The sequence below is a fragment of the Nitrosomonas oligotropha genome, assembly GCF_009833085.1.
In the GTDB taxonomy this organism is placed as follows: Bacteria; Pseudomonadota; Gammaproteobacteria; order Burkholderiales; family Nitrosomonadaceae; genus Nitrosomonas; species Nitrosomonas oligotropha.
In genome coordinates this window covers 1-56,891 of record NZ_QRBZ01000016.1, presented here as the reverse complement: position 1 = coordinate 56,891, position 56,891 = coordinate 1, and the positions used below count along the sequence as shown (strand labels likewise).

Here is a 56,891-nt window from a genome sequence, read left to right as displayed (position 1 = left end):
CCCAGCGGTTTAGGCTCGTCATATCCGGTCCAAGCAATGGTTACCAAGTCTTTTTGGAAACCGCAAAACCAAGCATCGATAAAATTACTGGTCGTACCGGTTTTTCCGGCGAGATCGGTGCGTCCCAGTTGTTTGGCTTTGACAGCCGTACCTTGACTCACAACATCCTGCATCATGCTGGTCATGATAAAAGCATTGCGCGGATCAATCACACGTTTTGCCCCATTGGTAACGGAGACGGGTTGGAACTGCTCGATGACATTGCCTTTCTCATCTTCGATTTTCTTGATGAAATAAGGTGCGATGCGGTAGCCGCCGTTGGCAAAAACCGCGTATCCGGCGGCCATTTGCATTGGTGTGACGGAACCTGAGCCGAGCGCCATCGGTAAGTAGGGCGGATGCCGGCTGGCATCGAAACCGAATCGCGTTATGTAATCTTGCGCATACTGTATACCGATCGCCTGCAAGATCCGGATCGACACAAGATTCTTTGATTTGGTTAACGCCGTGCGCATGCGCATCGGCCCTTCAAATTTTCCATCGAAATTTTTCGGTTCCCATAACTGACTGCCGGTCTGGGCTGCGCTGAACGAGAGCGGGGCATCGTTGATGATGGTGGCTGGAGTGAAGCCTTTTTCCAATGCAGCCGAATAAATGAAAGGTTTGAAACTGGAACCCGGCTGCCGCCATGCTTGTGTGACGTGATTGAATTGATTTTTATAGAAATCAAATCCACCGATCAATGCGCGAATAGCGCCATCGTTGGGATCGATGGAAACAAGCGCTGCTTCTACTTCCGGTAATTGAACGATATGCCAGACATTTTTCTGATTTTTTTGCACACGGATTAATGCACCGGGGGTTATGTATTTTTTGCCGGGATCTTTTTTCTCCGCCAAAAATTTCTGTGCGAATTTTAGTCCATCGCCAGTGATTTCAATGACCTCTCCACCCTTTTTATAAGCCTGGACGGAATTCGGTTTAGCCGCTATGACAACAGCGGCATAAATATCATCGCTATCGTTGATTTCATCCAGCGCATCGTCCAATGTTTTTTCTTGATTACCGCCATATTTCATCAGATCGATATAAGCCTCTGGACCGCGATAACCGCGGCGCCTGTCGTACTCGATCACATTTTTACGGAGCGCCTGATAAGCCGTTTCCTGATCCAGCTGCCGCAGCGTGGTATAGACCTTGATCCCTTTATCGTAGGTTTCTTCCTGATATCGATCATAGATGACCTGGCGGACCATTTCTGCCACATACTCGGCACGCATGGCAAAGGTAGACGATTGCTTCTTCACCGGAACGGGTTGTTTTTCCAGTTCACTCAATTCCTCACTGGAAATGTAATTGAGCTTATGAAGCCGGCCCAATACGTACAATTGCCGGCTTTTGGCTCGCTTGGGATTGCTGATCGGGTTATAACTTGAAGGCGCCTTGGGCAATCCGGCCAGCATGGCGGCTTCTACGATATTGATTTCTTGCAATGACTTGCCGAAGTAGGTGTGCGCCGCCGCTGCGAAACCATAACTGCGGTGCCCGAGGTAAATTTGATTCACGTACAGTTCTAGGATCTTGTCTTTGCTGAGGCTGTGTTCAATCTTGAATGCCAGTAGCGCTTCGCTAAGTTTCCGGGTCAGTGTTTTTTCCCTGGTCAGAAAAAAATTCCGGGCGACTTGCATGGTGATTGTACTAGCGCCTTGACGGACACTGCCTGCGGAGAAATTGGAATAAGCCGCGCGCAATACACCCAAATAATCAACACCGCCATGTTCATAAAAGCGATCATCCTCCGCTGCAAGAATGGCTTGTTTCAGATGCTCCGGCACTTCGGAGATACTGACGACATTTCTGCGTTCCGCGCCAAACTCGCCGATCATCTGGCCTTCTTCGCTGTATATGCGTAAAGGTATTTTCGGGCGATAGTCCGTCAGTGTATCCAGTGACGGCAGATTGGAGTATATGACCAGTCCGGCAAAGCCTGCCAGCAGCACGCCGATCAAACCTAATGCGGATAATGTGACAAAAAAATAGTACAACCAGCGAGCAAACATGAATAATTAAGTGATGAAACGGTTAAAATACAAAATTATAGGGGGTATATCTACTGTTTTTCTTTGAATAGGATTTTCCGAATTCTGTCAGAATCAACATCAGCTTTTTAATCTGCTGAATAAACTTGAATTTATCTTGATAGTGGGTAGTAGTTTACCTATATTCGGCTTTAACAGGGTAATTTATAATGCGCGAGTATCGCTTCTAACAGGCCAATGTTCAAGGGAAATTTTGATATCAATTTAGACTTCTTAAAGCTGAAGTCGCCGCCATTGATCGGAGTGGACATCAGTTCCTCATCCGTCAAGATGGTTGAGTTATCGATGATTGGCAAAGGCAATCAAGCTTACCGCATAGAACGCTATGTCATCGAATCCCTGCCGGCTGACGCTATGCAGGATGGCGGAATTGCCAATATGGAAGCAGTGATCGAAAGTCTGCGGCGCGGCTGGAAGCGGATGGGGACGCGGCAAAAGAATGTGGCGCTCGCACTGCCCGCGACCGATGTGATTACCAAGAAGATTGTGGTGCCAGCCGGGCAACGCGAGGAAGATCTGGTTTTTCAAGTAGAGAATGAAGCCAGTCAATACATTCCTTTTCCACTGGATGAAGTGGATCTGGATTTTCAAGTAACCCGATCCGTTCCGGATAACCCGGAGGAAGTCGAAGTGCTGATTGCGGCTTCGCGTAAGGAAAAAGTAGAAGACCGCGTGGCTGCAGCGCTTGCAGCCGGTATGAAGACAGTGATCGTGGATGTTGAGCCTTATGCGGCGCAAGCGGCGTTTGAATTGACGCTGCGTCAATTGCCGGGCGGCGGAAAAGATCAAGTGATCGCATTGGTGGATATTGGCGCAACCGTCATGAAGGTCAATGTGTTGTTGAATGATGAATCGCTCTACACGCGCGACCAGCACTTCGGCGGCGATCAGCTGACACAGGAAATTCACAATCAATTTAATCTGTCACTGGAAGAATCGGAAGCTGCCAAACGCGGCGGGAGTCTGCCGGGAAATTACCACGCGGAAGTATTGCAACCGTTTTGCGAAACCCTGGCGATTGAAGTGATGCGCGCCATTCAGTTCTTTTACACTTCAACGCAATATACTGAAGTGAATTATATTTTTATAGCAGGAGGATGCGCTGTCATACCCGGATTGGATGCCATCATTGCTGCACGTACGCAGGTCAGCACACTGGTTGTGAACCCATTTGCAAACATGGAATTATCAAGCCGCATCATTTCGCGGCAATTAAACCAGGACGCACCTTCTCTTTTGATCGCCTGCGGTCTGGCTTTGCGGAGCTTTGATCCATCATGATCCGCGTCAATCTGCTGCCTCACCGTGAACTGAAGCGTAAAGCACAGCAGCAGCAGATCGCGATCCTGGCCGGTGTGGCCGGATTTCTGGGGATTGCGGCTGTCTGGAGTGTTTATGCAATGATTGACGGTGAAATAGAAAATCAAAATGCCCGGAATCAATTTTTGCAGAGCCGGATCGCTGTTCTGGATACAGAAATTGCTGAAATCCGCAATATCAAAACACAAACTCAGGAGTTACTGTCGCGCAAACTGGTGGTGGAAACCCTGCAGAACAGCCGTTCTGAAGTCGTGCACTTGCTGGATCAGTTGGTAAGGCAACTTCCCGATGGTGTGTATCTGCAAAGTGTGAAGCAGAATGATCAGATTATTACGCTCATGGGGTATGCGCAATCCAATGCCTGGGTATCCATGCTGATGCGTAATCTCGAATCATCGCCTTGGCTTGAATCGCCGCTATTGGTGGAAATTAAGGCGATAACGGTTAATAACATCCGTCAGAACGAATTCAATATGAGAATCAAGCTCAGAAGAACATCGATTGACGATGTGCAAAATTCACCCGCCAACCCCGCTGGAAAATCGTAAGGCTAAAGTATGAATGATTTACTCATTGAATTGCGTCAGCTTGATATCAATCAAGCAGGGAGCTGGCCGGTAGCATTTAAAATTGCTGCTCTGGTCATTTTATTCATTGTCATTGTGATAGCCGGTCATTTCCTGGTGTGGCAAGACCAGACCGAAACCTTGGAGAAAATCCAGGCTGAGGAAGAAACATTAAAAAATACTTACCTTCTTAAAAAAAGAAGCGCGGTCAATTTACCGGCTTTGCGCGCGCAGCTGGAAGAAATAGAACAGTCGCTGAGCGCCATGTTAAAGCAACTGCCGGATAAATCCGAGATGGAAGCGCTGCTGGTCGATATCAATCAGGCAGGCTTGGGCCGGGGACTGCAATTTGAATTATTTAAACCGGCCGAGAAGGAAACGATCAACGCATTTTATGCCGAACTGCCGGTTTCGATCCGGGTCACCGGCGGTTATCATGATATTGGCGCTTTCGCCAGCGATATCGCGCGATTGCCGCGCATTGTCACGCTCAATGACATCTCGATTGCTCCGGGTGCCGATGGAAAATTGGTATTGGATGCGGTTGCAAAGACTTACCGATATTTGGATGAAGAAGAAATAGCAAAGCAAGCTAAGGGTAAATGAACGATGATCAGAAACATATGCCTGTTAGTATTACTTGCAATAGCTTTGACGGCGATGACCGCTTGCAGTCAAAATGACTATAGCGATCTGGAAGCCTTCATTCAAAGCTCCGGTGAAGGTCTGAAAGGCCAGGTCGATCCGCTTCCAGAAATTAAACCGCATCAATATTTCATGTATCAGGCTTTCGATATTCCCAGCCCCTTCGTGCCCCGTAAAAATGGTCAAGTGCAAGCAGTTGCCAGCGGAATTCAGCCGGATTTAACCCGGCGCAAGGAAGTTCTGGAATCCTATCCGTTGGAAAATTTATTGATGGTTGGAACATTGCAGCAGCATGATCTGATTTTCGCCCTGATTAAATCCCCGGATGGCACACTGTATCGTGTGAAAACCGGTAATTATTTGGGACAAAATTTCGGAAAAATTAACCATATTTCGGAATCAGAAGTTAAACTATTGGAGATTGTGCAGGATGGAGCGAATGAATGGACTGAAAAGACGAGTACACTCATGCTGAAAAATTAGAAATAAAACAACCCTAAAGCTACCAATAATGATGAAAAGATATGGTCTCAACATCGTATTAGCAGCACTGTTGATTTGTTTTGCGACGGCAATTTTTGCGCAACAAACGATAACTGCGGAAACACCGTCCAATAGTATCCGTTCCATCGATATTTCCACTTTTCTCAATGGCGAAGTCATCGTCAAACTTGCCTTAGATCAACCGCTTTCCGCTCTGCCGACGGGAGTTGCGTTGGACAATCCGCATCGCATTTATTTCGATTTCCATCAAGTCGCCAATGCTTTGGGCAGAAATGTGCAGGAAGCGGCCGAAGGTGACTTACGCAGCGTCAATATTGTGCAAGTCGGGGATCGCACCCGGCTGGTGATGAATTTGGCAAGACTCATGCGGCACGACATCCGCGCACAGGAAAACATTCTTTTTGTCCGGCTCGTGAGCGTGCCAGAGAACCCGGCAACTGCAACCGTCATCCGGTTTGCGGAAGAAACACCCAATCAGCATATGAATAGCTTGCAGGATATCGATTTCCGCCGTGGTACAAAGGGTGAAGGCCGGATTGAAGTGGACATGACAAAGCCGGGCGCGAGTGTTGATGTGCAAACGCAAGGCGATGATGTATTCGTCGAGTTTGTCGATACAATGCTGCCGGGTAGTTTGAAAAGACGATACGATGTGGTCGATTTTGCGACTCCTGTGCAAACCATCGAAGCATCGAAGAAAGGCAATAACGTCCGGATGCACGTGAAATCCGGCGGACGCTGGGAACATTCGGCGCGGCAATCCGGTACCCGGTTTGTTCTGGAAATCCGCGCATTGAGCGAAGATGAAGAAGAAATTGCAAAGAAGCAACGGGCCAACGGCGGATATACCGGGGAAAGATTGTCGCTTAATTTTCAGGACGTGGAAGTGCGCGCGGTTCTGCAAGTCATCGCTGATTTTACCAATCTGAATATCATCGCCAGCGATTCCGTTGCGGGCAACCTCACGCTGCGCTTGAAGGATGTTCCGTGGGATCACGCGCTCGACATCGTGTTGCAGGCGCAAGGCCTGGATAAACGCAAGACCGGCAACGTTATTTTTGTGGCGCCGCGCAAGGAAATGGCGGACAGGGAATTGCTCGATGTGGAAGCGAAGATGCAGATCGCCGACATGGAGCCGTTGCGTTCGGAGATTTTTCGCCTGAATCACCGCAGGGTCAATTCGATGTCGTTTGAAAGCATGCTCAGCAAACGCGGCACGATCAATGTGGACGAAATCAGCAATACGATTACCGTGACCGATATTCCCGCCCGGTTGGACGAAGTCAGAAAACGTATTCAGAAATTGGATATTTTTGAAAGGCAAGTCATGATCGAAGCGCGTATTGTGGAAGCGACCGATCTTTTTAGCCGTAATCTGGGAGCCCGTTTCGGGATTCAGAACTCAACCAATCTGGGAAGTCAGGGGCTTGGAATTTCCGGCAACCTGGCCGATTCGAGTGCTTTAGCGGGTGGCAGTTCAGCGGGAGGAGGCAGTAATCTGAACGTCAATTTACCCGCGGCGGCGGCGACCGGATTACTGGGCGGACCGGCTGCATTGGGGTTGAGTTTGTTAAAGATTAACAATAACCGGCTCATTAACCTGGAACTGTCGGCGCTGGAGACTGATCAGAAAGGGCGGATTATCGCGAGTCCGCGTGTGGTCACGGCGCATGGTGTGGAAGCGATTATCGAACAGGGCGACCGGGTGCCGTATCAACAAGCGACCAGTAGCGGTGCGACCAGTATCCGTTTCATGGACGCTACACTGCGGTTAAAAGTCAAACCGCTGATTACTTATAATGGCCAGATCGACATGGAACTCAACGTCAACCAAGACAAGATCGGCACCGCGATCAACCAGTTTCTGCCGCCGCCGATCAATACCAAGCAGGTTACGACCAAGGTTCTGGTGGAAAACGGTGGAACGGTGGTGATTGGCGGTATTTTCGATCGCACCGAGAACGAAGTGGTTAACAAAGTGCCGATGCTGGGCGATATCCCGGTGCTGGGTTATGTTTTCCGCAATACCACTAAAGTCGATAACAAACGTGAATTGCTGATTTTTGTGACGCCGCGCATCTTAAGCGAAAACCTTAATCTTCAGTAATTGGCGGTTATTGCCCCGACGGAAATCCAATTTGCCGCCATGCTTCATAAACCACGATGGCGACTGCATTGGATAGATTCAGACTGCGGCTGGTGGCTACCATCGGCACCCGGATGCGTTGTTGCTCCGGAAAAGTTTCCATGAGATGAGCCGGTAAGCCGCAGCTTTCCGAACCAAACAAAAAAACATCCCCGGCGTTATACGCTACCGTGTCGTAGCGCTGTTTTCCCTTCGTAGTGATCGCAAACAGGCGCTGTCCTTGCAAATGCCGATTGCATCCGGTCCAATCTTCATGGACTTTGATCGAAGCAAATTCATGGTAGTCCAGACCGGCGCGGATCAATTGCTTATCTTGCAGCGGGAAACCGAGCGGTTTGACCAAATGCAGTTGTGTGCCGGTATTGGCGCACAGGCGGATGATATTACCCGTATTGGGTGGAATTTCAGGTTGATGCAAAATGATATGAAACATACGGCTATCAAAGTGTGTTGATTAGAATGAAGTAAAAGGACCGGTTTGCTTTATTTCCCGTAAGGCTCTGGCAATCACCCAATTGCTGATTTCAGTAGCACCCTGTCGTTGCAATACTTTAGCCAATTCGTTGAGTGTCGCGCCGGTTGTCATGACATCGTCAACCACCGCGACATGCTTGCCGGATAAATCCATTGTACAGCTAAAAGCTTTGCGGATATTTTTCGGCCGCTCCTTCCACGGCAACCCGGCTTGCGGCAGCGTATGCTTGATGCGGCTGCAACCGTCCGGCAGCAGTGTAATGTCCGTTTGCTTGGCGATGTAACGGGCGATTTCCATCGCTTGGTTAAAGCCGCGTTCGCGGAGCCGTATCGGGTGCAGCGGCATCGGCACGATGACATCAGGCATCGTTTCTACCGCTTCCAGCCGGGCCATGAACAAATGGGCAAGAACCGGTGCGATCGCCAGATTGGTTTGATATTTTAATGCATGGATCAGCGCATCGGCAGGAAAAGTATAGCGCAGCGCTGCAATCGTGCGCGTGAATGCGGGCGGCTTTTTCAAGCAAGCGCCGCAGATTTCCCCCGCCGGTACCGGCCGCAGGCAAACGGGACAATGGTGATCCGGCAATTGCGGTAAATCGCGGTAACACGCTGCGCAGAAATCCTCAATGCTGGCGGTGGCGCATAGCAGACAATTTTTCCGGAACCAGCTTGGCATCGCATTTAATCCGTTGTTTAAAAATCGGCGGTGGTAAAATAACTCACATGAATACAATACTGGGTTTCTAAGGCTATCGGCAATGGGCGCGATCGCTGCAGCATTTAAACAGCACAATAGGTAAATTGATATGAACTTGGATTCACTGACAAGCAACGAAACACAAAACGATCTGGGCGGAATGACCGCGAAATCGCAAGACTCGGCGCATTGGAGCGTGGCGGATATTGAATCATTGCTGAATGCGCCGTTTAACGATCTGATCTATCGTGCGCAAAGCGTGCACCGGCAATATCACGACGCCAATGGCGTGCAATTATCGACACTGATTTCCGTAAAAACCGGCGGCTGTCCGGAAGATTGCGGCTACTGTCCGCAAGCCGCGCGTTATCACACCGGTGTTGAGAATCAGGACATGCTGTCGCTGGACGAAGTGGTCTCTGCCGCCTCCGCCGCTAAAGCTAAAGGCGCGTCGCGCTTCTGTATGGGGGCTGCCTGGCGCGGCCCGAAACAACGCGATATCGAGAAAATGACCGAAATGGTGCGCGCGGTCAAATCGCTGGGTATGGAAACCTGCGCCACACTGGGCTTATTGAAACCCGGTCAGGCGCAGCAACTCGGCGAAGCCGGTCTGGATTATTACAACCACAACCTCGATACCGCGCCGGAATTTTATGAAGAAATCATCACCACGCGGCAGTATGACGATCGTTTGCATACCTTGCAGGAAGTGCGTGAAGCCGGTATCAACGTGTGTTGCGGCGGCATTGTCGGCATGGGCGAGACGCGCCGTTCGCGCGCCGGGCTGATTGCGCAATTAGCCAATCTGAATCCATATCCGGAATCGGTACCGATCAATCACTTGGTGCAAGTCAAGGGTACGCCGCTGTACGGTACGGAAGCGCTCGATCCGCTCGAGTTCGTGCGCACCATCGCCGCGGCGCGGATCACCATGCCGAAAGCCATGGTGCGGTTGTCCGCCGGGCGGCAGGAAATGTCTGATGCGATTCAAGCGCTCTGCTTCCTGGCCGGTGCCAATTCCATTTTCTATGGCGACAAATTGTTGACGACCGGCAATCCCGAAACCGATCGCGATCGCATGTTATTGGATAAGCTGGGGCTGCACGCGCTGTCGTAGATGTTTGCGGATCTGGCTGAGCAACTGCGCATACGCGAACAAAAAGGCCTGCGGCGCACCCGGCAAATCGTCGACTCCCCGCAAGCAAGCCATATCACGATTGATGGGCGCGATTATCTAGCGTTCAGCAGCAACGATTACCTGGGACTTGCCAATCACCCGGAATTGATCGCGTCGGCTTGTGACGGTGCCCGGCTATACGGCGTTGGCGCGGGCGCTGCACACTTGATCAATGGTCATAGCGCCGCGCATCACGATCTCGAAGCCGCGCTGGCGGCATTTACCGGATTCCCGCAAGCGTTGTTGTTTTCCACCGGCTATATGGCCAATATCGGCATGGTCACGGCGTTAGCCGGGCGCGAAGATGCGGTTTTCGCCGACAAACTGAACCATGCCTCGCTGAACGACGCGGCTTTACTGTCGCGCGCGCAATTCATCCGCTATCCGCATTGTGATCTGGCCGCGCTGGAACAACGTCTGGCCACAGTCCAAGCGCGGCGCAAGCTGGTCATTTCCGACGCCGTGTTCAGCATGGAAGGGGATATTGCACCGGTCCGGCGATTGACCGCATTGTGCGAACGCTACCATGCGTGGCTGTTATTGGACGATGCGCATGGTTTTGGCGTATTGGGCGAGCAGGGACGCGGCAGCTTATTTTTGTCGAAAAATGCGCATTCCCATTCGCCGAATCTCGTCTATATGGCGACACTCGGCAAAGCGGCCGGTGTATTCGGCGCATTCGTCGCAGCGCAGCCGGAAGTGATCGAAACCCTGATTCAATCGGCACGCAGCTATATCTACACCACCGCCACACCGCCGTTGCTGGCGCACGCATTGTTGACCAGCGTGCGTTTGATCGAGCAGGACGAATGGCGGCGCGAGGCGCTGCGGCGTAACATCGCGCAATTGAAACAAGGCTTGCAGTCATCGCCTTGGAAACTATTGCCTTCTGTGACACCGATTCAACCCTTGCTGATCGGTGACAGCGTTGAAGCCGTGCGCATTAGCCAAGGATTGCGCGAACGCGGCATGCTGGTTCCGGCCATTCGCCCGCCGACAGTGCCGCAAGGCACGGCGCGCTTGCGCATTTCGTTATCCGCCGCGCACCAGCCGGACGATATTCAGTGCCTTGTCCGGGCGTTGCACGATTTGGCACCGTCATGACGCCATTGCATATCGAAACCGTGGGGCAGGGCCCCGATCTCGTGCTGCTGCACGGCTGGGCGATGCATAGCGGCATTTGGGGCAGCGTTCGTGATGAATTGGCGCAACGATTCCGAGTGCATCTGGTCGATTTGCCCGGACATGGTTTGAGTCCCGCGAGCGAGCCCGGAACATTGGATCATCTGGCCGGCATGGTTGCCGGAATGTTACCCGAACGCTGCATGCTCGGCGGTTGGTCGCTGGGCGGGCAAGTGGCGATGGAATTGGCGGTGCGCGAGCCGCAGCGGGTCGAGAAGCTGGCGCTGATTTCCACTACGCCGTGTTTCGCCAAACGCGACGACTGGGAATGGGGCATGGAGCGCAAATTGCTGCAATTGTTTCTGGAAAACTTGAAACTCAATTACACCACGACGATCAATCGTTTTCTGACATTGCAAATGAGCGGCGACCGCGATGCCAGCAAGATTCTGTCGCAATTGCGCAAAAACTTTTTTCAGCGTGGCGAGCCCGATTCCGGCGCACTGGAAAAGGGGCTGAGGATTTTGCAGCACAGCGATTTACGCGAACGCATCGTAACCATCAAACAACCGGTTTTAATCGTGCATGGCGAAAACGACGTGATTACCCATCCGGCAGCGGCCGATTGGATGCACCGGCAATTACCGCAATCGCGCCACGTGATGTTTGCGCACTGCGGTCATGCGCCGTTTTTATCTTACCCCGAACAATTTGTGGCACATCTCAATGCATTCCGAACAAATTCTTGACAAGAAGCAGCTGCGCAACGCGTTTGAGCGTGCCGCCAGCAGCTACGACCAAGCGGCGGTGTTGCAACGCGAAATCAGCAACCGCATGCTGGCGCGGCTGGAATACATCAAATATAAACCCGAGGTGATTCTCGACGCGGGCAGCGGCACCGGTTACGGCAGCCAGCAGCTGGCTAAACGCTATCCCAACAGCCAATTGATCGCGGTCGATATCGCCTGGACGATGCTCATGCACGCGCGTCCGGACACCGTCTGGTGGCAACGTTTACTGCCTCTGCAACAGCGCAGCGGCTATGTCTGCGGCGATATCGAGCAATTGCCGTTCAAAAATGCAAGTGTCGGCCTGATCTGGTCGAACCTTGCGCTGCAATGGTGCAACGACCTGGATCGCACCTTCGCCGAAATGCACCGCATTCTGCGCGCCGACGGATTGCTGATGTTCAGCACCTTCGGTCCGGATACCTTGAAGGAACTACGTCAGGCGTTTGCGAAAATCGATGGCTATAGCCACGTCAACCGCTTTGCCGACATGCACGACATCGGCGATCTGCTGGTCAACAACCGTTTCTCCACGCCGGTGATGGACATGGAATACATCACTTTGACGTACGACGATGTCATCAGCGTGATGCGCGACCTCAAAGCCATCGGCGCGCACAACGTCATTCAGGGGCGACGGCAGGGATTGATGGGCAAGAACCAGTGGCGGCAGGCGATCGACGCCTACGAAACGCTGCGCCGCAACGGTAAGCTGCCGGCCACGTTTGAGGTGGTGTACGGTCACGCCTGGAAGCCGTTCGATCCGCGTTCGATCTTGACGCCGGAAATGCGGCGGGAATTGGGTTTGCCGCCTTGATATGGGGCAAGGCTACTTCGTCACCGGCACCGATACCGGTATTGGCAAAACCACCGTCAGTTGCGCGTTGCTGCGTGCGTTCGCCGCGCAGGGTCATAAAGTCATTGGCATGAAGCCGGTCGCCGCAGGCGTCGAGAACGGAAAATGGCTGGATGTCGAGCAACTGCTCGCTGCCAGCAACGTGAATGTAACGCGTCAGCAAATCAACCCGTATGCATTCGATCCGCCCATTTCCCCGCACCTTGCTGCGCAACAGGCGGGCAGGGAAATCGATCTGACGGTGATTCAACAGGCTTACCAAACACTCAGCACCCAAGCGGATAGGGCTATCGTCGAAGGGGCGGGAGGTTTCCTGGTGCCGCTCAATCAGCATCAAACCGGCGCGGATTTAGCGCGCGTGTTAAATCTTCCGGTGATCTTGGTGGTCGGCATACGACTGGGTTGTTTGAATCATGCTTTACTGACAGCGCAAGCAATCAGGGCAACCGGTTTGACTCTGGCAGGGTGGGTGGCGAATTGCATCGATCCGCAAATGCTCGCTGGAGCGGAAAATATCGCGACGTTGGAACAGCGGCTGGGTTGCCCGTTGCTGGGCGTGTTGCCGTTTGATTTGGGAATGAATTTGCAAGAAAGCGCCAGACTTCTGAATGTTGTAACATTGTAAGGCTCTTAGAGAGGAGGCCGACATGTCGAGTGTGAAAGAGAAAATGACCGGAATTATTCAATCGCAGCCGGAAGATGCCACGTATGAGGAAATCATGCGCGAATTGGCATTTGAAAGAATGGTCGCGCGCGGACTAGATGATTCAAGGCAAGGACGAGTTTTGTCCAATAGCGAGATGGAACGCCAAATTCGCACATGGCAGAAATAGTCTGGACGCAAGAAGCGGCACGCTGGTTACACGACATTCACGATTATATTGCGCAAGATAATCCGGAAGCGGCTGCAAAAGTGATTGGCGGAATTTTTGAGAAAGCTCAGATTTTGCGGCTCTACCCCGAAATCGGTCAGAAATATCGCGTTGAGCCGGAAGGGGAAATCAGGATTCTGTATTACGGTCATTACCGGATTGCATACCTGCTGCGGCCATCGCAGGTTATCGATATTTTAGGGGTGTTTCATGACGCCATGGATATCGAACGCTATATTTCATGATGCAATATCCAATCAACCAGGTAACGGACTTAATTTTACCCACTATGCCTCAAGACAACCCGCATCATTGGTCCCAGCAAGTCACCGAAACCAGCAATGCCTTGGATCTTGAATCGGGTGTTTTTTCGTGGGATGATCCGCGCAAAATCGCGCTGTCGTTGAAGCATTCCGCCCGATTGCAGCGAACGGCGTAAGGCGGAGCCGTTTGTGTCGGCGATGGCGATGCTCAATTTTTACATCAACCGGGCGGGGAAGCATTTGTCCATGCAGCAGCGCGAGGTGCTGGAGAAAGCCAAGGATGAACTGCGGGAATTGTATGGGAAGCCGCGCATCCAACCATGATCTGTTTTTTTACCTTGCCAATCAGGAATAATTTTCTTTAAACCCATGAGCTACTTAGATTTAACCAACAATCAATTCAATCCCAAAGGTTTCTGGGATCGGCCGCTGGAAAGTGTGAATGCGCCGGCAGCCCATGAGCTGGCCCTGTTCGATCAAAACGGGTACGACTTGACCGGTTTGGAACAACGCTATGCCGAGGCCAATCTGACATCTGCCCATGCGCACCGGGAACACCGGCATGCGATTAAGACGCCTTGGTTTACACAACCGGAACGGGTGGAGGGCGCGGTGCTGAATCACAGTTTGTTGTTCGAGCGCAAAGGGTATCGCGGCGAAGCGTTGCAGCAACTCGAACACTGGGCGCAAACCAATCCGCTGATCTACAAGATCATCCGCATGCGTCCCAAGTGGGGGCTGGATTTCAGCATGGATTACGCCGACCGTGCGGGCAATGTATTTGAGGTGCTGCATTGGGAATACGACGGTTTTGATTACGCGGAAGTGGCCGAACGCAAACAACAGCTGGAAGTTAAATTGGCGGCCACGGATTGGGACGATGCCGCCGCCAGCATCCTGAGACTGAAAGACCAATGGCATCACCTGGATTTTTTTGCGCAAAGCGATTGGAAGTGCAATTACTTCGGTATCGTCAAGGAACGCTTCAAGATGGTGATTTGGGAGTAAGAATCCATCGAATCAACGGGAAATAGCTGCTGAAGTTTCATAGTGCATCGTTTTTCGACCCATTCAGTGTCACGCTAAGGAGAAAGCATGTCGGAACTCAAGGATCCTCGGGTACTCTTTGCAGCGGAGCGCACGCTGCTGGCTTGGAACCGTACCAGTCTTGCCCTGATCGCTTTCGGATTTTTGGTCGAACGTACCGGCCTTCTAATGAACGTCCTCGCGCCGGATCACGTGCATGCTTCCGGTATGGTGCTGACATTCTGGCTGGGGTTTGCTTTCGTCTTCCTCGGCGCAGCCTCTGCGATCTATTCATCCCGCCAGTATGCGGTATTACTGAAAACCCTGAACCCGGACGAATTCCCGGAAGGCTATGGAACCCGCTGGGGCATGCTGGTGAATGTCGCCGTGGCTATCTTGGCTTTGGGACTCATTGCCGTGCTCTACATCGGGCGTTTTTGATGTAATCACTGGGCAAGCAAACGATGCCGTGTTGTGTCCAGAAATTCCAAGTGTTGTGTTATCTAGCGGTTTCTTATCTGCTGCCGCGCTTTATAAGTGATTTAATCAACGCTTTTGGATCGATGATGACTCTTCCCCAAAAATAGTACAACTTACCTATAAAAAAAGTAGTGCTGTCCTATGGTTTAAAAATTTACGAGAAATTACCATCTCTGCGCGAAAGAGTATTAAAAATAAATTGATAAGTAATTTTCTGGATAATTTTAGTCTTGGAAGGAAATAAGATGATTAAGAATAATAAATTAGTTAGTACAGCGGCATGCATTCTAGGATTGGCGGTATTGCCATCGGTTGCATCGGCCGGTTTAAGTGACCACACTTTTGCTTGGACTCACGGGATTGGAAGCGCGCAATTGGTTCTGAACGGCAGCACAACGTATACGGCGACCAATCGCGGCTGGGTAGACGAATTGGGCACCAATAATTTTGGCGGCGCGACAGGAAACTATATCGCGGGTACCTGCGGTTCATCCGATTCATGCGGTGGAAGCGATACGTTTGCGAATAACTATTTCGCATTCGACGTGCATCGCGCTGCTGGCACCACCAGCGCCGTATTGAATTTGTATCAACCGGCCGTTGGAGAGAACGGTGGCGCCGATGGTGGCTTCCTGAGCCAATCTTCTGCATTGTTGTACACCCTGTTCGATGTTTCCGGTAATCCGCTAACCGATACCGGTCTTGGAATTTTTAATGATCTGGCATCCGGTAATGCTTACGGTTCGATTTCGGTTGATTCATCGACTAACGGCAGTATCGTATCGATCACGTTGAATGCCACAGCCGTGGCTGCAATCGACGCGGCTTACAATAGCACCGGCACTTTCTATATTGGCGGTACGGTGAGTCCCGTACCTGAACCCGCAACCTATGGCATGTTATTAGCAGGCCTGGGTCTATTGGGATTTATGGTTCGCCGTAAAAATCAAGCAGTTTAATTTTCAATAGGATGCCGCCGGATGTGTCCGGTGGCATCCACTCAAGGTTCATCCATCTCGCCGGATGCGTTTCAAACCGGCAAAAACTGTAACCATCCCAACAGCAATACCGGCAGTAGCAGCAGCCACAAAAACACCCTGATCGGGTAACCCAAAATAGCCGGTTTTCTTTGTTTTATCCGATGCATCGGATGCACCAAGAATATTTTGCGCCGGACTGAACCAATCAACTGCAATGCGCTCTTATACGATTCGGTTTTTCACAGCGTATCGCAAAAAGAAAATGTTTTACAAAGAAACTCTCAGTCTGATTGCAATTGCAGTCACTTTGGCCGCGTTTATTCCGTACATCCGGGAAATTTTCCAGGGTTCGATCAAACCGCATATTTTTTCCTGGGTGATCTGGGGTGCGACGACCTTGCTGATTTTTGTGGCGCAATTGCAGGACAAAGGCGGCGCGGGTACTTGGCCGATCGGTGTTTCAGCCGGAATTACCATCGGTATTGCCTATCTGGCCTACCTGAAGCGTGCCGATGTGACAGTCACTCGAGCCGACTGGGTATTTTTTATCGCAGCGTTGTCTTCGTTGCCGCTATGGTTCTGGACATCCGATCCGGTGTGGGCGGTAGTGCTGCTGACGGCAATCGATGTGATCGGATTCGGACCCACGGTCAGAAAAGCCTATCAGTTCCCGTATTCGGAATCACTGCAATTCTTTGCATTGTTCACGCTGCGTAATGTGCTGGTGATGCTGGCGCTGGAGAATTTTTCCGTGACCACGCTGTTGTTTCCGGCTGTCATGTTGGTGATCTGTGTTTTCATGGTTACGCTGATCGCGTACCGCAGGCGGGTTCTGGCGGTATAACGCGCTGATTTGCACGGCATCACAACAATTTATCGAGTTGCAGTGCACTAGGCCGCTGATTTAAACAATCCCACATTCCGGTGAAATCAACAGGGACTCAACATGGCTTACAAAGAATACAAAGTGTTATACGTGACCGAAGGCGGACTCGGAACGATTTTTCTGGGCGCATCGGGCATCCCAATCAAGCGGCTGGAAATGACGCTCAACAAGGAAGCCGCGGATGGCTGGACGCTGGTGCTCCAGTTTGTCGAGCAGAAGCGGTTTTTATTGTTCTGGAAACGCGAAGCGGTGATCATCACGCTGGCGCGCTGAGCGTTGCCACGCACATGAAAAGCCAGGAAGCCATCCAGGAAGACGAAGAACGCATCAGACAGCGCGTGCGCGCATTGCCGGATGACAAACAGCTGCAATTTTTCAAACAAGCCGAACAAGAACTGAAAGATCCCGATACTTACGCGGTGCTGAATTATCTTTTTGTCGCCGGTCTGCATCATTTCTATCTGGGTAAACCGCTGCGTGGCACAATCAACCTGTGCATTTTCATTACCGGAACCGTCATGCTCTTCACCGGACTCGTCGGCTTCGGGTTGCTGTTGATCATTGCGATCACGGTGGTTGAGCTGAGGGATTTGTTTAATTCGCAAAGCGTGGTTCAGGACTACAATAACGAAGTCATGGAAAAAATCTATCGCACGGTGAGTCAGGATGAGTAGATTAACGAATCATATTTTATCCGGCGCTGTTGTCACGCTACTGCTGCTATGCGCGCACAACGCCAGCGCCGAGAAAATATGGAATTGGAGTTATACAAGCGGCAGCATTGTCGCCCGGGGAACGCTCACGACCGCCGAGACCGCCGATGCGCAAGGCTTTTATCAAATTCTCAGCATTGCCGGTCATCGCAATGGCGAACGCATTACCGGTCTGCACCCCACCGGCAAATCGATTCCGGGAAACGAGCCGTTTACGCTGGATAACCTGATCCGTATCGATGCGCCGGGACAGATCACACCGCATGGATTCGGTTTTGCCACGGCATCCGGCGGCTATGCCAACACTTTTTATGCCGGATTTCTCGCCACACCGGTTTATATGGAAGTGTTCGTTACACCGGCGAACTACAGCGAGCTGCCAATCAAATTTTCCGCCACACCGGTGATCGAGCCGGAAATCCGGATAGAAACACCTGCTGGAGAATCCGGGAAAATGGATGATTAGGATATTTCCGATACTGTTGATGGAACCGATCCGGCAAACAAAACGTGAAAAAAGTTTCGCCATGAAAAAACTATGCGGGTTCGTACTCACTGTTCTGCTGCTTGCCTGCGTGTCGCCGATGCGTAGCGATTTCGAGCAGCACCAGAAGCAATGGCGGGAAGCGAATATTGCGCATTACCGCTTCGAGCTGAATATGGTGTGTTTTTGCACGTTCAGAAACCGCATGCCGCTACAGATCGAAGTGCTGAACGGCCAGGTTGCCGCAATGACGGATAACACCGGCAAGGCGATTACGGCGGCGGATGCCCATTATGATTTTTTCGCCCGCTACGCGACAATCGACCGGCTGTTCTCGGAACTGCAAACGAGCTTGAACGGCAAAGTGGATCAAATCGCAGTGGCTTATCATCCCAGCTATGGCTTTCCAACCCGGATCAACATTGATCCCATCCAAAGGGCCGCGGATGATGAACTGGGGTTGGCGGTATCCGCGTTTGAGCGGTTGCCTTAACCGCAAGACCTATTCTTTCCTAGTTGGCGATGTCGCCGGTCTGGTTGGCCCAGCCGGTTGCCTGCAACTTGATGCCGGTAAACTCGTCGAGACTCAGGAAACCCAATCCGGCGAGTATCGATTGAATCGCAGCATGGTCGCCTTGTTCGTCCGCTTCGACCAGCTTGAGTGCTTGACCCAAACGTCCTTCGCGTTTCATCAAGGCCAGGCACATATCGTCGGAAATACCCAGTTTGTTGACGATCTGCTGCATCTCGATGCCTAATAGCTCGTTCAGTAGCGACAGAATGCCGACGATGAAGGCTCTTTCATGGTGATTTTTATCGTGTGGGCGTTCGGCGGTGGCGATCAATTCCATCAGCTTGCCGCGTTCCACCGCCATTTGCATGCGGATATCGGGTGCGCCGTCTTCCGGCTGGCTGGAAGTGTACAGCAGCAGTTGTATCCATTTCAGCAATTGCTCGCGCCCCATCATCGTAATCGCGTGCTTGATCGAGTTGATCTTGCGCGGCAGATCACCGGCAACGGAATTGACCATGCGCATCAGGTTATAACTCAAACCCGGCTGGCGTTTGAATTCCTGTTCAATTTCCTCGTGATCGTGATCATCCGTCACCAAAGTCAGCAGCCTGAGCAGCGACAGCTTGCCCGGATCGGTGCGTTTGACCGACATCACCTCGGGTTTGGCGAAGTAGTAACCCTGAAACATCTGGAATCCCAATTGTTTACAACGTATTTCCTGTTCCCGGCTTTCCACTTTCAGCGCCAATAGCAGAACCGGCCAGCGTTTCAGCGCGGTGACCAATCTTTCCAGCTCGTCCGTTTGCAGTGCCAGCACGTCGACTTTCACGACGCTGACGATCGGCAGCAGTTGCTCGATTTTACTGTCGATGGTGACGATGTTGTCCAACGCGAATTGATATCCCCTTTGCTTCAATTCACTGCACTGCTGCAAGAATTCCGCCGTGACGCATTCCGGCACCCGGACTTCCAGCACCACATGTTTGCTCGGCAGCAAGCTGATGATGTCGCTCATGATCAAATCGAGATCGGCATTGATGAAACCGCGCTGCTGCCCGAGCACGTTCTGGATGCCGAAACGGCCGTAAGCGTTGACGATCACATTCGCCGATGCGGATAAGTCGTCGGTGACTTTCGCCGTCTCCTGGGTCTGCTCCTGACGGAACAGCAATTCGTACGCGACTAAGTTCTGATTACGATCCAGAATGGGTTGCCGGCCAAGAAAATAACTTTCCATTGATTCCTCCGTGATGATCGATGCATGCAAATAATATATTTTGTTGCAATGACTTATCTTAAAAAGTGCGAGTCTGGCCCAAGACCGTGGAGTATACGGTAAAGCGAAAGACGGCCTAAAGCGGGAACAAACGGGTTTTTCCGCTCAGCGGGAAATTTGGTTGCACCGGTTGCGCCTTGAATGAGACGCGCCGGTGTTTGCAGCAATAGCTACCGAGTAGACTTTGCGCGCAAGTTTGCATATCCTTCCCGGCTACGATTGCGCAACGAAGGCGGTGTATGACCCGGAATGCCAGCATCTTTATCAGTTACAGCCACGACTCGGATACGCACCGCGCATTCGTGCGCAACCTGGCCAACGATTTGCGCCGGGATGGCTTGGATTGCCAGATCGATCAATACGTCAACGGCTTCCCGCCGGAAGGCTGGCAACGATGGATGGAAACGCAGATTGAACACGCGGATTTCGTCCTGATCGTGTGCACACCGCTATATCTGCAACGCTACCGGGGAATCGACCCGGAGGGCGGGCGTGGTGTGAATTTCGAAGGCGTGGTGATCTCGCAAACGCTGTACGACCACTACTACCGCAACACCAAATTCATCCCGGTCATTCCCGGAGAAGGCAGTTTGGACGACGTGCCATTGCCGCTGAAAGGTTTTACCACCTACAAACTACCGCAGGATTACACCCCGCTGTACCGCGTGTTGACGGATCAACACGCAACGCCAGCGCCGCCTGTCGGAAATATCATTTACCTGCCGCCGGAGGTTCCCGGTGGGCTGGCGTTAAATGTAAATATTGCGCAGGAAGCCGTGCAACTCGCTTCGTATACAAATCTGCCGGAAACCGCAACGCAATCCTTATTACAGCAGCTACACGAACAACTCCTGGAGCAAAAACGTAATAACCATAATCTCAGCGACCTGCTTGATCGCTATAAAAAAGATGTAGCGGAATGGGAAAAGAAATATCGAGATGCACTGAGCCAGAACGCCATCGATCTGGAAAAGCATCCCGGTAATCCTTTGCTGGAAGCAGAACAACACGCGTTGCAGGCCGGTGAACTGGAACAAGCAGCGCAAATCCGTGAGCATTATTATCAAAACCTGAAACAGGAAAAAACGGTAGAACTCGCACAGGAAGCCTATACAGCCGCAGAGCGCTGGGAAAATGCTTTCAATATGCTCAAAGCATTGGCGCTCTACCAAGAAGCGGTCGAATTCCGGCACGATTATCCCCAAGCCTGGCGCAATATCCGCAGCATCGCCAGGAAGCTGGGTAACAATACGTTGGCGTTAGAAGCTGCGCAAAGCTTGCAGAAGCAGCTCGATCCGGAAAAGGATGCGGAGTGGTTTTCAGTTGCCTTAAGCGATGAAGCGGATATTTTGCGTGCGCTGGGCGATAACCGGAAAGCATTTCAGCAATACCGGCAAAGCCAATCGTTGTTGGAACAACTTGTGAAAGCGGAACCGGATAATCTTCATTTGCAGCGAGAGCTTTCGGTCGATTATAACAAGATCGGTGACATGCATCGGAACAGTGGCGACAACGCCGCGGCATTGAAGGCGTATCAAGAATCGCTAGCGATTCGCAAGAGACTGGCGGAACTGGATCCGAATCACCCGGATTGGCAGCGCGACCTGTCGGTGAGTCATAACAAAGTCGGGGGCATGCATCTGAGCAGTGGCGACAACGCCGCAGCGCTGAAGGCATATCAGGATGGGCTTGCCATCGCGAAAAAACTGGCGGAACTGGATCCGAACCACACGGATTGGCAGCGCGACCTGTCGGTGAGCTATGAGCGAGTCGGTGACATGCATCGGAACAGTCGCGACAACGCCACGGCGCTAAAGGCGTATCAAGAATCGCTAGCGATTCGCAAAAAACTGGCGGAACTGGATCCGAACCACACGGAGTGGCAGCGTGACCTGTCGGTGAGCTATGATCTAGTCGGGGACATGCATCCGAAAAGTGGCGACAACGCCGCGGCGCTGAAGGCGTATCAAGAATCGCTAGCGATTCGCAAAAAACTGGCGGAACTGGACCCGGCTGTGGTGGAATGGCAAACCGATCTGGTAGTGAGCTATGTCAAGCTGGCGCAGATTGAGGCCGGGCGGCGAAAGGAGTTGCTGACGGACGCGCTGGCTATTTTGTACCGGTTGCAGCGTGAGAAGCGGTTGGATCATGAGAAACAAAAGTGGATCGGTGAGCTGGAACAAGCATTGCAACCCATTGTATCCGGGCGCGATGAGCCGCCGGTAAAGCCCTGAGAGGCTGCCGATTGGACCATTGCTTCATGATCCGGTAGCCGCACGAACGATTCATACGCAAATTACCGAACCGGAATTCAACCGATTGATCAAGACAATGACCGTCCTATCCTTTTGCTTACCTGAATGACAGCTTTCCTGACTTACTTACGCGAATTTATGGCGGCCATCGATAAAGGATGGCTGTTGTTTTGCGTGATTTGGACCGGCATTCTGATCACGCTGAACTATACGCTGGGCATTGAAAGCGGCATGATCAAAGGGCTGGATTCGCGCTGGTATCAGTGTGCCGCGCTGTTTCTGGTGTATTGCAGTGCGTTTGTGGTTCCGTATGGGTTTGCCGTGCTATTCCGCAGCCATTTGATCACCGCTACGCCGCTATTTTGGTGCCTGCTGCTGTTCGCACCGGCTTTGTTTGCGGTTAAGGCGAGTGTGGTCAATCCGCTGGAGAATCAAATCGGTGGGGTATGGGGGAGTTATTGGATGATCGTCACGACACTACCGTTTAAATTGCTGGTCGTGCTGATTCCATTGGCGGTTTTATACCGGCTGCTTCCGGCGCAGCCGGGTTTCTGGGGATTGACGTTGAAGAATGTGCGCTGGCAGTCTTATGGTCTGATGCTCGCGCTGATGATACCGCTGATTGTGTTTGCCGGCACGCAGCCGGATTTTTTGGCGGCGTATCCCCGGCTAAAGCAGATCGCCTTCATTGCGCCGCATACCGATCATCTGTTGTGGTTTCAGCTGCTGTATGAAATCGGTTATGGCATTGACTTCGTGACAATCGAGTTGTTCTTTCGCGGTTTTTTGCTGTTTGCGTTTGTGCGCTACGCCGGGATGCAGGCTATTTTGCCGATGGCAGTGTTCTATTGCAGCGTTCATTTCGGCAAGCCGCTGCTCGAGTGCATTTCTTCGTTTTTCGGCGGATTGATCCTGGGTGCTGTCGCGCATAGAACGCAATCCATCGTTGGCGGTCTGGCGGTGCACCTGGGGATTGCGTGGATGATGGAAATCAGCGGTTGCGCCGGAAATGTGCGGAACGGGTAGCGACTGGGTGTAAAAACGGTTACCGCAGCAGCGCCAGCAGGGCAAGCCGCGGTAATCGCACGGTCAGGTATTTTGTGTTTTGAACCGGTCGGCGGCGCGGACCAAGGCGGATTGAATCCCCGGTTCCCACGCCGAATGCCCGGCATCGTCGATGATGATGTATTCCGCTTGCGGCCAGGCGTGATGCAGATCGTCCGCGCTGACAATCGGACAGACGGCATCGTAGCGGCCTTGCACGATGGTGGCGGGGATGTTGTGCAGTTTGTGCACGTTATCCAGCAGAGAATTGTCCGGCAGAAAAATATTGTGCATGAAGTAATGCGCTTCCATGCGCGCCAGCCCGAGTGCCACGGTGTCGCTGGCAAAATAGCTGACCGTCGCCGGATTCGGCAGCAATGTCGAACACGACCCTTCGTACGTGCTCCAGGTGCGCGCTGCGGGCATATGGATAGCCGGATCCGGGTTCATCAAACGCTGGTAATAGGCGGAAAGAATGTCGTTGCGCTCCGTATCGGATAGCGGCGCAACCAATTCCCGCCAGGCTTCCGGGAACAAATTGCGCAATCCGTACAGAAACCAGTCGATTTCCTGTTTGCGGCAGAGAAAAATGCCGCGCAGGATGAAACCCAGGCAACGTTCCGGATGCGCCTCGCCATACGCCAGCGCCAATGTGCTGCCCCACGAGCCGCCGAATACCAGCCAGCGCTCGATGCCCAGATGCTGGCGCAGCAATTCCAAGTCGTTGATCAAATGCGGTGTTGTGTTGTCTTGCGTCTCGCCCAGCGGTGTTGAGCATCCCGCGCCCCTTTGATCGTATATGACTATGCGGTAATATGCCGGATCGAAGAAGCGCCGGTGCGCCGGTGTCGATCCCGCGCCGGGGCCGCCATGCAGAAATACCACCGGTGTGCCGGAAGGGTTGCCGGATTCCTCCCAGTACATGGTGTGGATGTTATCCAAGGCTAATGTGCCTTGCCGGTAGGGTTGAATTTCAGGGTAAAGCGCAGCGGGTGATTGATGGTTCATGATATGGGTACAAATGCCGATAATTAATTAGGGAAACGTTGAATAATTGCCTGTGCAAGCGATCTGCTGCGTTAGGTGGTGCTCGAAAATTCGCCTATCACTGTGATATGTATCATTTTCTGTGCTCCATCCGCCTTGCATCTCAGCTTGCTCGCCAAATTATTCAGTGTTCCCCTAGGTTTAAGAAAGATAGAAAAGAGTGGCAAACATCACAGAGTTCAGGTCTTAAATGAATTATAGTTCTGCTATATTGCTCGACAGGCTATCTACTGTATCAATGTTAAAAGGAATATCATATGCCTAATACTATCCTGAGAGAACAAGAAGTTTCCATGTTGCGCGAAGAAGTGGAAATATTGATGAATGAACGTCAATGCCTGCTGGGCGCGACTGGCGCGGCGGCAATGTTTGTGGCCAAGATGGACAGTACTTTATTGCCGGATTCGGTCTGCCAGGCAGCCAAAATCCTGTCCAGTTCGTTAAACAATTTACCAGAAGAAACCTTACGGGATGCGCTGGAGAGGGTGAAGTCAGAGTTTGCAGTTCGTGTATGAACAGAAAAGAGCGTTAGCCGTACCAAAGGTTGGACTTGTTCTGACCGGTGGCGGAGCACGCGCTGCCTACCAAGTGGGGGTGTTGCGCGCAATCGCCGAATTATTACCTGATAAGACGCGCAACCCGTTTCCGATTATTTGCGGTACTTCGGCGGGTGCTATCAATGCCGCCAGTATTGCCGTTTCCGCCAACAATTTTGCCGAAGGCGTCGGACGGCTGGAAGAAGTATGGTCGAATTTTCATGTCGATCAGATTTACCGGTCGGATCTCATGGGTGTTATCCATAACACTTTGCGCTGTATGCTTTCCTTGGTATCGAGCGAATACGGCCAGCATAATCCCATTTCCCTGCTGGATAATGCGCCGCTGGAAGCTTTGCTGAAAAACCGTTTTTCATTCCGCACCATTCAACACTGTATCCGCTCCGGCTCGCTGCACGCCCTGGGACTGACTGCCTGGGGATATACATCGGGCCAATCGGTAACCTTCTATCAGGCGGCAAGAGAAGTATTGCCGTGGAAACGGGCGCAAAGACTGGGTCTTCCGGTCGAGATCGGAGTTGAGCATCTGATGGCTTCTTCATCGATACCGTTTATTTTTCCCGCAGTGAAACTGAATCGTGAATTTTTTGGCGACGGCTCCATGAGACAGCTCGCGCCGATCAGTCCGGCGCTTCATCTGGGCGCCGACAAGGTATTGATCATCGGCGTGCGCAAGCCGGTAACCGACGAACCCAAACGTATCAGCGCATCGGGTTATCCGCCTTTTGCACAGATTGCCGGGCATGCGTTGAACAGCATCTTCGTCGATAGTTTGGATGTGGATTTGGAACGGTTGCTGCGCATTAATGAAACGCTGAAACTGATTCCGCCCGAGGCGTTTAAAGCGAACAACATATCGCTGCGCCCCATCGAGGCGATGATGATTGCGCCGAGCGAGGGGATCAACGAAATCGCGCAGAAATATGCGCATACACTGCCGTGGATCATGCGCTATCTATACCGCGCCATCGGCGCCATGGGACCGAACGGTTCGACTTTACTCAGCTACGTATTATTTGAAGTGCCTTTCTGCCGGGATTTAATCGAGTTGGGTTATAACGATACCATGCAGCAAAAAAATGAACTATTGAAGTTTATTGGGGTTCAAGAGAAGGTATAGCGCATAAGGTCGTTATGTTTTTATTGGATTAAATTTTTGTCAGGAAAAATAAATGGCTTTTGATAGTCCGCAATTTTGGCTCGCTGTGTTACAGATTATCGCAATTGATATTGTGCTGGGCGGCGACAATGCCGTTGTCATCGCGCTGGCTTGCCGGCGTTTGCCCGAGCAGCAGCGCAAACTGGGTATTTTCTGGGGGGTGTTCGGTGCTATCGCATTGCGCGTGGTGCTGATCTTTTTTGCCTTGAGTCTGCTGACCATGCCTTATTTAAAAATTGTCGGCGCGGCTTTATTGGTCTGGATCGGTATCAAGTTGCTGCAACCCGAAGCGGAAGGGGAACACGAAATTGATGCCAGTACGACCTTAGTCGGCGCAATTAAAACGATTATCGTGGCAGACGCGGTGATGAGTCTGGACAACGTCATTGCCATCGCGGGCGCGGCCAAGGATGACATCGGTTTGGTCATTTTCGGCTTGGTCGTCAGCGTGCCGATCATCGTATGGGGCAGTCAAATGGTGATGAAGGTCATGGATCGATATCCGGTCACGATCGCGATTGGCGCTGGATTGCTGGGATGGATCGCCGGTGATATGGCGGTTACCGATGTGGTCACCAAGGAATGGGTCAGTACGGAGGCGAAGTATCTGCAGTGGATCGCGCCGGCTTCTGTAGCGCTTCTGGTGATTGCAGCCGGTAAATTGCTGGCGGCCCGGAAACCGGCTAAACCCCGGCCGTTGGAAGACTTGGCCGATGAAAAAATGCCCAAATAGTCATTTATGCATAAAAATTTGAGAGATTGATCATGCTAAAAACTTTGTTGCCGGTAGACGGCTCTGACAATGCCAGTAAAACAGTGGTTGATTTCATTCCATTACTCGATTGGTACAAGGAAAGACCCGCATTGCATTTGTTGAATGTGCAATATCCGCTGGATGGAAATGTTTCATTGTTTATTAATCAAGCGGATATCAAGCAATATCATCAGGAAGAAGGTCTGAAAAGCTTGCAAAGCGTGCGGGATTTGCTCGATCAGCAAGGGATCGCTTACCAGTATCACATTCTCGTGGGTGATCCGGCGGAAATGATCGTCCGGTTTGCCAGCGAAAAGCAATTCGATCAGATTGTGATGGGACCGCGTGGAAAAGGTGGCATTCAGAGCCTGTTACTGGGTTCGGTAACCAGCAAAGTGATGCAATTAGCGCAAACGCCCGTGCTGCTGGTGAAGTAATGACTGGCTGAGGTTGATCTCTTGAAACTCAGGATCTTGGGGTGTAGCGGAGGGATAGGGAGCGGCGAACAAACCACTGCGATGCTGCTGGACGACGATGTGCTGATCGATGCGGGAACCGGCGTGGGTAATTTGAGTTTGTCCGAGATGATCAAAATTGATCATATTCTTGTTACGCATGCACACTTGGATCATGTCGCATTTATTCCATTTCTGGTGGATACCGTCGGTTCCATCCGCAATAAACCGATAACCATTCATGCCATCCAGCCCACCCTGGATACGTTGCGGGAGCATTTGTTCAACTGGCATCTGTGGCCAGATTTTTCAAAAATTCCCAATGATATTTCCCCCTATATGCGTTACGAAACATTGTCGCTGGGGAACACCATTCTTCTCGATGGCCGTGCAATTACGCCACTGCCAGCCCATCACGCCGTTCCTACGGTCGGTTTTCAATTGGACTCAGGGTTAGCCAGTCTTGTTTTTTCCGGTGATACAACTACTAATGATGCCTTCTGGGTAGCCGTTAATAAGATTGTAAATCTGCAGTATTTGATCATTGAATGCGCCTTCTGCAATCAGAAAAGGGATATCGCGATCAGATCACGGCATTTTTGCCCCAGCTTGCTGGCGGAAGAATTAGAGAAATTGGAACGGAACGCGGAAATATTTATTACGCACCTGAAACCCGGTGAAGCCGATGTCATCATGGAAGAAATCGATCAGTGCATTGCAAAATATAATCCGCGTCGCCTTGAGAACAATCAAATATTCGAATTTTAGGAAATGAGGCTATGAGTACAATCGCGATGATCCAACCACAGAAGAATATTGCCAATAACAATAACGAATCGGCTTTCTCCAAAAATCTGCAGGTTATTATCAATAAGATATACGCTGCAAATGGTGTGGAAGAAATCATGCTGGAAACCAGCAAGGATATTTGCGCATTGCTCAACGCGGACCGGTTTACCATTTACTCGCTGAATGAAGATAAATCTTCATTTGTTTCGAGAGTTAAAACAGGATTTGATTCTTTTCAGGATTTGAAACTGCCGGTAACGGAAAACAGTATTATCGGTTTTGCCGCTTTGCAAAAGAAAGTGGTCAATATTGCGGATGTGTACGATAAAAGTGAATTAAAAAAATTTAATCCGCTGCTGGTTTTCTCCAATGAAGTGGATAAACGCACCGGTTATCGAACCAAACAGATGCTGGCGGTGCCGATTCTGAACGCCGATAGCCGGGAACTGATGGGCGTGGTTCAGGTGATTAATAGTAGATCGAATGAATCATTCACCACCGCAGTCATGGAAGGGGTCGTGGAAATTTGCCGCATTCTTGCCATCGCTTTTAAGCAGCGCCAGAAGCCCGCACAATTGCTGAAATCGAAATATGATTATCTGATTCTCGATGCACTCATCTCTGCTCCTGAGCTGGAGCTGGCAACACGCTCGGCACGGAAAAAAGGCTGCGATCTGGAAGATGTGCTGGTTGACGAATTCCGCATGAGTTTGCCGCTCATCGGCAAGGCATTGGCTTCTTTCTTTCAGGTTAAGTACGAGCCTTTTAGAGCGGATAGGATTAAACCGGCTGATCTGCTTAAGAATTTAAAAAAAGATTATGTTGAAAGCAATACCTTACTGCCGATTGATGAAACCAAGGATGGCTTGGTAATACTAACGCTGGATCCCGAACGGGTTAAGTCGCAGCGTATTGCCAATGCAATTTTTCCCAAGCATAAGATCATTTACACGGTTACCACGCAAAAAGAATTTAATGCCACGGTCGAACAATTTTATGGTGGCAGCCAGGATGAGATCGGTACCGGCGACATCAATGAAATGCTCACCAATCTTGGGATCGAAGATGTCGAAGAGATGGCAGGTGAAATAGAGGAATCCTCCGCAGCGACTGACAATGAGCTGGTTAAGCTGGTGAATAAAATCATTATCGACGCCTATAAAATGGGGGCATCGGATATTCATATCGAACCCTATTCAGGAAAAGAAAAAACCAAAGTACGCTTCCGTAAGGATGGCTCGCTGATGCCTTATATCGAGGTTCCGGCGGGTTATCGTAATTCTATGATCACACGTATAAAAATTATGTGCGATATGGATATCTCCGAAAAGCGAAAACCGCAGGATGGCAAGATTAAGTTCAGGAAATTTGCGCCACTGGATATCGAATTGCGTGTTGCGACCATTCCTTCAGCCGGTGGCTTGGAAGATGTCGTAATGCGTATTCTGGCTGCCGGTGAACCGATTCCGCTGGATAAAATGGGCTTTACCGAGCACAATCTGGAGGAGCTGAAGAAAATTATCAGCAAACCGTACGGGTTGTTTTTTGTGTGCGGCCCGACAGGCTCAGGTAAAACGACTACGTTGCATTCGGTACTGAAATATCTCAATCGCGACGATACCAAAATTTGGACTGCGGAAGATCCGGTTGAGATTACGCAAAGAGGATTGCGTCAGGTACAAATCAACGTCAAAGCGGGATTAACCTTCCCAGCCATTATGCGTTCTTTTCTGCGGGCCGATCCGGATATTATTATGGTGGGCGAGATGCGCGACAAGGAAACCACCAGTATCGGTATCGAAGCTTCACTAACCGGGCACTTGGTTTTGGCGACATTGCATACCAACAGCGCGCCGGAATCGGTCATCCGGTTACTGGATATGGGTATGGATCCGTTCAACTTCTCCGATGCCTTGCTGGGTGTATTAGCGCAACGGCTAGCGAAGCGTTTATGCAAGAATTGTAAAGAATCGTATGTGGCCAGTGAACATGAGATCGATACATTATTAGCCGAGTATTGCGCCGAACTCAGAAATATCGATCGTTTCAAAGCGGATCCCGATGCTGCGCTTCGTGAAATACGCGAACAATGGACCCAGCAATATGGAGACGATCAAGGTCAGATTACTTTGTATAAGGCAGCCGGTTGTGACGATTGTGTCGGTACCGGTTATTCCGGCCGGGTGGGATTGCACGAATTGATGACGGCCACCGATGCACTGAAAAAGAATATTCAAGAGCGCGCGCGCGTAGCGGATATGCTGGTGACGGCCTTGGGCGATGGTATGCGGACGTTGAAGCAGGATGGCATTGAAAAGGTGTTACAGGGCGTTACGGATATTCATCAGGTAAGGGTGGTTTGCATTAAGTGATTTGCTGGATTTATGAGTGGAACTGATAATTTTGGGGTTGCTGCAATCAATAAATGTGACAATAATTGTCATTCTTTAACGTAATATGTAGTGGGTGAAGAGTACATGGCTGGCAAGTTACTAAATGATGGGCTGTGAAGTGGGGAGTAAGTAGTAGCTTTGCCAATTATTGAGCAATTTTGCATCGGTGGAGATGTTGGTGCACTCACTGACAAATAATAAAAGCCGCCTTTGATAAGGCGGCTTTTATTTACTGTTAAACCATCAGCGATCTATATTCCGATTGGAAATTAGACCATCAATTACATACTCATGCTAGCAAATTCCAGCTGCAATACAAGTACTTGCGGCGCCTTTGGCCCAGATTATAGGTCTTCCAACTCCTGCCGAAGTTCCAGTGAGGATATAAGTTTGACCAGCAAGACCATTAGCGGCGCTAGCAGTCATGGTAATGGTTGCAGTGAGTGGGCCATTAGCAGAAATGGCGCCGGAACCAGCTGCAACAGCACCATCGGTTGCAGCAGTGACAGCGGGTATGCCACCCAACGCATTAGTGCAATTAGCAGCGGCTAGAGTGCCTTGTTCTTGGAAACAAAGTTCAACACCGAGCTTGTATGGAGCAGCAGCAGATACAACTTCACTGTATCTGGCTTTTAAAGTGTAAGTTTGATATGCAGGCACAGCAACTGCAGCCAGAATACCAATGATGGCGACAACGATCATTAATTCAATCAGGGTAAAACCTTTTTGTGCTTGTTGCATTTGTTGTTCTCCTTTGGGTTGAGTAAGGCACACCAAGTGTGTGTAGTGTCTACAGCAGAAACTATGCCAGAATTTTAATTCTGAAAATGTTTTATGTAATCTTTATTAATTTATAAAGTTGTATTTGATACTTGAGATTGTTTCGAGGATTAGGAATGCCTCATGTTTTGTATGGATTTTACAGGGATCAGAATTCATTTTGTTGATGACCAAATGCTTCCTCCCATAATGCCAGCACCGCCATGCGATCATCTTTCAAATGACCGCCTTCCACCCGGGTGAATTTCTGAGTTTGCCCATCGATGGGCGCATTACCGGTCATGTCCACATCGCCATTCAATCGTAAGCGGTGTTGAATGCGCCGGAATTCCCGGTATGCGGAGCGTACTTTGTCAGCGGCATCCTGGGAAATCAGTCCCAATTCACCAGCGAGTTTCAGTAGTGCGATATTGCCGATGTTGCCCGTTAATTGAGGGTATCGGGAAGAATAACCCAGCACAAGATACTGCACGATGAATTCCACATCGATAATACCGCCGCGATCGTGTTTGATGTCGAACAGCGTGGTTGGATTGGGATGGACATCCAGCATTTTCTCGCGCATTTTCAGAATCTCCTGCTTGAGTTCGCCAAGATTGCGCGGTTTGCACAGAATTTCCTTGCGCGTATGCTCGAATGCCGCGCCCACTGGCTGATCGCCCGCGATGAAGCGGGCCCGGGTCAATGCCTGGTGTTCCCATACCCAAGCTTGTTCGCGCTGGTATTGCGCGAAAGCTTCTATCAAACTGACCAATAATCCGGAAACGCCATTAGGGCGTAAACGCAGATCCGTTTCGTACAATAGTCCTGCCGATGTGTGGCGCGTGAGCCAGGCATTGATGCCTTGTCCGAGCTTGGTATAGATCTCCGCGGCATCGGGATGATCGTCCTCATAAAGAAAAATCAGATCGAGGTCGGAAGCATAACCGAGTTCTTTGCCGCCCAACTTGCCATAACCGATGATCGCAAACGCGGGTTCCGCCCGGTGGCGTCTTTTCAGACCGGACCAAGCCAAATTCAGCACCGTATCCAGCATCAGATCAGCTAATGCAGTCAGATGATCGCTGAGTGTTTCGAGCAGCAATGAACCTTCCAAGTCGGTGACCAGCAGGCGGAATACCTGGGCGTGTTGAAAGTGACGTAAAACGTCCATTTGCCACTCGATGACATCATCCTTCGGGTTGTTGACATGATTGAGCTGATAAACGAGCTCGTCGTGGAGCGCATCCCAATCGGGGACGGGGTGCGGCGATTCCTGTCGCAGTAATTCATCCAACAGAATAGGGTGCCGTCCGAGATAATCGCTTGCCCACTGGCTGATGCTGGCCAGCTCCGCTACGCGATGCAGCGTGTGCGGATGTTCCAGCAGCAGCGCCAGATACGAGCCTTGCGGGCTGATCATTTCCATCAATTTAAGCATGCGTTCCAATGTGGATTCAACCGGTGGCAACCCGGCTACCGCTTCAATCAGCATGGGAATCAACGTATTGATTTGCTGGCGATTGGTTTCGTGCAGTTGATGATAGAAACTGCTCTGGTAAAACAACCGCAGCCGCTCCGAAATTCTGACCGGATCGGTGAAGCCGAGTGTGCTGAGTTGCGTGGTTGCGGCTTCGGTTTGCGAAACATCCTGGTTTTCCGCTTGCCACAGATTGACTAGTGTGTCATGCACGGGCGATTTCCTGGGAGTGGCAAAAATGAGCTCAAAGTGACGCGTTACGTTCTTCCGGTGGATATCCAGCTGTTGCATGAAGCCGGCATAATCGGAAAATCCCATGGCCGTGGCGATCAAATTTTGATCGCTCGCATTCAGCGGCAGCGTTTGTGTTTGTTGATCGTCCAGATACTGGAGGCGATGTTCCAGCTTGCGCAGGAAATGATACGCATCGGTGAGCTGCGTGATAACTTCTGACGGGAGTTGTTGTTTTTTTTGCAAGCGCTGTAAGACCCCGAGTGTCGGGCGTATACACAAGTCGACATCGCGCCCGCCGCGAATCAATTGAAAAACCTGTGTGATGAATTCAATTTCACGAATACCGCCAGGCCCCAATTTAATATTGTCGTGCATTTCGCGGCGCTCGACTTCCTTGCGCAGTTGCGCATGTAAATTGCGCATCGATTCGTATGCGCTGAAATCCAGGTATTTGCGGAAAACGAAAGGCCTGACAATTCTTTCCATCAGCACCGATTCAGCGTCTGTGCCGGCATGATTGGTGATAACCCGTCCCTTGATCCAGGCATGGCGCTCCCATTCCCGTCCTTGCTTGATGAAATATTCTTCCAGCATGGAAAAGCTGATCGCTAAAGGGCTGTTTTCACCGTGCGGACGTAATCGCATGTCAACCCGGAATACATAGCCATCGATAGTCAAATCATTGAGGCTGGCGATCAGCTTGCGTCCAAGACGGGCAAAAAATTCATGATTTGAAATCGGCTTGGCGCCATCGGTCTCGCCATCTTCGGGATAAACAAAAATCAAATCAACGTCCGATGATACATTCAGTTCACCACCGCCCAGTTTGCCCATGGCTACCACCAGCAAATGCTGGATGGCGTTGCTGTTTTCCCCCCTCGGGAATCCGAAGCGATCCGGTTGCGTCAGCCAGATTTCATGATGTTGCAAAGCAAAATTGATCGTGACTTCGGCGAGATCGGTCATGCTGGACATGACTTCAAACAAATCGGCCTGTCCGCTGATGTCGCGCACGGCGAGCCTTAGTATGACTTGTTTGCGCAGATCGCGCAGGATCTGATGCAAAGCTTCTTCGTGGGTGATTTTGCCAGCTTGCGAATTAAGAAAAGCCTGCATCTCCTCTCTGCGGAAGGGCCGTTGCAGCGTTTCCTGCAGCGCGATTTTCCGCATCGGTTCGCTGTCCAATATGCGCTGTGCATAGCGGCTGAAAGGTAATGCGGCGGCGAGGGTTACAGCGGATGGGTGAACGGTCATGGGCATAATCAGGGGGGTAAAGGCTATAGAATAGCAAAGCAATTTAGATTAAGCATAAATCAAAATAGAACGTTATCAGAGTAAATGCTAGAATCAAGCCTGTACAGCAGAGATCTTTATTTTCTATATGATAGTTAAATAAAAAGAAAATCGCTTAATGTAACGGTAATTTAAAAAGGGATTTGCTCACGGTGTTGATTATTGGTTGATTCATTCTAAAAATCAGAACAGTCGGACAACTATGTTAAACAATACCACTAAACAGCAACAAGCAAAGATGGAAAACAAAAAACATAAAGGCTTTCGTGTCGCCGCCATTCAAATGGCATCGGGTCCGAGCGTGTCTGCCAATCTGGAAGAAGCTACGCGCTTGATCGAGGATGCAGCATCGCAGAAAGCTGAACTAGTAGTATTGCCGGAGTATTTTTGCATCATGGGCATGAAGGATACTGATAAGCTGGCGGTCCGGGAACAACCGGGCGACGGACAAATTCAGAGATTTCTCAGTGATACGGCAAAACGGCTGGGTATTTGGCTGGTGGGCGGATCAGTGCCATTGGCATCATCCGAACCCGATAAAGTCTATAATAGCTGTTTGGTTTATGCGGATAACGGCAAGCAGGTCGCGCGCTACGATAAAATTCATCTGTTTGGTCTGCAACTCGGTCATGAACATTACGCCGAGGAGAAAACCATTAAGGCGGGAAACAAAGTAGTGACGGTCGATTCGCCCTTTGGCCGTATCGGTTTATCGATATGCTACGATTTGCGGTTTCCGGAATTATTCCGCTTGATGAATAATGTTGATATTATTCTGGCGCCTGCGGCGTTTACGGCGATTACCGGAAAAGCGCACTGGGAAGTGCTGGTTCGTGCGCGCGCGGTTGAAAATATGGCTTATGTGATTGCACCCGGACAAGGCGGTTATCATGTCAATGGACGTGAAACCAATGGTGACAGTATGATCGTTGATCCCTGGGGGGTTGTCATTGAACGGCTGCCGCGCGGTTCCGGAGCCGTAGTGGCGACAATCGATCCGGAGTACCAAACCAGCTTGCGCACCAATTTACCCGCGCTCGATCACCGGATTTTACAGCCATGTTGATCAAAACGATTGATAGAACAGCATAAATGACAGCCGAATATATGACAGAGTCAAAGGATTTTCTTGCGATTGCCGATCGCTGCTTGTTGTCGCCTTACGATATCGATACAAGCGGATTGCAACATGTATTGGGGCAGATACTGACGCATAAAATCGATTATGCTGATCTTTATTTTCAGTATTGCCGCTCCGAAGGCTGGATGCTGGAAGAAGGTATTGTTAAATCGGGCAGCTTCAACATTGAGCAAGGTGTCGGTGTCCGCGCGGTCTGCGGAGAAAAAACCGGATTTGCTTATTCCGACGATATCAGTATGCCTGCACTTGTATCAGCTGCCAAGGCAACACGGGCGATTGCCAATCAAGGCAGTATGCAGCCGGCTCAAATTGGGAAACGTAATGCAATAGACCAGCGGTCACAGCTTTATTTACCCGAAGATCCGATAGCGAGCCTTAAGGATGCGGATAAGGTGGCGCTACTGGAAAGACTGGAACGCATTACCCGGCAGCTTGACCGGCGTGTAACTCAAGTGGTGGCATCGCTTGCTGGTGAGTATGAAGTGATCCTGGTGACGCGCAGTGACGGATTGGTCGCGGCCGATGTAAGACCGCTGGTCCGTTTGTCGGTGCAAGTGATCGCGGAAGAAAACGGCCGCCGCGAGCAAGGCGTAGCCGGTGGCGGCGGACGCTTCAGTTATGCTTATTTTACCGATGAGATTTTGCACGATTATGCAAAAAAAGCTGTTCATCAAGCCACAGTCAATCTGGATGCCCGTCCGGCGCCGGCTGGCACGATGACGGTAGTTTTAGGAAGCGGCTGGCCTGGAATCTTGTTGCATGAAGCAATCGGTCATGGATTGGAAGGGGATTTCAACCGCAAAGGCAGCTCGGCTTTCTCCGGGCGAGTCGGTGAACGCGTTGCGGCTCCCGGTGTGACGGTTGTCGATGACGGAACGATTCCGCGGCGGCGCGGGTCGTTAAATATCGATGACGAAGGTAATCCGACACAATGTACTGTATTGATAGAAGATGGCATACTGAGAGGCTATTTGCAGGATAGTCTGAACGCCCGCTTGATGGATTTGCCGGTGACCGGCAATGGCCGCCGTGAATCGTTCGCGCATATTCCCATGCCGCGCATGACGAATACGTATATGTTGAACGGTGACAAAGATCCGGCGGAAATTATCGCTTCGGTGAAACATGGTTTGTATGCGGCGAACTTTGGCGGCGGTCAGGTTGATATCACCAGCGGAAAATTTGTTTTCTCAGCCGCTGAAGCCTATATGATTGAAGATGGTAAAATCACCTATCCGGTTAAAGGAGCAACCTTAATCGGTAACGGGCCTGATGTATTGACCCGGGTTTCCATGATAGGCAACGATATGCTGCTGGATCCGGGTGTCGGGACTTGCGGTAAAGAAGGTCAAAGCGTGCCGGTGGGCGTCGGGCAGCCGACATTACGTATCGATGGATTGACTGTCGGCGGGACAGGAATTTGACGTTGCGATGATGACTGAGAATTTTTTTATAACTTGTTGAAATTGATATTGGGATGCAGAAAGCATGAGTGTGGAATTAACCGGTGCTGAAATTACGATACGTTGTCTGCAGGAAGAGGGCGTGCAATGTATTTTCGGCTATCCTGGCGGTGCGGTGTTATTTATTTACGATGAATTGTTCAAGCAGGATAAAGTCCGGCATATATTAGTGCGCCATGAACAGGCTGCGGTACATGCCGCCGATGGCTATGCGCGTTCCAGCAATAAAGTGGGCGTGGCGCTGGTGACATCAGGCCCGGGGGTTACCAATGCGGTAACGGGTATTGCCACCGCTTATATGGACTCGATTCCGATGGTGGTGATCAGCGGACAGGTACCTACCAGTGCAATTGGATTGGATGCCTTTCAGGAAGTTGATACGGTGGGTATCACACGCCCCTGCGTTAAACATAATTTTCTGGTGAAAGATGTCAGCGAATTGGCACTGACCATTAAAAAAGCTTTCTATATCGCTTCTACAGGCCGCCCTGGCCCGGTATTGGTGGATATACCCAAAGATGTTTCGCAACAAAAAACCAAGTTCGAATATCCGGACAAGATTAGCATGCGGTCCTACAATCCCGTGACCAAAGGGCATACACGGCAAATTAAGAAAGCCGCCGAACTGATTCTCAGCGCCAAGCGTCCGGTGGTGTATGCGGGTGGCGGGGTGATCTTAAGTGATGCTGCGCCGCAATTGACCGAATTGACGCAAATGCTGAATTTCCCCTGCACCAATACGCTGATGGGATTGGGCGGATATCCCGCGACCGATAAGCAATCGCTGGGTATGCTGGGTATGCATGGCACGTATGAAGCGAACATGGCGATGCAGTATTGCGACGTTCTGATAGCCGTGGGCGCCCGTTTTGACGATCGCGTCATTGGCAATCCGAAGCACTTTTTCAATGAAAACAGGAAGATTATTCATATCGATATTGACCCGTCTTCCATTTCAAAACGCGTCAAAGTGGATGTGCCGATCGTAGGTGATGTACTGGACGTGTTGAAAGAACTAATCAAGCTACTCAAAGCCGAGAAAGAAAAGCCGGATCAAACCGCATTGAAAGAATGGTGGAAACAGATCGAGTTGTGGCGTGAGCGGGATTGTCTGAAATTTGACCGGAGCAGCAAAATCATCAAACCGCAGATGGTGATTGAGAAATTATTCAATGTCACCAAGGGCGATGCGTTTATTACTTCAGATGTCGGACAGCATCAAATGTGGGCCGCGCAGTTTTATAAATTCGATAAACCGCGCCGTTGGATCAATTCCGGCGGACTGGGCACGATGGGATTCGGCATGCCTGCCGCGATGGGGGTGCAGCTCGCTAATCCTAAAGGAAAAGTGGCGTGTATTACCGGTGAAGCCAGTATTCAGATGTGTATCCAGGAATTGTCAACGTGTAAACAGTACAAGCTGCCGCTGAAAATCATTAATTTGAATAATCGCTATATGGGCATGGTCAGGCAGTGGCAAGAGTTTTTCCACGGTAACCGCTATGCGGAATCCTACATGAACGCGCTACCCGATTTTGTTAAGCTGGCTGAGAGTTACGGTCATGTCGGAATGAAGATTGAAAAGCCGGAAGATGTCGAAGATGCGCTGAAAGAAGCATTCAAACTGAAAGATCAGCTGGTGTTCATGGACTTTATTACCGATCAGACCGAAAACGTATTCCCTATGGTGCCGGGCGGCAAAGGTCTTTCTGAAATGATTCTGGTGTAGAAAAATAAATGCGACATATTATTTCTTTATTGATGGAAAATGAGGCGGGTGCTTTGTCTCGTGTAGCAGGCCTGTTTTCGGCGCGTGGTTATAATATTGAATCACTTTCAGTTGCGCCTACCGAGGATCCCACTTTGTCGCGGATGACGCTGGTAACGATCGGATCGGATGAAGTCGTGGAGCAAGTGACCAAGCAGCTGAATAAACTGATTGAAGTGGTCAAAATCATCGATTTGAATGACGGCAATCATATCGAACGCGAACTGATGCTGGTCAAAATCCGCGCAGTAGGCCCGGATCGAGAGGAAATCAAACGGCTGGCCGAAATTTTCCGCGGTTCCATCATCGATGTGACCGACAAGTCTTATACCATTGAGTTAACGGGCACCAGCTCGAAATTGGACGCGTTTCTTGAAGCCATCGAACGCAGCGCGGTTCTTGAAACTGTCCGTACAGGCGCCTCCGGCATAGGACGCGGAGAATGGATTTTGAAGGTATAATCCGCATTTGCTGATTAATCCCCGGTCTTGAGGTTGGTAATCCAGAGTAATCAATCCGTGAAAATAGTATTCACTCTAGTGCTCGCCAGTTTCTATCCTATTTTTGTTTAAAAGGAAAATAATGAAAGTTTATTACGATAAAGATGCAGATCTCTCTCTGATTAAAGGAAAGAAAGTAACCATATTAGGCTATGGTTCGCAAGGGCATGCACATGCTAACAATTTGAGTGAATCCGGTGTGAAAGTGACCGTCGGTCTGCGTAAAGGCGGGTTATCCTGGGGCAAAGCGGAAAAAGCGGGTTTGACGGTGATGGAAGTGACCGAAGCCGTTAAAGATGCCGATGTCGTCATGATTTTGTTGCCCGATGAGCAAATTGGATCGGTATATAAAAGAGAAATCGAACCTGGTTTGAAAAAAAATGCGACAGTGGCTTTTGCGCATGGTTTTAGCGTGCATTATGGGCAAGTGACGCCGCGTGAAGATCTGGATGTGATCATGATTGCGCCCAAAGGCCCAGGTCATTTGGTGCGCTCGACTTATTTACAAGGTGGAGGTGTACCCTCACTGATCGCCGTGCATCAGAACAAATCCGGTAAAGCACGAGATCTGGCGCTTTCTTACGCAGCCGCTAACGGGGGTACCCGTGGTGGTGTAATCGAAACCAGCTTCCGGGAAGAAACAGAAACCGATTTGTTTGGTGAACAAGTCGTGTTATGCGGCGGCTTAACCGCGTTGATTCAGGCGGGTTTTGAAACTTTAGTGGAAGCCGGTTATGCGCCGGAAATGGCTTATTTCGAGTGTTTGCACGAAGTTAAGCTGATTGTCGATCTGATTTATGAAGGCGGTATCGCCAATATGCGCTACTCCATTTCCAACAACGCGGAATACGGTGATGTGTCACGCGGACCGCGCATTATTACCGATGAGACACGCGCGGAAATGCGGAAAATTCTGCGTGAGATCCAAACCGGTGAGTATGCGCGCGAGTTCATTCTGGAAAATCAGGCCGGTGCACCGGTGCTTAAATCAAGCCGCCGCATAGCATCGGAGCATCCAATTGAGCAAGTAGGCGCGAAGCTGCGCGATATGATGCCTTGGATCAAGAAGAATAAATTGGTTGACCAAGGGAAAAACTAAAGAATCACCATATTCTTTACAATTCCGGTTGTGGTTTTTTTACCTTTTAAGTTTTTGTTGTAATTAATTTATGGCTTATTATCCTCACCCTATTATCGCTCGCGAGGGCTGGCTGCATATTGTGATCGCATTTGCTGTCGCAATTTGCGCAACAGCATACCTTGACTGGCTTTGGGCGCTCCCGTTTTGGGTGATCGCCCTGTTTGTTTTGCAGTTCTTTCGCGACCCACCGCGAGAAGTGCCAGCGGATCGTAATGCCATATTGGCGCCGGCGGATGGCAGAATCGTCGCTGTAGAAAAAACGCAGGATCCTTATCTGGATCGTGAGGCGCTCAAAATTAGCGTATTTATGAATGTGTTTAACGTGCATTCCAACCGTAGTCCGGTTGACGGTGAGGTGCGTGACAAATGGTATTTTCCGGGTAAATTTGTCAACGCGGATTTGCCCAAGGCTTCACTGGAGAATGAGCGCAATGCGTTATGGATCAAAACCGATCGTGGCGCGGATGTAACCTGTGTGCAAGTGGCCGGGTTGATTGCAAAGCGTATACTTTGTCACGTATCGCCCGGTGAGCATTTGGCGCGCGGCCAGCGTTTCGGCTTTATCAGATTCGGTTCGCGCGTGGATGTGTATCTGCCGCTGAATACAAAAATTAATGTCAATATCGGTGACAAAGTGTCGGCGACACTCACCGTGTTGGCGGAATTTCGTGAAGAAACCAAAGCGGTGGCTTGAAGGAGCGCGTGTTTCATTCTTTGTATCAGCGCTTCAGAATCATAGTCGGCATTGAATCAAGCTTTCATGGGATTCCTGTCATTCGTTTTCAGTCGAGTGGATTTTCCGTTTTCGTATTCTTATAGTTAAGCGCTCATAATGTCCGATTCTCTGCCAGAACGAACTGTACTTAAAGCCCGGCTACGGCGGCGTGGCATCTATCTGTTGCCCAATTTATTTACAACGGCCGCGCTATTCGCCGGGTTTTATGCCATTGTGCAGGCGATGAACGGAAATTTTGAATATTCGGCTATCGCGGTATTCATTGCCATGGTGCTGGATGGATTGGATGGCCGGGTAGCGCGATTGACGGGTACCCAAAGTGAGTTTGGCGCCGAATACGATAGTTTGTCGGACATGGTTTCTTTCGGTGTTGCACCGGCATTGATTGTGTATGAATGGGCATTGAAGGAGATGGGGCAATGGGGTTGGATCATTGCATTCATTTATTGCGCGTGTGCCGCATTGCGGCTTGCGCGCTTCAATACCAACATCGAAGTGGTCGATAAACGTTTCTTTCAAGGCTTGCCCAGTCCCGCTGCTGCGGCATTGATTGCAGGATTGGTTTGGGTAACGATTAATTTTCAGGTGCAAGGAAGCGATATTAAGGGACTGGCTTCCATTGTGACTTTGTTTGCCGGTTTGACGATGGTTAGCAATATTCCATACTATAGCGGTAAGGAGTTTAATTTACGCCGCCGCGTGCCGTTTTTTACAGTTCTGTTATTGGTGCTGTTCTTTTTCGTTCTGATTCCGAGCCATCCACCGCTGGTCTTATTCATTTTGTTCGCGGCTTACGCATTTTCCGGTTATTTTGTGAAGCTATGGAGATTCGGCAGAAGTAAAAAAAATAGTGAGACACCCGGTACCTGAAGATTACCTATTGCATCACAAGGAAAAACTATTTATATTCCCGCCCATCATGTTTTCTAAGCACTTTATTCAATCATTGTATTTTGTTACAGCTTCCGTAGTTCTACCGGAACTGCTGCTGCGCCTTGCGCGCTAAAATTTTCTCCCCCTATTTCCCTTTCTTCCCTATAAAATTCGCATCACGAGTTTTATTATTCATTAAGGTTTTCTTCCTCAAGTGGAGAGCATAATGCAAGAGCATTTGATTATTTTTGATACGACGTTACGTGACGGTGAGCAAAGTCCTGGCGCATCCATGACGAAAGAAGAGAAGGTGCGCATTGCTTGGCAACTGGAGCGCATGGGTGTCGATGTCATTGAAGCCGGTTTCCCCGCGGCTTCCAACGGAGATTTTGAAGCAGTCAGAGCAGTTGCCGACTCGGTTAAAGACAGTGTCGTGTGCGGTTTGGCGCGGGCGATCGAAGCGGATATTCAACGTGCCGGTGAAGCATTGAAAGGCGCGCAATCGGCTCGCATTCATACCTTCATTGCAACGTCGCCTATTCATATGAAGAATAAGCTGCGCATGTCGCCTGATCAGGTGATCACACAGGCGGTGAAAGCAGTGAAATGGGCGCGCCAATATACCGATAACGTTGAGTTTTCTCCAGAAGACGCCGGACGGTCGGAAATTGATTTTCTCTGTCAGATATTGGAAGCCGTGATTGACGCCGGTGCAAAGACATTGAATATTCCGGATACGGTTGGCTATACGATGCCCGATCAATTCGGCAGGCTGATTCATAATCTGCGTGAGCGCATACCCAATTCCGATAAAGCGATCTTTTCGGTTCATTGCCATAATGACTTAGGATTGGCTGTGGCCAATTCATTGACTGCTGTGATGAATGGCGCGCGTCAAGTTGAATGCACGATCAACGGCCTGGGAGAACGCGCAGGCAACGCTGCGCTGGAAGAGATCGTGATGGCAGTGCGTACGCGTCAGGATTATTTCCCCTGCGATACAAAAATCGATACCACGCATATCGTAGCGGCCAGTAAGCTGGTGTCCGGTATTACCGGTTTCCCGGTACAACCCAATAAAGCCATTGTGGGCGCCAATGCTTTTGCACATGAATCCGGAATTCACCAGGATGGTGTGTTGAAGCATCGTGAGACCTACGAAATCATGAGAGCGGAAGATGTCGGCTGGGGCGCGAATAAATTATTGCTGGGCAAACACTCAGGCCGTAATGCTTTTCGTAACCGATTGATGGAATTAGGGATCGAACTGGAATCCGAAGAAATGCTCAATAACACGTTCATGCGTTTCAAGGAGCTGGCGGATAAGAAGCATGAAATCTTCGATGAGGACTTGCAAGCGCTGGTTTCTGATGAAGTGCTGGTGTTGCAGGAGCGTTACCGCCTTTTATCACTCACCGTACATTGTGAAACCGGTGAAGTGCCGTATGCGCGCATCGTGATTTCCGATGATGGCAAGGAAATGCGTGCCGAGTCTCAAGGCAGCGGTCCTGTGGATGCCACTTTCCGCGCGATTGAAACATTGCTGATCAGCGAAGCTAAGCTGCAACTGTTCTCGGTGAACAATATTACCAGCGGAACCGATGCACAAGGCGAAGTGACTGTGCGGTTGCAGAAATCCGACCGGATCGTAAACGGGCATGGCTCCGATACGGATATCGTTGTCGCTTCGGCGAAGGCTTATCTGAGCGCGCTGAATAAACTGCACAGCAAGCTGGAGCGGGCTCATCCGCAGGTATAACCGGCTGGGATGATGAATCAATAAAATGGAAACTCTGCACAAGATGATGAAACGTAACGTCACAGTATTATTTTGTTTGATCGCCTTGCTGTTGAGTTTCCCCGTGCAAGCGTTTCAGTTCCGAGATACAACCGGGAAAATTCATAAGCTTGCGGATTATAAAGGGCGCTGGGTGCTGGTCAATTTCTGGGCGACGTGGTGCCCGCCCTGTTTGAAGGAAATTCCCGATTTGATCGCACTGTATGAACAACGTAAGGATGTGATAGTGATCGGGGTTGCGATGGATGTGGATGATCCGAAAGTAGTGATGGATTTTGTGAAATCCATGTCCATTACCTATCCCATTGTGTTAGGTGACCGGAAAATCGCTTCCCAGCTGGATGACGTTTCGCTATTGCCCAGCACCTATTTCTTTGATCCGGAGGGGAATCCGGCTGCGCGTCAGCAGGGGATTATTTCGCGCGAGAGTATTGAAGAGTTTATTGAGTCAAAATCAAACAAAAAAAGCCTTAATCAAAAACACTGATATGGCCAACTGCTCATTCTATCCGGTCAGGATGCCGAATAGCGCCATACCGTCTGCCATTTGTTGAACACCAATTGCGGGTAGGCGGCTTCTCCGAGACTGCCATTGTATCGTCCCAATGCACGAAAATAGTCGCCTTTTTCCTTATTCAGATAATGGCGCAGAATGGTGCAGCCGTAACGCAAATTTACCCGCATATGAAACAGATTGTGATCTTGATGACCGATGGCGCCAGTCCAGAATGGCATGACTTGCATGTAGCCACGTGCACCGGCATGTGAAACGGCATATTTTTTAAAACCGCTTTCGACTTGAATGACGCTTAACACCAGTTGAGGATCCAACCCAGCCCGTGTTGCTTCGTAATAAACCGTTCTTAGAAATTCCTCCCGCTCGATGAGATCCGGTATGTATTTTTCCAACCGGCGGCTCATGTTGATCAGCCAGGTTACGCTGTCTGCTACAGCGGCATATTCGATATACGAAGCCGCTTGATCGCTTTTCTCATGAAAAGTGATGGTTTGAGTACTGGCAGACAGCTGTTCATACTGCAAATTGTTGGCATGAATGAAACTGGATGAGAATAATAAGAAGACTGTACCGATTAGTTTTTGCATAGCTTGGCCGTTATGAATGAAAAAATTTCATCAATGTGTACCGCTTGTGAAGCTTCATCTTTTCGTCCTTGATATTCAATGGTCGATTGCTTGAGTCCTCGTTCGCCGACAACAATCCGGTGCGGAATGCCGATGAGCTCCATATCGGCAAACATGACGCCGGGGCGCTCATCGCGATCGTCCAAGAGTACCTCGATCTGTGCAGCGGTGAACTGCTGGTAGAGTTTTTCCACGGTATCTTTGACGAGAGCGCTTTTTTGCAGACCGATGGGTACGATCGTAAGTTGAAAAGGTGCAATGGTTTCGGGAAAAATAATACCATGCTCATCGTGATTCTGTTCGATGGCAGCCGCGACAATGCGTGAGATACCGATACCATAGCAACCCATTTCCATATTTTGAGTTTGGCCTGATTCGTCGAGATAGTTGGCATTCATGATTTCGGAATATTTGGTACGCAATTGAAAAATATGACCCACTTCAATGCCGCGGCAAATTTCCAGTTTACCTTTGCCGTCCGGAGAATCATCGCCCGGAACAACATTGCGGATATCAAAGACATGATCGGGTAATTTGAGGTCGCGTGCGAAGTTTACTTTTGTTAAATGAAAACCTTCCGCATTAGCGCCGCAGACAAAATTACTCATATTCATGACCGCTTGATCGGCAATCACATGAGCCTCTAAACCGACAGGGCCGATATATCCGGGCACTGTTCCAGTGGTGCGTAGAATATCCTCTTCAGTGGCCATCTGAAACCCGGATAAAAAGGGTATTTTTCTTACTTTTAATTCGTTGAGCTGATGATCACCCCGTAGCAGTAAAAGAAATATTTCATCATTGGCTTTGACAGCTAGCGTTTTGACGGTATTTTGCAGGGGGATTTTTAAAAATTCGGCAACTTCGGCGCAGGTTTTTTTACCGGGGGTCGCCACTTTTTGCATATCGCCATCCGGTGTTCCGCGTTCTTGTTGAGCAAATAATGCGTTCGCTAATTCGATATTGGCGGCATAGTCCGAATCAGGGCAGAACGCGATGGCATCCTCCCCGGAATCCGCTAGGACATGAAACTCATGGGAGCCACTGCCGCCGATGGCGCCGGTGTCGGCGGCAACGGCACGGAATTTGAGTCCAAGACGGGTGAAAATGCGGCTGTAAGTTTCATACATGCGCTGATACGTTTGCATCAAACTATTTTCATCGGTATGGAATGAATAAGCATCCTTCATGATAAATTCGCGCGCACGCATGACACCGAAGCGCGGCCGGATTTCATCGCGGAATTTTGTTTGAATTTGATAAAAATTGAGGGGTAGCTGGCGGTAGCTTTTAATTTCTTTGCGCGCGATGTCGGTGATAATTTCTTCGTGCGTGGGACCAAAACAAAAATCATGCTCATGCCGATCCTTGATTTTTAACATTTGCGGCCCAAAAACATCCCAGCGGCCGGTTTCCTGCCATAATTCCGCCGGTTGTATGGCGGGCATGAGCACTTCGATGGCGCCGCTTTTGTTCATTTCCTCCCGCACGATATTCTCTATTTTACGTAATACCCTTAAACCTAATGGCATCCAAGTATACAATCCGCTCCCCAAACGCTTAATGAGTCCGGCGCGGAGCATGAGTTTGTGACTGATGAGCTCCGCTTCGGCGGGAGCTTCTTTAAGCGTTGAAATGAAAAATTGCGAAACGCGCATGAAGGGATTCCATTATGAAAATAAAATTGTAGCGATTTTACCTTGAAATACTTGGTTAAGTGGGAATTAGTCCTTATATGAGGAATAAGTAATTTAGTTGAGAGTGATGAAAATGCTGGAGCGCTAGGATTTTTATTCTTCGGGCACTTTCAATCTAAAGAAAAGTATGAAAAAATCCACCCATTTGATGGGTCAAATGAGTATTCCATATGATTGACCGAAATGGATATCGCCCCAATGTCGGTATTATCCTCCTGAACTCAAAAAATGAGGTATTCTGGGGCAAGCGTATTAGACAAAATTCTTGGCAATTTCCTCAAGGTGGCATTAAGTCGGGAGAAAGTCCCGAACAGGCCATGTATCGGGAATTAAGCGAGGAGATCGGGTTGCGCCCAAATCACGTAGAGATTGTTGGGCGCACGCGGGATTGGTTGCGGTACGAGGTTCCTGACCGTTGGATCCGGAGGGAATGGCGGGGAAATTACAAGGGGCAAAAACAGATTTGGTATTTGCTGCGCTTGATCGGACGCGATAGTGATGTTTCATTACGCAGGAGCGCGCACCCTGAATTCGATGCCTGGCGCTGGAATCAATATTGGGTCGAATTGGAGTCGGTTGTTGAATTCAAACGCAAAGTATATAAGCAAGCGCTCACGGAACTGTCGCGCTTGTTAAAAACGGATTCTTGCCCAAACCAAAGTATCGGGGCGGGGTATGATCAAAAAATTCTGCCTAAGGAATCGAGGGAGATCCTGGCTGATCAACTGGAAGTAAACGAATAGTTCGTCTGAGAGTTTTGCAGGGTTTTTAAGTGGCTCTGCAAGTAACAGGAACGCAGTTAGGCCGTTCCGCTTTTTTACAAATTCCCATGTGTGGGTGTTTCATCAGGCGTATTCGGCTGCGCCATCACAGCCGTTTTTTTATTTATTTACTTATGGAGAATACCGATGAAGATACGTGCAATGGTTGCGTCGCTGTTATCGATTGGCGCTCTTGTCACTTCGATTAATGTTTCAGCCAATGAACCTATTCAGCCCATTAAAGCCGCAAAAGTAGCAAATGCTGATGTGGTTGAACTGGGTAAGATGCTGTTTTTCGATCCCCGTCTGTCAAAATCAGGATTTATTTCGTGTAACTCTTGCCATAATTTGAGCATGGGCGGAACGGATAATATTCCCACCTCAATCGGCCATAAATGGCAGCAAGGTCCGATTAATGCGCCAACCGTCCTTAATGCCAGCATGAACTTGGCGCAATTCTGGGATGGGCGTGCTAAGGATCTGAAAGAGCAAGCCGGCGGCCCAATTGCCAATCCAGGCGAAATGGCTTCAACTCATAAAGTGGCTGTCGAAGTGCTGCAATCCATTCCTCAGTACCGTGCTCATTTCGCAAAAGCATTTGGTTCCGATCAGGTTGATATTGACCGGGTAACCACCGCGATTGCCGCTTTTGAAGAAACACTTGTTACACCGGGATCGCGTTTCGATAAATGGCTGGAAGGTGACAAGAAAGCATTGAATGCTCAAGAAGTGGAAGGTTACGAATTATTCAAGAGCAGCGGTTGTGCCGGTTGTCATAATGGCCCGGCGGTTGGCGGCGCGCTTTATCAGAAATTCGGCGTGCATCATCCTTATAAAACCGCAAGCAAAGCGGAAGGAAGAAAAGCGGTCACTGGAAAAGATACTGACTTGAATGTTTTCAAAGTACCGACTTTGCGCAATATTGAATTGACCTATCCCTACTTTCATGATGGCGCGGCAGCGACATTGGAAGACGCTGTAAAAACCATGGGTAAAATTCAGCTGGACCGTGATTTCAATAAGAAAGAAATTGATAGCATCGTTGCTTTCTTAAAAACGTTAACCGGTGATCAACCTGATATTAAAGTGCCGGTTTTACCACCTTCCAATAATAATACCCCAAGACCTGTACCGTTCTAATAATGGGTTGTTTGCTGAAAAATAAGCAATTTTAATATTGAAACAAAACCGGGGAATCAATATCCAGGCATTCGGGGTGTGAACAAACAATCCGAATGCCTGTGAACCGCCAATTTGGTAAGTGATGCTATGGGCAGTAGTTGATTTAGATGAATATGGCGACTCTACTGTATTAGTGCAATCAGGTATAGATTTACAGCAAAAAATAAAGTAGAGTCACTATTCCGATAACCAATAATTAGAATAGGGAGTTACCCATGGGTAACAAGGGACAGTTACTGCAAGATCCGTTTTTGAATATATTACGGAAAGAGCATATTCCGGTATCGATATATCTAGTGAATGGTATTAAATTACAAGGACAGATTGATTCATTTGATCAATATGTTGTGTTGTTGAAAAACTCGGTTACGCAAATGGTATACAAACATGCGATTTCTACGGTAGTGCCTGCAAGAGCCGTTACTATTCCCATTGAAACATTGGATACACGTGATGCCTGATGCTTGAATCAGGTATGGATAAAGCGAATGCTGCCGTTGCAGCAATACTGGTTGGTATTGATTTTGGCAGTAGTACTCATGCTGATAGCTTGCAGGAATTGCAGCAACTGGCAATCAGCGCAGGACTCCAAGTTGTGGCGGTTCTGGAAGGGAAGCGTTCGCGGCCTGACCCGACAACTTATATTGGTAGCGGTAAAGTCGACGAGATTGCACTGCTGATCTCGTCAAATAACGCTACACTCGTTGTATTTAATCATGATTTATCTCCAGCTCAGCAGCGCAATTTATCTTTACGATTGAATTGTAACGTCATTGACCGCACCAGTCTGATTTTAGACATATTTGCTCAGCGGGCTAAAAGTCATGAAGGCAAGTTACAAGTGGAACTTGCACAGCTAGAACATTTGGTGACGCGTCTTGTGCGGGGTTGGACTCATTTGGAGCGGCAAAAAGGCGGTATCGGTTTGCGTGGTCCGGGTGAAACGCAATTGGAAACAGATCGCCGCTTGATCCGGAAGCGTGTTAAATTGCTCAAAGAGAAACTCGCAACCCTGCAGCGCCAGCGTGCTGTGCAGAGGCGCTCAAGGCAGCGTACTAATGTACTGTCGGTATCGATTGTTGGTTATACCAATGCAGGGAAATCGACTTTATTTAATAAGTTGACTCGCGCACAAGCGTATGCCGCCGATCAATTGTTTGCCACACTGGATACGACGACACGGAAATTATTTCTTGCAGAAGGAGGACCGGTAGTCATTTCGGATACGGTAGGATTCATTCGGGAACTACCTCACACCTTGGTGGCAGCTTTTCGTGCGACACTTGAAGAAACTGTGCAAGCCGATATCTTGTTGCATGTTATCGATGCCAGCAGCCCTAACCGGGATGAGCAAATTGAAGAAGTGAATAAGATTTTAAAAGAGATTGGCGCCGATACGATTCCGCAAATTTTAATCTTCAATAAGATTGATCTGACTGACTCGGCAGAAGCTAGTAAAGGTTGCACGCGTGACGAATATGATAGAATATCCCGCATTCGTTTAAGTGCAAAAACTGGTGAAGGAATAGCACTTGTAAGGCAGGCATTGACAGAAGCAGTAGTAGAAAACTCTAAGAAATTATATGAAGAACCTACAGATATTCCGAAAATAACTGGAGATTGTGCTACGGTACAAGAACTTTTTTGAACGAACAAAACAGGAATTATTATGGGATTAAATGATCCACAATGGGGAAAAAACAAAGGTGATTCTGGTCCACCGGATCTGGATGATGTACTGCGTAATGTCAACAAAAAGATCAATAATATATTCGGGCAAAAAAAGGGCGGCGGAGGTGATGATGGCTCTGGTTCTAACACTCCAAGTCCTAAGCCGCAAAGTGGAAGTAGCATTGCAATGATTCTTGGTTTGCTTGCGGTGGTTTGGTCGGCAAGCGGATTTTATATCGTGGATGAAGGGCAGAGAGGCGTTGTGCTGCGTTTCGGCCAGTATGTTGATACCGCGCCGGCAGGTTTGCGATGGCATATCCCTTATCCGGTCGAGAAAGTGGAACTGGTGAACGTCAGTCAAGTCCGCACGGTTGAAATTGGTTATCGTAACAATGTGCGCAGTAAAGTATTGCGGGAATCATTAATGTTAACCGATGATGAAAACATCATCGATATCCAATTTGCGGTGCAATACATATTGAATAATCCGGAGTATTTCCTCTTCAAGAATAGAAATCCTGACGAAGCTGTTTTGCAAGCGGCTGAAACGGCAATCCGGCAAGTAATTGGTAAAAGTAAAATGGACTATGTTCTTTACGAAGGCCGTGAGCAAGTTGCAGCTAATGCAACGCAATTAATGCAGAAGATTTTGGATCGTTATGAGATCGGTATTTCGATCAGTAGAGTGACGATGCAAAACGCGCAGCCGCCTGAGCAAGTTCAAGCAGCTTTTGATGACGCTGTTAAGGCAGGACAAGACAGAGAACGGCAAAAGAATGAAGGCCAAGCTTACGCCAATGATGTGATTCCAAGAGCAGTGGGTAATGCGGCTCGATTGATTCAGGAGTCAGAGGGTTATAAACAACGTGTAATTGTCAGTGCGGAGGGCGATGCCAGCCGTTTTGAACAAATTCTTGCTGAATATAGCAAAGCACCAAAAGTTACGCGTGAACGTTTATATCTGGATATGATGCAGCAAGTGCTTTCTAATACCAGCAAGATTATTGTTGATCAGAAAAGCGGCAACAATCTTTTGTACTTGCCATTGGATAAGTTGATTAATATGAGCGGGGCGCCATCATCGGTTTCACCTGTAGCCGTGCAGCCTATGATGCAGGAAGCAACACCTGATGGTAGCAGTGTGCGGGCTCGAGAATCTTTTCGCAGTCGCGAACGGGAGGCAAGATAGATGAAAAGTTTTACATCAGTATTTTCAGGCATTGTTATTGCGATTTTTTTCCTGGGGAGCTCAGCTATTTATGTTGTAGATGAGCGGCAGCAAGCCATTTTGTTCCAGTTGGGTGAAGTTATCGATGTTAAAACCGAGCCCGGTTTATATTTCAAAATTCCAATCGCCCATAATGTGCGTTATTTTGAGAAACGTATTCTGACGATGAATACCGAAGAACCCGAACGTTTTATTACTTCAGAGAAAAAGAACGTTTTGGTGGATTTGTTCGTGAAGTGGCGTATTGTTGATGTAAAACAATATTACATCAGCGTACGGGGTGATGAAGCACTGGCGCAAACACGTTTGGCGCAAACTATCAATGCAAGCTTGCGCGATGAGTTTGGTAACCGCACAGTTCACGACGTGGTTTCGGGTGAACGTGATGTCATTATGGAGATCATGCGCCAGAAAGCGGATAACGATGCTCGCTCTATTGGTGTGGAAGTAGTCGATGTGCGTTTGAAACGTGTCGATCTGCCGCAAGAAGTCAGCGAGTCGGTATTTAGACGTATGGAGGCGGAACGTAAAAGAGTTGCCAATGAATTACGTTCTACCGGTGCGGCCGAATCAGAAAAGATTCGCGCGGATGCCGATAGACAGCGTGAAGTCATCTTAGCTGAAGCGTACCGTGAAGCGCAAAAAACGATGGGTGATGGTGATAGCCAAGCAGCAGCGACTTATGCCACGGCTTTTCAGAAAGATCCGGAATTTTATGCATTCTGGCGTAGTGTCGACGCTTATAAACAATCATTCAAAAATAAGGGGGATATGTTGGTGTTGGAACCTACCTCCGATTTCTTCAAGTATTTGAGAAACCCGGCAGTCAGCAAATAAGTAACGAGGAGTGGTATGGATGAAGGTGTAAATGCAATTTCTGCATTACATACCTAAGTAGTTTTTATGTAACTCGATTATGTAATGACTGAGGAAGAGGTTCTGGAAATCGTAATGGTTCTTGCATATGCGATTTCATCAGAACCTCTTAATTTTTCTGCTTCTTGTAGAGAAATCATGTTGGCACGATCAAACCGGAGTTGTTTTGAATATGTGGGAAACTTTTCTTAGTGCAGTTGCATTGATGTTAATTTTAGAAGGAATGTTACCCTTTCTGTCTCCGCAAACATGGCGGGAGGCTTTTAGAAGACTGACTGAGATTAACGATAATCAGATTCGGTTTGTAGGTTTGACTTCGATGTTAGTCGGATTAATGGTGCTGCTTATCGTCAGTTGATGTTTTTTTATTCTTTTTGTTGACAGCTTGTCAATCATAAATATGCGCAATTGGTTACTTCCGGAATTTGTTGAAGATATATTGCCTGCGGAAGCAATACACATTGAAGGTATGCGCCGCCAGGTCATGGATCTACTGATGGTGCATGGCTATCAACAAGTGGTGCCGCCTTTACTGGAGTATGTCGAATCGTTGCTGACTGGTAGTGGCAGTGACATGGATTTGCATATGTTTAAGGTGATTGATCAGCTAAGTGGCCGCATGATGGGGCTACGTGCCGATATGACACCGCAAGTGGCAAGAATTGATGCGCATTTGTTGAATTTTGAAGGCATTACACGTTTATGTTACGCCAATAGCGTATTGCATACAGTGCCTTCGGGCATAACTAAAACGCGAGAGCCTTTACAAGTAGGCGCAGAGCTTTATGGTCATTCCGGTCTGGAGAGTGACTTGGAAGTTCAGCGGCTTATGTTGCAGTGCTTGGCTGTCTCCGGTGTGAGCGCAATTCAATTGGATCTTGGTCATGTCGCAGTTTTTCGTGGTTTGATTAAAGGCGCGAGTATCTCGCACGAGCTTGAGGCTGAGCTTTACACGGTACTGCAAGCGAAAGATGTATCGACTTTAAAGGAATTGTGTGTGAATTTGCAAAAGCAAACGCGTGAAGCACTATTGCTATTGCCTGAACTATATGGCGATTACAAAGTGCTCGCTGATGCTGCCAGCCGATTACCAGATTATCCGCAAATCAGAGCGGCCCTGAATGAACTGAGCATTGCTAAAGAAGAGCTGAAACCGATTGTCGATGAGATCGCATTCGATTTGGCCGATTTGCGCGGCTATCATTACCATACCGGAATGGTTTTTGCCGCCTATACCAGCGGTTGTTCAAATGCGATTGCTTTGGGCGGGCGTTATGATGAAATAGGCAAAGCATTTGGGCGAGCCCGCCCGGCCACAGGGTTCAGTATGGATTTAAGAGAATTGTCCAGATTGATGAAGCCGCAATCTTATCCAAAGGCAATCAGCGCGCCTTATCAGAAAAAAAACACTGAATTGGAAAGCAAAATCGAGCAATTGCGTAAGTCAGGGCAGATCGTTGTGGTGGAATTGCCGGAGCAAAAAGGCAAATCGCTTGATTGCGACAGGCAATTAATATTGCATGACGGGCAATGGATCGTTAAAGAAATTTAATCATTTGGAAACAGAATTTTTTAGAGATTAGCACTATGACTAAGAATGTTGTCGTCATTGGCACGCAGTGGGGCGATGAAGGAAAAGGCAAGATCGTCGACTGGCTCACGGATCATGCGCAAGGTGTCGTGCGTTTTCAAGGCGGACACAACGCAGGTCACACATTGGTCATCGGCAACAAGAAAACCGTATTGCACCTGATTCCCTCCGGTATTCTGCGTGATACTGTGGTTTGTTATATCGGCAATGGCGTCGTGATTTCGCCGGAGGCGCTGCTCAGTGAAATCGATATGTTGGAGCAAAGTGGAATTGATGTCAGCAACCGATTGCGGATCAGCGAGGCCTGTCCATTAATTTTGCCTTGCCATATTGCTTTGGATAACGCGCGCGAGACTGCCAAGGGTGTCGGAAAAATAGGTACTACGGGACGTGGCATTGGACCGGCTTACGAAGATAAAGTCGCACGGCGGGCTATTCGCTTGCAGGACCTGTTTCACCGCGACCGTTTTGCTGCCAAGCTGGGTGAGATGCTGGATTATCATAATTTCGTGTTGAAAAATTATTTTCAAGCACCGATTATAGATTTTCAAAAAACAATGGATGATGCATTGGCCCAAGCCGAGAGAATCAAACCTATGGTAGCCGATGTTCCGCGATTGTTATTTGAGGCTAATAAAGCAGGAAATAATCTGTTGTTTGAAGGTGCGCAAGGCGCGCTACTTGATGTCGATCATGGCACATATCCTTTCGTCACATCCAGCAATTGCGTGGCTGGTGCCGCAGCTCCGGGGAGTGGAGTCGGACCGCAGATGCTGCATTATGTTCTGGGAATTACCAAAGCCTATACCACGCGGGTTGGGTCAGGACCATTCCCAACAGAACTGGATGACGAAGTTGGCAAGCATCTGGCTAAGCGCGGTCATGAATTTGGATCGACTACTGGACGCCCACGTCGCTGCGGCTGGTTTGATGCGGTCGCGCTGAAACGCTCGATACAAATTAATGGCGTAACAGGATTATGTATTACTAAACTGGATGTATTGGATGGCGTCGAAAGTTTGAATCTTGGTGTTGGCTATAAATTGAGCAATGGCAGCAGCAGCACTATTTTGCCGGTTGGTGCTGACGACCTGGATAACTGTGAGCCAATCTACGAGGAAATACCCGGTTGGTCAGAAAATACGGCTGGAATTAAGGAGTTCACACAGTTACCCAAAGCGGCGCAAAACTATCTGAAACGTCTTGAAGAAGTTTGTGAAATACCGATCGATATGATTTCCACCGGACCGGATAGGGAAGAAACGATTCTGCTACGCCATCCATTTAAATAATGCCGCCTGCCAGAAGTTAATCGTGCGTCATGCTGATGCTGTACAAATCGTTAGTTGGGAAGAAGCGGAGGCTGCTTTGCGAGCAGTACGAACAGTGGTATTTATTCGCGAACAGCAGGTTCCTGAAGAATTGGAGTGGGATGAGTATGATGCAGTCAGCAAGCATGTGCTTGCTTTGAATAACGCCGGTCAACCGGTGGGGACTGCGCGATTATTGCCGGATGGTCATATCGGACGTATGGCGGTATTAAAAGAATGGCGCGGCCAAGGTTTGGGCAGTGCGCTGCTGACAACTTTATTGCAGATATTAATAAGACGGCGCCAGTTTGAGGCGCAATTGCATGCTCAAACGAGCGCTATACCATTCTATAAAAAATTTGGATTCCAAGTTGTGGGAGAAGAATTCATGGAAGCCGGTATTCCACATGTCAAAATGATGCTATCTCTCAAAGAGTCAGCTTTGATTATTTGACCTCCGATGTGCCCCATTCATTTGCCAGCGTATCGGAAGCTTGCTTCCATCGATTAATTGCTTGTTCCATCGCAATTTTGGCTTGCTCCGATTTTCTTTTGGCTGTTTCGGCTTCGCGTTCGGCTTCCATCATTTTTTGCTTAGCTGAGGCCAGTTTTTTCTCGGCAAAAGTAGTGTCTTTGGCCAAAGATTCCGCAGTTTGCTTGGCTTCCATCATTTTTTCATACGCCACACTGGCATTTTTTTGCAGAAGCTCAATGGTTTCGGCATGCGCAAACGAGGCAATCAGAACACTCAGTATGCATAAAGTGGATTTAAATAGTTTTAAATTGAAATTCATGATCATGATTTATGGATCCAAAGTTTTCTGCGTTGCTCTTGGCTCAATCCAAGTTGAGGTAAAATCAGTATAACAAAAAGCAGATATTTCTGTTGATTGCTGTCGATTATCAAATCTTTATTAAAGATGTAAAAAAACATAGTTGAAATAAAATTTTTTCGGGTGAATAAGTATGATGAAAAGTGTAAGAATGTTGTTATCAGTATGTAAAATCAGTGTGAGCTTATTTTTCGGTGCAGTGCTGATTGCCTATGCGACACCTATACTTGCCAATTGCGAAGGCTGTTTATGTCCTGGCGATCCTTGTAATCTTTGTCCGTTGCCAGCTATGGAAAGTGATCGTCCGAAACCAAATGAGCCAGCTCTCTGCGCCAGAATCAGAGAAAAGGTGCCGCCAACCTCGGCTCAGCCAGGATCTAACGAATATTTTCCCAATCTAGACAAATCGGTAATGGTTTGTGTTGATGAAGGTGGTGACGTCATTCGGAATAAACAGCGCAATCCAGAATATCCATCGCGGTTTTATTGCAAACCCCCGCGCGCTATAAAACAGAATCGGTAAGAATCTATCCTTCTGTTCAAGATTATAGTTTTGAAAAATTATCACGATGTGCGGTGATCAATGAAGTGTATTTGAGGTTTATAGATTTACTTCAGGTTTTAGGTAGTTGTGGTTGCAATATAGAAAAAAAGAAAGTAGTATCTAACCCTTTTTCTTTGAAGGAGCTGTGGATTTTTATGGCTAACAGTGCACAAGCAAGAAAGCGTGCGAGACAAGCGGTCAAACGCAGAGAATATAATGTCAGTTTGCGGTCTAAATTACGTACTGCGATAAAATCAGTTAGAAAAGCAATTGGAACAGGAAATAAAGAATTGGCCCAAAATGCTTTCAATAGTTCTTTAGAAACTGTTGATTCAATTGCTGGTAAGGGCATCATTCATAAAAATAAGGCCGCTCGTTACAAAAGCCGATTATCTGCTGCTATCAAGATGCTGAATAGCTAAGAAATAATTAATTTACTTTTCATTTTATAGCGCAAAAATGTAATAAGTAGAGCGATAGCTGGGATGAATCGTGTTTACAGCACCTTGACAGTGCTGAGGTGAC

61 protein-coding genes (1 of these 61 running past the window's edge) are annotated in these 56,891 nt (G+C 49.2%); 51 read left to right on the top strand and 10 right to left on the bottom strand.

Annotated features, from left to right (window positions below):
• Positions 1–2,060 carry the 5' portion of a penicillin-binding protein 1A gene (locus tag ABD07_RS05915; protein ID WP_160817537.1) on the bottom strand. The gene continues 259 nt to the left of window position 1, outside the view, so only the first 2,060 of its 2,319 coding nucleotides appear in the window; its start codon is at positions 2,058–2,060; its stop codon lies off the left edge, out of view.
• Between the two features lie 216 nt (positions 2,061–2,276).
• Here ABD07_RS05915 and ABD07_RS05910 point away from each other — a divergent pair, with 216 nt between their 5' ends.
• Genes ABD07_RS05910 through ABD07_RS05890 form a run of 5 tightly spaced genes read left to right on the top strand, consistent with a single transcriptional unit; the run spans position 2,277 to position 7,241 of the window.
• A complete protein-coding gene (locus ABD07_RS05910) occupies positions 2,277–3,380 on the top strand; it encodes a pilus assembly protein PilM (RefSeq protein WP_164502773.1) in 1,104 nt (367 codons plus the stop codon).
• The gene (locus ABD07_RS05905; RefSeq protein ID WP_160817536.1) at positions 3,377–3,967 is read left to right on the top strand and encodes a PilN domain-containing protein; all 591 of its coding nucleotides are present in this window, start codon (positions 3,377–3,379) and stop codon (positions 3,965–3,967) included. The genes ABD07_RS05910 and ABD07_RS05905 overlap by 4 nt, the downstream gene beginning before the upstream one ends.
• Positions 3,968–3,976: 9 nt before the next feature.
• Positions 3,977–4,591: a type IV pilus inner membrane component PilO gene (locus ABD07_RS05900; RefSeq protein WP_160817535.1), complete on the top strand. Its 615-nt coding sequence runs from the start codon at positions 3,977–3,979 to the stop codon at positions 4,589–4,591.
• Positions 4,592–4,594: 3 nt separating this feature from the next.
• On the top strand, positions 4,595–5,113 hold the full coding sequence (locus ABD07_RS05895) for a pilus assembly protein PilP (RefSeq protein ID WP_160817534.1): 519 nt from the start codon (positions 4,595–4,597) through the stop codon (positions 5,111–5,113).
• Positions 5,114–5,141: 28 nt separating this feature from the next.
• Entirely contained in the window at positions 5,142–7,241 is a 2,100-nt protein-coding gene (locus ABD07_RS05890) for a type IV pilus secretin PilQ (protein ID WP_240142436.1), read from the top strand.
• A 7-nt stretch (positions 7,242–7,248) separates the two neighbouring features.
• On the opposite strand, the gene trmL is transcribed toward ABD07_RS05890, so the two are convergent.
• Positions 7,249–7,713: a tRNA (uridine(34)/cytosine(34)/5-carboxymethylaminomethyluridine(34)-2'-O)-methyltransferase TrmL gene (gene trmL / locus ABD07_RS05885; RefSeq protein WP_160817533.1), complete on the bottom strand. Its 465-nt coding sequence runs from the start codon at positions 7,711–7,713 to the stop codon at positions 7,249–7,251.
• 21 nt (positions 7,714–7,734) lie between these two features.
• On the bottom strand, positions 7,735–8,433 hold the full coding sequence (locus ABD07_RS05880) for a ComF family protein (protein ID WP_160817532.1): 699 nt from the start codon (positions 8,431–8,433) through the stop codon (positions 7,735–7,737).
• A gap of 181 nt (positions 8,434–8,614) precedes the next feature.
• On the opposite strand from ABD07_RS05880, the gene bioB reads away from it, so the two are divergent.
• The 17 genes from bioB (at position 8,615) to ABD07_RS05800 (ending at position 18,594) form a co-directional block, all read left to right on the top strand.
• Positions 8,615–9,571, top strand: a complete 957-nt coding sequence (gene bioB, locus ABD07_RS05875; protein WP_240142440.1) for a biotin synthase BioB — start codon at positions 8,615–8,617, stop codon at positions 9,569–9,571.
• A complete protein-coding gene (gene bioF, locus ABD07_RS05870; protein ID WP_160817530.1) occupies positions 9,572–10,735 on the top strand; it encodes an 8-amino-7-oxononanoate synthase in 1,164 nt (387 codons plus the stop codon).
• Complete coding sequence (gene bioH, locus ABD07_RS05865; RefSeq protein WP_160817529.1) at positions 10,732–11,502, top strand: pimeloyl-ACP methyl ester esterase BioH; 771 nt, start codon at positions 10,732–10,734, stop codon at positions 11,500–11,502. Before bioF ends, bioH begins: the two co-directional genes overlap by 4 nt.
• Complete coding sequence (gene bioC, locus ABD07_RS05860; protein WP_160817528.1) at positions 11,480–12,358, top strand: malonyl-ACP O-methyltransferase BioC; 879 nt, start codon at positions 11,480–11,482, stop codon at positions 12,356–12,358. The genes bioH and bioC overlap by 23 nt, the downstream gene beginning before the upstream one ends.
• 1 nt (position 12,359) lies before the next feature.
• Complete coding sequence (bioD, locus tag ABD07_RS05855) at positions 12,360–13,022, top strand: dethiobiotin synthase (RefSeq protein WP_160817527.1); 663 nt, start codon at positions 12,360–12,362, stop codon at positions 13,020–13,022.
• Between the two features lie 22 nt (positions 13,023–13,044).
• A complete protein-coding gene (locus ABD07_RS05850) occupies positions 13,045–13,230 on the top strand; it encodes a hypothetical protein (RefSeq protein ID WP_132427682.1) in 186 nt (61 codons plus the stop codon).
• On the top strand, positions 13,218–13,514 hold the full coding sequence (locus ABD07_RS05845; protein ID WP_160817526.1) for a type II toxin-antitoxin system RelE/ParE family toxin: 297 nt from the start codon (positions 13,218–13,220) through the stop codon (positions 13,512–13,514). Before ABD07_RS05850 ends, ABD07_RS05845 begins: the two co-directional genes overlap by 13 nt.
• Positions 13,511–13,708, top strand: a complete 198-nt coding sequence (locus tag ABD07_RS15185; protein ID WP_275689491.1) for a DUF3175 domain-containing protein — start codon at positions 13,511–13,513, stop codon at positions 13,706–13,708. The genes ABD07_RS05845 and ABD07_RS15185 overlap by 4 nt, the downstream gene beginning before the upstream one ends.
• A gap of 22 nt (positions 13,709–13,730) precedes the next feature.
• Positions 13,731–13,856 carry a DUF3175 domain-containing protein gene (locus ABD07_RS15180; RefSeq protein ID WP_275689492.1) on the top strand — a complete coding sequence of 42 codons (126 nt, stop codon included), beginning with the start codon at positions 13,731–13,733 and terminating at the stop codon, positions 13,854–13,856.
• A gap of 45 nt (positions 13,857–13,901) precedes the next feature.
• Complete coding sequence (locus tag ABD07_RS05835) at positions 13,902–14,540, top strand: hypothetical protein (RefSeq protein WP_160817525.1); 639 nt, start codon at positions 13,902–13,904, stop codon at positions 14,538–14,540.
• Between the two features lie 87 nt (positions 14,541–14,627).
• Positions 14,628–14,999, top strand: coding sequence for a YidH family protein (locus tag ABD07_RS05830; RefSeq protein WP_160817524.1), 372 nt, complete (start codon positions 14,628–14,630; stop codon positions 14,997–14,999).
• 284 nt (positions 15,000–15,283) lie between these two features.
• Positions 15,284–15,997, top strand: coding sequence for a PEP-CTERM sorting domain-containing protein (locus tag ABD07_RS05825; protein WP_108698770.1), 714 nt, complete (start codon positions 15,284–15,286; stop codon positions 15,995–15,997).
• Between the two features lie 283 nt (positions 15,998–16,280).
• A complete protein-coding gene (locus ABD07_RS05820) occupies positions 16,281–16,862 on the top strand; it encodes a hypothetical protein (protein ID WP_160817523.1) in 582 nt (193 codons plus the stop codon).
• A gap of 102 nt (positions 16,863–16,964) precedes the next feature.
• Entirely contained in the window at positions 16,965–17,177 is a 213-nt protein-coding gene (locus ABD07_RS05815; protein WP_160817522.1) for a DUF4177 domain-containing protein, read from the top strand.
• 14 nt (positions 17,178–17,191) lie between these two features.
• On the top strand, positions 17,192–17,578 hold the full coding sequence (locus ABD07_RS05810) for a TM2 domain-containing protein (protein WP_160817521.1): 387 nt from the start codon (positions 17,192–17,194) through the stop codon (positions 17,576–17,578).
• A complete protein-coding gene (locus ABD07_RS05805) occupies positions 17,571–18,083 on the top strand; it encodes a PEP-CTERM sorting domain-containing protein (RefSeq protein WP_160817520.1) in 513 nt (170 codons plus the stop codon). The genes ABD07_RS05810 and ABD07_RS05805 overlap by 8 nt, the downstream gene beginning before the upstream one ends.
• Positions 18,076–18,594 carry a DUF6174 domain-containing protein gene (locus tag ABD07_RS05800; RefSeq protein WP_160817519.1) on the top strand — a complete coding sequence of 173 codons (519 nt, stop codon included), beginning with the start codon at positions 18,076–18,078 and terminating at the stop codon, positions 18,592–18,594. Before ABD07_RS05805 ends, ABD07_RS05800 begins: the two co-directional genes overlap by 8 nt.
• 19 nt (positions 18,595–18,613) lie before the next feature.
• On the opposite strand, the gene ABD07_RS05795 is transcribed toward ABD07_RS05800, so the two are convergent.
• Positions 18,614–19,852 (bottom strand): EAL and HDOD domain-containing protein, encoded by a 1,239-nt coding sequence (locus ABD07_RS05795; protein WP_160817518.1) that lies wholly within the window; start codon positions 19,850–19,852, stop codon positions 18,614–18,616.
• A gap of 278 nt (positions 19,853–20,130) precedes the next feature.
• On the opposite strand from ABD07_RS05795, the gene ABD07_RS05790 reads away from it, so the two are divergent.
• Positions 20,131–22,125: an SEFIR domain-containing protein gene (locus tag ABD07_RS05790; RefSeq protein WP_160817517.1), complete on the top strand. Its 1,995-nt coding sequence runs from the start codon at positions 20,131–20,133 to the stop codon at positions 22,123–22,125.
• 126 nt (positions 22,126–22,251) lie between these two features.
• On the top strand, positions 22,252–23,172 hold the full coding sequence (locus tag ABD07_RS05785; RefSeq protein WP_160817516.1) for a CPBP family intramembrane glutamic endopeptidase: 921 nt from the start codon (positions 22,252–22,254) through the stop codon (positions 23,170–23,172).
• Between the two features lie 63 nt (positions 23,173–23,235).
• Here the strand turns inward: ABD07_RS05785 and pip are convergent, their stop codons facing one another.
• Positions 23,236–24,198, bottom strand: a complete 963-nt coding sequence (gene pip, locus ABD07_RS05780) for a prolyl aminopeptidase (RefSeq protein ID WP_160817515.1) — start codon at positions 24,196–24,198, stop codon at positions 23,236–23,238.
• A 296-nt stretch (positions 24,199–24,494) separates the two neighbouring features.
• Between pip and ABD07_RS05775 the strand changes: the two genes are divergently transcribed.
• The 6 genes from ABD07_RS05775 to ABD07_RS05750 are packed head-to-tail and all read left to right on the top strand — an operon-like array spanning position 24,495 to position 30,323.
• Positions 24,495–24,752 carry a hypothetical protein gene (locus ABD07_RS05775; RefSeq protein WP_160817514.1) on the top strand — a complete coding sequence of 86 codons (258 nt, stop codon included), beginning with the start codon at positions 24,495–24,497 and terminating at the stop codon, positions 24,750–24,752.
• Positions 24,745–25,914 (top strand): patatin-like phospholipase family protein, encoded by a 1,170-nt coding sequence (locus tag ABD07_RS05770; RefSeq protein ID WP_160817513.1) that lies wholly within the window; start codon positions 24,745–24,747, stop codon positions 25,912–25,914. Before ABD07_RS05775 ends, ABD07_RS05770 begins: the two co-directional genes overlap by 8 nt.
• Before the next feature lie 52 nt (positions 25,915–25,966).
• The gene (locus ABD07_RS05765) at positions 25,967–26,686 is read left to right on the top strand and encodes a TerC family protein (RefSeq protein ID WP_160817512.1); all 720 of its coding nucleotides are present in this window, start codon (positions 25,967–25,969) and stop codon (positions 26,684–26,686) included.
• A gap of 32 nt (positions 26,687–26,718) precedes the next feature.
• Positions 26,719–27,144 carry a universal stress protein gene (locus ABD07_RS05760; RefSeq protein ID WP_160817511.1) on the top strand — a complete coding sequence of 142 codons (426 nt, stop codon included), beginning with the start codon at positions 26,719–26,721 and terminating at the stop codon, positions 27,142–27,144.
• 21 nt (positions 27,145–27,165) lie between these two features.
• On the top strand, positions 27,166–27,930 hold the full coding sequence (locus ABD07_RS05755; RefSeq protein ID WP_160817510.1) for a 3',5'-cyclic-nucleotide phosphodiesterase: 765 nt from the start codon (positions 27,166–27,168) through the stop codon (positions 27,928–27,930).
• Positions 27,931–27,941: 11 nt separating this feature from the next.
• Positions 27,942–30,323, top strand: a complete 2,382-nt coding sequence (locus ABD07_RS05750) for a GspE/PulE family protein (protein ID WP_160817509.1) — start codon at positions 27,942–27,944, stop codon at positions 30,321–30,323.
• A 315-nt stretch (positions 30,324–30,638) separates the two neighbouring features.
• Here ABD07_RS05750 and ABD07_RS05745 read toward each other — a convergent pair whose 3' ends face one another.
• Together ABD07_RS05745 and glnE are read right to left on the bottom strand one after the other, a co-directional pair.
• Positions 30,639–31,085 carry a pilin gene (locus ABD07_RS05745; RefSeq protein ID WP_160817508.1) on the bottom strand — a complete coding sequence of 149 codons (447 nt, stop codon included), beginning with the start codon at positions 31,083–31,085 and terminating at the stop codon, positions 30,639–30,641.
• A 187-nt stretch (positions 31,086–31,272) separates the two neighbouring features.
• The gene (gene glnE, locus ABD07_RS05740; protein WP_160817507.1) at positions 31,273–34,077 is read right to left on the bottom strand and encodes a bifunctional [glutamate--ammonia ligase]-adenylyl-L-tyrosine phosphorylase/[glutamate--ammonia-ligase] adenylyltransferase; all 2,805 of its coding nucleotides are present in this window, start codon (positions 34,075–34,077) and stop codon (positions 31,273–31,275) included.
• Between the two features lie 271 nt (positions 34,078–34,348).
• On the opposite strand from glnE, the gene ABD07_RS05735 reads away from it, so the two are divergent.
• From ABD07_RS05735 to ABD07_RS05695, 9 genes are all read left to right on the top strand, one after another.
• A complete protein-coding gene (locus ABD07_RS05735) occupies positions 34,349–35,176 on the top strand; it encodes a carbon-nitrogen hydrolase family protein (RefSeq protein ID WP_164502771.1) in 828 nt (275 codons plus the stop codon).
• A 26-nt stretch (positions 35,177–35,202) separates the two neighbouring features.
• Positions 35,203–36,675 carry a metalloprotease TldD gene (gene tldD, locus ABD07_RS05730; RefSeq protein ID WP_160817505.1) on the top strand — a complete coding sequence of 491 codons (1,473 nt, stop codon included), beginning with the start codon at positions 35,203–35,205 and terminating at the stop codon, positions 36,673–36,675.
• Positions 36,676–36,739: 64 nt separating this feature from the next.
• Complete coding sequence (locus tag ABD07_RS05725) at positions 36,740–38,443, top strand: acetolactate synthase 3 catalytic subunit (RefSeq protein ID WP_160817504.1); 1,704 nt, start codon at positions 36,740–36,742, stop codon at positions 38,441–38,443.
• An 8-nt stretch (positions 38,444–38,451) separates the two neighbouring features.
• Entirely contained in the window at positions 38,452–38,943 is a 492-nt protein-coding gene (gene ilvN, locus ABD07_RS05720; protein WP_108698750.1) for an acetolactate synthase small subunit, read from the top strand.
• Between the two features lie 121 nt (positions 38,944–39,064).
• Complete coding sequence (gene ilvC / locus ABD07_RS05715; protein ID WP_108698749.1) at positions 39,065–40,081, top strand: ketol-acid reductoisomerase; 1,017 nt, start codon at positions 39,065–39,067, stop codon at positions 40,079–40,081.
• A 70-nt stretch (positions 40,082–40,151) separates the two neighbouring features.
• On the top strand, positions 40,152–40,817 hold the full coding sequence (locus tag ABD07_RS05710; protein ID WP_160817503.1) for a phosphatidylserine decarboxylase: 666 nt from the start codon (positions 40,152–40,154) through the stop codon (positions 40,815–40,817).
• Between the two features lie 138 nt (positions 40,818–40,955).
• Positions 40,956–41,729 (top strand): CDP-diacylglycerol--serine O-phosphatidyltransferase, encoded by a 774-nt coding sequence (gene pssA / locus ABD07_RS05705; RefSeq protein ID WP_108698747.1) that lies wholly within the window; start codon positions 40,956–40,958, stop codon positions 41,727–41,729.
• A 229-nt stretch (positions 41,730–41,958) separates the two neighbouring features.
• Positions 41,959–43,491 carry a 2-isopropylmalate synthase gene (locus ABD07_RS05700; RefSeq protein ID WP_160817502.1) on the top strand — a complete coding sequence of 511 codons (1,533 nt, stop codon included), beginning with the start codon at positions 41,959–41,961 and terminating at the stop codon, positions 43,489–43,491.
• Positions 43,492–43,516: 25 nt separating this feature from the next.
• Positions 43,517–44,017: a TlpA family protein disulfide reductase gene (locus ABD07_RS05695; protein ID WP_240142435.1), complete on the top strand. Its 501-nt coding sequence runs from the start codon at positions 43,517–43,519 to the stop codon at positions 44,015–44,017.
• A 26-nt stretch (positions 44,018–44,043) separates the two neighbouring features.
• On the opposite strand, the gene ABD07_RS05690 is transcribed toward ABD07_RS05695, so the two are convergent.
• Together ABD07_RS05690 and ABD07_RS05685 are read right to left on the bottom strand one after the other, a co-directional pair.
• Positions 44,044–44,634, bottom strand: a complete 591-nt coding sequence (locus ABD07_RS05690) for a lytic transglycosylase domain-containing protein (protein WP_108698745.1) — start codon at positions 44,632–44,634, stop codon at positions 44,044–44,046.
• Positions 44,622–46,331 (bottom strand): proline--tRNA ligase, encoded by a 1,710-nt coding sequence (locus ABD07_RS05685; RefSeq protein WP_160817501.1) that lies wholly within the window; start codon positions 46,329–46,331, stop codon positions 44,622–44,624. Before ABD07_RS05685 ends, ABD07_RS05690 begins: the two co-directional genes overlap by 13 nt.
• A 209-nt stretch (positions 46,332–46,540) precedes the next feature.
• Between ABD07_RS05685 and ABD07_RS05680 the strand changes: the two genes are divergently transcribed.
• From ABD07_RS05680 to ABD07_RS05635, 10 genes are all read left to right on the top strand, one after another.
• Positions 46,541–47,113: an RNA pyrophosphohydrolase gene (locus ABD07_RS05680; protein WP_108698743.1), complete on the top strand. Its 573-nt coding sequence runs from the start codon at positions 46,541–46,543 to the stop codon at positions 47,111–47,113.
• A gap of 165 nt (positions 47,114–47,278) precedes the next feature.
• On the top strand, positions 47,279–48,271 hold the full coding sequence (locus ABD07_RS05675) for a cytochrome-c peroxidase (RefSeq protein ID WP_132427626.1): 993 nt from the start codon (positions 47,279–47,281) through the stop codon (positions 48,269–48,271).
• Between the two features lie 257 nt (positions 48,272–48,528).
• Entirely contained in the window at positions 48,529–48,774 is a 246-nt protein-coding gene (hfq, locus tag ABD07_RS05670; RefSeq protein WP_108698741.1) for an RNA chaperone Hfq, read from the top strand.
• Entirely contained in the window at positions 48,774–49,961 is a 1,188-nt protein-coding gene (gene hflX, locus ABD07_RS05665; protein ID WP_160817500.1) for a GTPase HflX, read from the top strand. Before hfq ends, hflX begins: the two co-directional genes overlap by 1 nt.
• Before the next feature lie 21 nt (positions 49,962–49,982).
• Positions 49,983–51,173 (top strand): FtsH protease activity modulator HflK, encoded by a 1,191-nt coding sequence (gene hflK, locus ABD07_RS05660; RefSeq protein WP_160817499.1) that lies wholly within the window; start codon positions 49,983–49,985, stop codon positions 51,171–51,173.
• Positions 51,174–52,049, top strand: a complete 876-nt coding sequence (gene hflC / locus ABD07_RS05655) for a protease modulator HflC (RefSeq protein WP_090319593.1) — start codon at positions 51,174–51,176, stop codon at positions 52,047–52,049.
• 127 nt (positions 52,050–52,176) lie between these two features.
• Positions 52,177–52,446, top strand: coding sequence for a DUF2065 domain-containing protein (locus ABD07_RS05650; protein WP_420813501.1), 270 nt, complete (start codon positions 52,177–52,179; stop codon positions 52,444–52,446).
• A gap of 42 nt (positions 52,447–52,488) precedes the next feature.
• Positions 52,489–53,640, top strand: coding sequence for an ATP phosphoribosyltransferase regulatory subunit (locus ABD07_RS05645; protein ID WP_160817498.1), 1,152 nt, complete (start codon positions 52,489–52,491; stop codon positions 53,638–53,640).
• A 35-nt stretch (positions 53,641–53,675) separates the two neighbouring features.
• On the top strand, positions 53,676–54,971 hold the full coding sequence (locus ABD07_RS05640) for an adenylosuccinate synthase (protein ID WP_160817497.1): 1,296 nt from the start codon (positions 53,676–53,678) through the stop codon (positions 54,969–54,971).
• A 22-nt stretch (positions 54,972–54,993) separates the two neighbouring features.
• Positions 54,994–55,443 (top strand): GNAT family N-acetyltransferase, encoded by a 450-nt coding sequence (locus ABD07_RS05635; protein ID WP_108698736.1) that lies wholly within the window; start codon positions 54,994–54,996, stop codon positions 55,441–55,443.
• Here ABD07_RS05635 and ABD07_RS05630 read toward each other — a convergent pair.
• Entirely contained in the window at positions 55,436–55,783 is a 348-nt protein-coding gene (locus ABD07_RS05630; RefSeq protein WP_160817496.1) for a BAR domain-containing protein, read from the bottom strand. The two genes, ABD07_RS05635 and ABD07_RS05630, sit on opposite strands and share 8 nt — an antisense overlap.
• A gap of 172 nt (positions 55,784–55,955) precedes the next feature.
• Between ABD07_RS05630 and ABD07_RS05625 the strand changes: the two genes are divergently transcribed.
• Positions 55,956–56,345 (top strand): hypothetical protein, encoded by a 390-nt coding sequence (locus ABD07_RS05625; RefSeq protein ID WP_240142434.1) that lies wholly within the window; start codon positions 55,956–55,958, stop codon positions 56,343–56,345.
• A 176-nt stretch (positions 56,346–56,521) separates the two neighbouring features.
• Positions 56,522–56,788 (top strand): 30S ribosomal protein S20, encoded by a 267-nt coding sequence (rpsT, locus tag ABD07_RS05620; RefSeq protein WP_160817554.1) that lies wholly within the window; start codon positions 56,522–56,524, stop codon positions 56,786–56,788.
• The last annotated feature ends 103 nt before the right edge of the window (positions 56,789–56,891 follow it).

Coding starts and splice junctions, on each gene's coding strand:
- ABD07_RS05910 (WP_164502773.1), top strand. CDS start 2,277: ATGTTCAAGGGAAATTTTGATATCAATTTAGACTTCTTAAAGCTGAAG.
- ABD07_RS05905 (WP_160817536.1), top strand. CDS start 3,377: ATGATCCGCGTCAATCTGCTGCCTCACCGTGAACTGAAGCGTAAAGCA.
- ABD07_RS05900 (WP_160817535.1), top strand. CDS start 3,977: ATGAATGATTTACTCATTGAATTGCGTCAGCTTGATATCAATCAAGCA.
- ABD07_RS05895 (WP_160817534.1), top strand. CDS start 4,595: ATGATCAGAAACATATGCCTGTTAGTATTACTTGCAATAGCTTTGACG.
- ABD07_RS05890 (WP_240142436.1), top strand. CDS start 5,142: ATGATGAAAAGATATGGTCTCAACATCGTATTAGCAGCACTGTTGATT.
- trmL (WP_160817533.1), bottom strand. CDS start 7,713: ATGTTTCATATCATTTTGCATCAACCTGAAATTCCACCCAATACGGGT.
- ABD07_RS05880 (WP_160817532.1), bottom strand. CDS start 8,433: ATGCCAAGCTGGTTCCGGAAAAATTGTCTGCTATGCGCCACCGCCAGC.
- bioB (WP_240142440.1), top strand. CDS start 8,615: ATGACCGCGAAATCGCAAGACTCGGCGCATTGGAGCGTGGCGGATATT.
- bioF (WP_160817530.1), top strand. CDS start 9,572: ATGTTTGCGGATCTGGCTGAGCAACTGCGCATACGCGAACAAAAAGGC.
- bioH (WP_160817529.1), top strand. CDS start 10,732: ATGACGCCATTGCATATCGAAACCGTGGGGCAGGGCCCCGATCTCGTG.
- bioC (WP_160817528.1), top strand. CDS start 11,480: ATGCATTCCGAACAAATTCTTGACAAGAAGCAGCTGCGCAACGCGTTT.
- bioD (WP_160817527.1), top strand. CDS start 12,360: ATGGGGCAAGGCTACTTCGTCACCGGCACCGATACCGGTATTGGCAAA.
- ABD07_RS05850 (WP_132427682.1), top strand. CDS start 13,045: ATGTCGAGTGTGAAAGAGAAAATGACCGGAATTATTCAATCGCAGCCG.
- ABD07_RS05845 (WP_160817526.1), top strand. CDS start 13,218: ATGGCAGAAATAGTCTGGACGCAAGAAGCGGCACGCTGGTTACACGAC.
- ABD07_RS15185 (WP_275689491.1), top strand. CDS start 13,511: ATGATGCAATATCCAATCAACCAGGTAACGGACTTAATTTTACCCACT.
- ABD07_RS15180 (WP_275689492.1), top strand. CDS start 13,731: ATGGCGATGCTCAATTTTTACATCAACCGGGCGGGGAAGCATTTGTCC.
- ABD07_RS05835 (WP_160817525.1), top strand. CDS start 13,902: ATGAGCTACTTAGATTTAACCAACAATCAATTCAATCCCAAAGGTTTC.
- ABD07_RS05830 (WP_160817524.1), top strand. CDS start 14,628: ATGTCGGAACTCAAGGATCCTCGGGTACTCTTTGCAGCGGAGCGCACG.
- ABD07_RS05825 (WP_108698770.1), top strand. CDS start 15,284: ATGATTAAGAATAATAAATTAGTTAGTACAGCGGCATGCATTCTAGGA.
- ABD07_RS05820 (WP_160817523.1), top strand. CDS start 16,281: ATGTTTTACAAAGAAACTCTCAGTCTGATTGCAATTGCAGTCACTTTG.
- ABD07_RS05815 (WP_160817522.1), top strand. CDS start 16,965: ATGGCTTACAAAGAATACAAAGTGTTATACGTGACCGAAGGCGGACTC.
- ABD07_RS05810 (WP_160817521.1), top strand. CDS start 17,192: ATGAAAAGCCAGGAAGCCATCCAGGAAGACGAAGAACGCATCAGACAG.
- ABD07_RS05805 (WP_160817520.1), top strand. CDS start 17,571: ATGAGTAGATTAACGAATCATATTTTATCCGGCGCTGTTGTCACGCTA.
- ABD07_RS05800 (WP_160817519.1), top strand. CDS start 18,076: ATGATTAGGATATTTCCGATACTGTTGATGGAACCGATCCGGCAAACA.
- ABD07_RS05795 (WP_160817518.1), bottom strand. CDS start 19,852: ATGGAAAGTTATTTTCTTGGCCGGCAACCCATTCTGGATCGTAATCAG.
- ABD07_RS05790 (WP_160817517.1), top strand. CDS start 20,131: ATGACCCGGAATGCCAGCATCTTTATCAGTTACAGCCACGACTCGGAT.
- ABD07_RS05785 (WP_160817516.1), top strand. CDS start 22,252: ATGACAGCTTTCCTGACTTACTTACGCGAATTTATGGCGGCCATCGAT.
- pip (WP_160817515.1), bottom strand. CDS start 24,198: ATGAACCATCAATCACCCGCTGCGCTTTACCCTGAAATTCAACCCTAC.
- ABD07_RS05775 (WP_160817514.1), top strand. CDS start 24,495: ATGCCTAATACTATCCTGAGAGAACAAGAAGTTTCCATGTTGCGCGAA.
- ABD07_RS05765 (WP_160817512.1), top strand. CDS start 25,967: ATGGCTTTTGATAGTCCGCAATTTTGGCTCGCTGTGTTACAGATTATC.
- ABD07_RS05760 (WP_160817511.1), top strand. CDS start 26,719: ATGCTAAAAACTTTGTTGCCGGTAGACGGCTCTGACAATGCCAGTAAA.
- ABD07_RS05750 (WP_160817509.1), top strand. CDS start 27,942: ATGAGTACAATCGCGATGATCCAACCACAGAAGAATATTGCCAATAAC.
- ABD07_RS05745 (WP_160817508.1), bottom strand. CDS start 31,085: ATGCAACAAGCACAAAAAGGTTTTACCCTGATTGAATTAATGATCGTT.
- glnE (WP_160817507.1), bottom strand. CDS start 34,077: ATGCCCATGACCGTTCACCCATCCGCTGTAACCCTCGCCGCCGCATTA.
- ABD07_RS05735 (WP_164502771.1), top strand. CDS start 34,349: ATGGAAAACAAAAAACATAAAGGCTTTCGTGTCGCCGCCATTCAAATG.
- tldD (WP_160817505.1), top strand. CDS start 35,203: ATGACAGCCGAATATATGACAGAGTCAAAGGATTTTCTTGCGATTGCC.
- ABD07_RS05725 (WP_160817504.1), top strand. CDS start 36,740: ATGAGTGTGGAATTAACCGGTGCTGAAATTACGATACGTTGTCTGCAG.
- ilvN (WP_108698750.1), top strand. CDS start 38,452: ATGCGACATATTATTTCTTTATTGATGGAAAATGAGGCGGGTGCTTTG.
- ilvC (WP_108698749.1), top strand. CDS start 39,065: ATGAAAGTTTATTACGATAAAGATGCAGATCTCTCTCTGATTAAAGGA.
- ABD07_RS05710 (WP_160817503.1), top strand. CDS start 40,152: ATGGCTTATTATCCTCACCCTATTATCGCTCGCGAGGGCTGGCTGCAT.
- pssA (WP_108698747.1), top strand. CDS start 40,956: ATGTCCGATTCTCTGCCAGAACGAACTGTACTTAAAGCCCGGCTACGG.
- ABD07_RS05700 (WP_160817502.1), top strand. CDS start 41,959: ATGCAAGAGCATTTGATTATTTTTGATACGACGTTACGTGACGGTGAG.
- ABD07_RS05695 (WP_240142435.1), top strand. CDS start 43,517: ATGGAAACTCTGCACAAGATGATGAAACGTAACGTCACAGTATTATTT.
- ABD07_RS05690 (WP_108698745.1), bottom strand. CDS start 44,634: ATGCAAAAACTAATCGGTACAGTCTTCTTATTATTCTCATCCAGTTTC.
- ABD07_RS05685 (WP_160817501.1), bottom strand. CDS start 46,331: ATGCGCGTTTCGCAATTTTTCATTTCAACGCTTAAAGAAGCTCCCGCC.
- ABD07_RS05680 (WP_108698743.1), top strand. CDS start 46,541: ATGATTGACCGAAATGGATATCGCCCCAATGTCGGTATTATCCTCCTG.
- ABD07_RS05675 (WP_132427626.1), top strand. CDS start 47,279: ATGAAGATACGTGCAATGGTTGCGTCGCTGTTATCGATTGGCGCTCTT.
- hfq (WP_108698741.1), top strand. CDS start 48,529: ATGGGTAACAAGGGACAGTTACTGCAAGATCCGTTTTTGAATATATTA.
- hflX (WP_160817500.1), top strand. CDS start 48,774: ATGCTTGAATCAGGTATGGATAAAGCGAATGCTGCCGTTGCAGCAATA.
- hflK (WP_160817499.1), top strand. CDS start 49,983: ATGGGATTAAATGATCCACAATGGGGAAAAAACAAAGGTGATTCTGGT.
- hflC (WP_090319593.1), top strand. CDS start 51,174: ATGAAAAGTTTTACATCAGTATTTTCAGGCATTGTTATTGCGATTTTT.
- ABD07_RS05650 (WP_420813501.1), top strand. CDS start 52,177: ATGCGATTTCATCAGAACCTCTTAATTTTTCTGCTTCTTGTAGAGAAA.
- ABD07_RS05645 (WP_160817498.1), top strand. CDS start 52,489: ATGCGCAATTGGTTACTTCCGGAATTTGTTGAAGATATATTGCCTGCG.
- ABD07_RS05640 (WP_160817497.1), top strand. CDS start 53,676: ATGACTAAGAATGTTGTCGTCATTGGCACGCAGTGGGGCGATGAAGGA.
- ABD07_RS05630 (WP_160817496.1), bottom strand. CDS start 55,783: ATGAATTTCAATTTAAAACTATTTAAATCCACTTTATGCATACTGAGT.
- ABD07_RS05625 (WP_240142434.1), top strand. CDS start 55,956: ATGATGAAAAGTGTAAGAATGTTGTTATCAGTATGTAAAATCAGTGTG.
- rpsT (WP_160817554.1), top strand. CDS start 56,522: ATGGCTAACAGTGCACAAGCAAGAAAGCGTGCGAGACAAGCGGTCAAA.